This window comes from Comamonas sp. SY3 (assembly GCF_041730275.1).
Classification (GTDB): Bacteria; Pseudomonadota; Gammaproteobacteria; order Burkholderiales; family Burkholderiaceae_C; genus Comamonas; species Comamonas sediminis.
The window spans coordinates 1-55,346 of sequence record NZ_JBGTYN010000009.1; the positions used below are offsets into that span (position 1 = coordinate 1).

Below are 55,346 nucleotides of genomic sequence, written 5' to 3' on the forward strand. Positions count from 1 at the left end.
CCCGTGTGAAAGTAGGTCATCGTCAGGCTTTTATACTGATCAACCCCTCTGCTCTACCGAGTAGAGGGGTTTTTCTTTTTATCTCGCTGCAGCAGCGGTCTGCAGCTCGCTTGTAGAGGTTGTGATGCAGTTGCAGGATATGTTGTATTCGCAGGGTTTTGGTGTACGCCGCGTGTGCTCCGGCTTGGTGCAGCAAGGCTGGGTGCAGTTGTGGGATGCGCAGGCGAATGAATGGCTGTCCGTCACCGACTCGACCGCCGAGGTGGATCCGGATGGCCTGCGCTTCAAGGTTCAGGGTGTGGAGTGGGAATACCATGCACTTGGCTATGTACTGCTGAACAAGCCTGCGGGTACCGAATGCTCGCAAAAGCCATCGGCCTACCCCAGTATCTACAGCCTGCTGCCGGTGCCATTGCGCACCAGGCCCAACAAGAATGCCATTCAGGGTCTGCAGGCGGTGGGTCGGTTGGACCAGGACACCACCGGCATGCTGCTGCTCAGCGATGATGGCCAGTTTATCCATCGCATGAGCTCGCCCAAAAAGCATGTTCCCAAGCGCTACCAGGTGACGGCCAAGCATGCGGTGACCGAGCAGCAGGTCGAGCGTCTGTTGGCAGGCGTGGTGCTGGATGACGACCCCAAGCCCGTGAAGGCTGCTGCCTGCGTGAAGACGGGCGACAATACCTTGGATCTGACCCTGACCGAAGGCAAGTACCACCAGGTCAAACGCATGTTGGCTGCGGTGGGCAACCGTGTGGAAGGGCTGCACCGGGCCCAGATTGGCGGTCTGGTGCTGACGGACGAGCTCAAGCCGGGTCAGTGGCGCTGGCTCACTGCCGAAGAGCTGGCACTGCTCAAGCCCTGACGGTTTTTGACCTTGTGTGGCTTTGGCGCAAGTTCAACGATTATTTACATCGCCAATCGCCCCCAAGCGGTGCTGCCATTTATCGCAGGCAGCTACACTCGCTGCGTTACTAGTAGGAATCGCTTGTGAAGCCCCTCGTTTTTGTCCGTTCTCTGGTCGCGGTGATGGCCCTTGCAGCCACTGCGGTGCATGCTGCCAACCCGATCCTTGTGCTCAATTCCCTCGATGCCAGCATCAGCGTCATCGATCCGGCGACCTGGAAAGAGGTCAAGCGCATTCCCACCGGCAAAGAGCCGCATCACCTGTACCTAACGCCGGACAGCAAGTCAGTGATCGTGGCCAATGCCACCGGCGATTCGCTGACCTTTGTCGATCCCAAGACAGCGGAGGTGCAGCGCGTGATCCAGGGTATTTCCGATCCCTACCACCTGCGTTTTTCGCCGGACATGAAGTGGTTCGTTACCGCCGCCAATCGTCTCAACCATATCGACATCTACCGTTGGGATGGGCAGGAACCCAAGCTGGCCAAGCGCATAGCGACAGGCAAAACCCCGAGCCACCTGTGGATTGACAGCAAGAGCACAACGATCTACTCGACGATGCAGGACAGCGACGAGCTGGTGGCGATCGACATAGCCACACAGACCCTCAAGTGGCGCACCAAGACGGGGCAGATGCCGGCCGATCTGTATGGGAGCCCGGACGATAAATTCGTGTTCATTGCGCTCACCGGCAGTGACGGCGTTCAGGTGTTCGACGTCAGTGGCGCCGAGCCCCGGCTGGTCAATACGATCAAGACCGACAAGGGTGCGCACGCCTTCCGCGCGACCGGCGATGGCCGCCATCTTTTCGTCAGCAACCGGGTGGCCAATACCATCAGCAAGCTCGACATGGTGAGCCAGAAGGTGGTCGACCGCTACCCTGGACCCAGCGGTCCCGATTGCATGGATGTGAGCCCGGACGGCCGCTATATCTACCTCAGTTCGCGCTGGGCAGGCAAGATGAGTGTGATCGACACGGTTGAGCGCAAGGTGGTCAACCAGGTCAAGGTAGGCAAATCGCCGCACGGCATCTGGGTGCTGGACCACGCACCGCGCTAGTGCATCGTTGAGTCAGCCGCAGAGGGAATAGCCACGCTATGCGCAGCACATTTTTCTGGCTTCTGGCCGCCCATTTGGGCAGCGCCGTTGCCTTTGCCCAGCCTGCTGCTTCAGCGCCCGTTGCAGCGGTCGCTGCGGGAGCGCGTTGCAGCAAGCCCGTCTATCTGACCTTGGACACTGGCCACATGGGGGTAGCCAACCAGATCGCCGAGGTTCTGCACAAGACGCAGGTCAAGGTCACCTTCTTTGCGGCCAATGAACGCACCAAGGAGGGCGATGGCAGCCTGGGTGACCACTGGGCGCCCTGGTGGCGTGCGCGCGCCGCAGAAGGCCATGCCTTTGCCTCCCACACCTGGGACCACACCTACTGGCGTGGCGATGTCAAAGTGCCGGCAGGCGCTGCGCCCCGGTTCAAAGTGCAGCCGTCACAAGGCCCGCAGGCCGGGCAACGCTTTGAATGGACGGCCGCGCAGTACTGCGCGCAGATTCAACAATCCGAGGACCGTCTGACCAAGATCACCGGCGTCAAGCCCTTGCCGCTGTTTCGCGCGCCGGGTGGCAAGACCTCACCCAGCCTGATAGCCGCCGCCAAGGGCTGCGGCTATGCGCATGTGGGTTGGTCGCCGGCGGGCTTTCTGGGTGATGAACTGCCCAGCGACCAATACCCCAACCAGCAGCTGCTGAACAAGGCGCTCCGCGACATCCGCCCCGGCGATATCCTGCTGGCCCACCTGGGCATCTGGGACCGCAAGGACCCTTGGGCGCCGGCCGTACTGCAGCCGCTGATCGAAGGTCTGCAGGCCAAGGGATTTTGTTTTGCCACCTTGCGTGAGCATCCGCAATACAAGGATTGGATTCGTCAGCATGGTGGCTGAAAGCGCGCGCGGTAGCGCACACTGGCTGCAGCGCTGGAAGCCCGATTCGCACTAATGGTTTGCCATGGAATTTCTCAGCACGCTTTTTGATAACGCGCAGCAGTGGCTGTTCGAGCAGCTGCTGCAGCCGCTGCTGTTCAACCTGGGCCTTGCCAGCTACCTGGAAGATGGCTACACGGCAGCGGGCTGGTTCTTGGTCGGTTGCCTGCAGATCGTCATCATGGTCCTGGTCATCGCGCCGCTGCAGCGCTGGCGGCCCGTCGAGGCGGTGACCGACCGGCATGCGATCCGTGTGGACATGCTCTACACCTTTATCCATCGCCTGGGTCTGTTCCGTCTGGCCTTGTTCTTCACCATCGATCCGCTGTGGGACATGGTGGTGGGCGCGCTGCGCGTGCGTGGTTTTGAGACCTGGCATCTGGATGCACTCTGGCCTGGTGTCACGGACCTGGGCTGGGTAAGCCTGCTGATCTACCTGGTGGTGTTCGACTTCGTCGCGTACTGGATCCACCGGGGCCAGCACCAGTTTGTCTGGTGGTGGCGGCTGCATGCCTTGCACCATTCCCAGCGGCAGATGACGATGTGGAGCGACAACCGCAACCACCTGCTCGATGACCTGGTGCATGACAGTATTTTGGTGTTCGTCGCCGTCTTGATCGGTGTGGCGCCCAGCCAGTTCGTCGCGATTGTCGCCATCACCCAATTGAGCGAAAGCCTGCAGCACGCCAATCTGCGCCTGTGGTTTGGCCGCCTGGGCGAGCGCCTGTGGATCAGCCCGCGCTTTCACCGCCGCCACCATGCCATCGGCATTGGCCACGAGTCACCCACGTCTTCTGCGGCGCCCAGCCCCGCCGTCCAGGCCGGAGAGGCCGTGCCCCGTACGCGATTGGGGGGCTGTAATTTTGGTGTACTGCTGCCATGGTGGGATATGCTTTTTGGCACCGCCAACTTTGAGCTACGCTATGACCCCACCGGTATCCGTGACCAGGTGCAGCCCAACCGCCACGGGCAGTTGCGCGATTACGGGCGCGGTTTTTGGAGCCAGCAGTGGCGTGGTCTGTTGCGGTTGCTGGGCCGTGCCTGAAGCGAAGTCCATGCCTGCCATCCGCTGCCGCAGAGGGCGATTCCCTGTCCTGCGGTGCCGCTGAAACCTACAAGGAGTTCACCCCATGCCCTCAGCGTCTGCCGGCTCCAGCCTGATGTTTGATGCTTTCTGGCGCGCTGCCGCCTATTGCTTCCGTCCGCGTGTGATGCTGCTGTCCATTTTGCCGCTGGTGGTGATGTTGGTGGCTCTGGGGGGCTGGAGCTATTTCTTCTGGTCGGGCGCGGTCGCAACCATGCAGCACTGGGTGGAGACCATTGGCTGGCTGCGCACGGTGTTCAGCTGGTTTGGCAGCAGCGGCACCGAGGGTTTTGCAGCGGGCATCGCGCCCTTTGTGGTGCTGATCCTGATCACGCCCGTGGCAGCGGTGGTTGCGCTGCTGGTGATTGCACTGCTGATGACGCCCGCGCTGGTCAATATGGTGACCGAGCAGCGCTTCCCTCTTTTGGAGAAGAAAAAAGGCATGGGCCTGGTGACCAGTGTGCTCTGGGCCCTGAGCACCTCGGCAGTGGCCGTCGTGGCCTTTGTCGTGACGATGCCGCTGTGGCTGATCCCCCCTTTGGTGCTGATTGTGCCTCCCGTCATCTGGGGCTGGCTCACCTACCGCGTGATGAGTGTGGATGCGCTGGCTGACCATGCCAGCAAGGCCGAACGCGACACCCTTCTGCAGCGCCACCGCTGGCCGCTGCTGCTGATGGGCATCATCTCCGGCTATATCGGCATCGCGCCCAGCATCGTCTGGGCCTCGGGCATGGTCTTCACGATTGGCTTTGTGGTGCTGATTCCGATCGCCGTATGGATCTATGCGATCACCTTTGCGTTTTCCTCGCTGTGGTTCATCCATTTCTGCCTGGCTGCGCTGCAGCAGCTGCGGATTGCCAATGGAGATCCCGGCGCACAGCTGCCGGTGACGGAGCCCGCGCTGCGCGGCAAAACCGATGGTGTGCGAGTGCCAGACTCCGGAGATGCGATTTAGGGGTCTGGGCGGGGCAGGGCGCGGAGATCGGCAGGCTCACAGCCTATATTCCTGCAGGCAGTGCACCAATGCAGTGCGCTAATACCCATTTTGGTGCGCTAACGCTTCTCAAGTTACGCCACCCCTGCTTTGCACCATTTTGGTGCCGTTGCCGCATCCTACCCCTCGCGCTGCACGGATCTGGGCCGCCGGCTGCAAAATCCTCAGCGCCCCTCTGGGGGTAGGCCAAAAGCGCGGTACAGTCTGGCTTTGGGCACAGTACGGATGCAGGGGCATTCGCCAAGCCCGCTTTTTCCGGTCGGCATGGGCATGTCACAAAACTGGCACGTAAACTGCTTTAGTCTTGGCACAGCCCTTTTTATTCACGATTTTCTTTGGAGCATTAGATGGCCAAGAGCGTTGCAGATGTGATGAGCATGTTGGACGAGAACGAGGTCAAGTTCGTTGATCTGCGTTTCACCGACACCCGTGGCAAGGAACAGCACGTCACGGTGCCTATCTCGCACTTTGACGAAGACAAGTTCACCTCGGGCCACGCGTTTGATGGCTCCTCCATCGCTGGCTGGAAGGGTATTGAAGCCTCCGACATGCTGCTGATGCCCGATCCCAACACGGCCAACATCGACCCGTTCTTTGACGAAACCACGATGTTCCTGCAGTGCGACGTGATCGAGCCCGGTGACGGCAAGGCCTATGACCGCGATCCACGTTCGGTGGCCAAGCGCGCTGAAGCCTACCTGAAGGCATCGGGCCTGGGCGATACCGCCTATTTCGGTCCAGAGCCAGAATTCTTCATCTTCGACGGCGTGCGTTGGAGCACCGAACCCAACAACCCGTTCTTCGACATCGAAGAATACGAAGCACCCTGGAACAGCGGCGCCAAGTTCGACAATGGCAACCGTGGTCACCGTCCACGCGTCAAGGGTGGCTACTTCCCCGTGCCTCCCGTGGACAGCACCCAGGACATGCGCGCTGAAATGTCCCTGCTGCTCGAGTCGCTGGGCATCCCCGTCGAAGTGTTCCACCACGAAGTGGCCGGCGCTGGCCAGAACGAACTGGGCACCCGCTTCTCCACGCTGGTGGAGCGTGCAGACTGGACCCAGGTGCAGAAGTACGTGATCTGGAACGTGGCGGACACCTACGGCAAGACCGCAACCTTCATGCCCAAGCCCTATTCGGGCGACAACGGCTCGGGCATGCACGTGCACCAGTCCGTGTGGAAAGACGGCAAGAACCTGTTCGCCGGTGACGGCTATGCCGGTCTGTCCGATTTCGCGCTGTACTACATCGGCGGCATCATCAAGCACGCCCGTGCACTGAACGCCATCACCAACCCTGGCACCAACAGCTACAAGCGCCTGGTTCCTGGTTTCGAGGCGCCTGTGAAGCTGGCTTACTCGGCCAAAAACCGCTCGGCATCGATCCGTATTCCTTACGTGAGCAACCCCAAGGGCCGCCGCGTGGAAGCACGTTTCCCCGATCCACTGATGAACCCCTACCTGGGCTTCGCAGCGTTGCTGATGGCCGGTCTGGATGGCGTGGAAAACAAGATCCATCCAGGCGAAGCTGCCACCAAGGACCTGTACCATCTGCCTCCGGAAGAAGACAAGCTGGTCCCCACCGTGTGCCACAGTCTGGACCAGGCCCTGGAAGCACTGGATGCCGACCGCGCCTTCCTGACCAAGGGCGGTGTGTTCAGCGACAGCATGCTGGATGCCTACATTGAGCTGAAGATGGGCGAAGTGACCCGCTTCCGCCAAGCGGTGCACCCTGTCGAATACGATATGTACTACTCGCTGTAAAGCCGTTCCCGCCAGGCTTTTTGGCCTGGTCAGTCTGGACAAAGCGACCTGTCAACCTTCCAAGGTGGCAGGTCGTTTTTTTATCGGGTGCCCACCGCGCTGGCATTGGCGGCTTGCGGCGAATCTGTAACAGCAGGAACTGTTCGGCGTGATCGACCTCCTTTGTAGCTACACTGCGGGTTGCAGAGGGGTCATCGTGCAAAGCCGCTCAGGATCGTCTGCAAAACCCTCGCCCAATGGGATGGACGCGGACCGGGATGAGACGCAAGGCGTCTTTTGCAGTCAATAGCCAGCTATTGACAAGGAAGACAACGCAGCGGATCGCCCGAGTCCGCGTTCAGACCATGGCAGGGAGTTTTGCAGAGGCTCCTTGAGGGCTCTCACGGAAATGGCAAGGCGGGGCGAACGGGCGAAACGGGGTTATGCATACAAAGTTGTTGTTTTTGATGGTGGCAGTGGCATGTGCGCAAGGCGCGGTGGCGCAGGATCGCATTTACCGCTGTGGCAATGAATACACCAACGATGTGGCCAAGGCACGGCAAAAAGGCTGTGCCGTGGTGGAAGGCGCCAACGTCACCGTCGTGCAAGGCACACGCCCGCACACGCCCGCTGCCAGCCCGGCACCCGCACCAAATGCCCCGGCCGCTGCGCCACGCCCGGCGCGTGCACCCGCTGCCGCCACACCCGCGCCACGCTCTACCACGGCCGAGGGCCGCGCCCGCGATTCCGACGCCCGCCTCATCCTGGAGACCGAGCTGAAAAAAGCCCAGGACAAGAAGACCGCGTTGGCGCGCGAGTACAACAATGGCGAGCCTGAGAAAAACGCCTTGGAGATGCGCAACCCCGCCTTCTACACCAAGCGCGTGGAAGATCTGAAACAGGAAATCGCGCGCAACGACAGCGATATCGCTGGCATTCAGCGCGAGCTCCAGCGCTTGCCGGCCCCATAATCAGGGCTTCTACCTTTCTGGGCACACCCCATGTCTGACCTCCGTGCCATCGATCGTGAATGGCAGGCGCTGGAACATATCGCCACCCTGGTCGCCGTGATTCGTCTCGACGGCGCCGCTGAACGGGTCAATGCAGCCCTGGAGAACGCGCTGGGCGTCTCGCGCAAAAGCATCCTGGGGCATTACTTCGGCGGTTTTTTTCAGGATGACGAACTGGTCCACAAGGCCCTGGTCGATGCGCGGGCGCAGCGCTTCTCGTCGCTGCGCTTCGAGGCGCAGTTGCGGCGCAGCTTGCAGGACTCCTTTCCGGTGCATGCCAACCTCTCGTGGTGGGAAGAGGAGGAGAGCATTCTGGTGGAGCTGTGGCCGCTGGAGCAGCAGGTGCGCCAGGACCGCGAGGAGCGCGTGCGCGAGCAGGCGTTGGCCAACAAGGAGCTGATACGCAACCTCGCCCATGAGATAAAGAACCCGCTAGGTGGCATACGCGGTGCTGCCCAGCTGCTGGAGCTGGAGCTGCCCGATGCCCAGCTCAAGGAATACACCGACGTCATCATCCATGAGGCCGACCGCCTGCAGGCGCTGGTCGACCGTTTGCTTGCGCCACACCGCCATCCGCACACGGTCGGCGATGTCAACATCCACGAGGTCTGCGAGCGCGTCTGCCAGTTGGTGTTGCTGGAGTACCCGCAAGGCCTGCGCATTGAGCGTGATTACGACACCTCGCTGCCCGAAATCCGGGGTGATCGGGAGCAGTTGATTCAGGCATTGCTGAACATTGTGCAGAATGCAGCACAGGTGCTGGTGCCGCAGATGGCGCAGGACAATGCACGCATCACCTTGCGTACACGCATTGCCCGGCAGTTGACCCTGGGCCGCAAGCGGCACAAGTTGGCACTGGAATTGCATGTCATTGACAACGGTCCTGGCATCGAGCCGGACATCAAGGAGCGGATCTTCTACCCCTTGGTGACCGGACGTGATGGCGGCACGGGCCTGGGTTTGCCTTTGGCGCAGACCTTTGTGCAGCGGCACGAAGGCCTTATTGAATGCGAGAGCGAGCCTGGGCGCACGGATTTCCGCATCATGCTGCCGTTGACAGACTAGGGTGCAGATCGCATCCCTTGCTGCAGGACCACGGTATGTAGAACTGTAAGGGTAGGGTGATAGCGACAATGAAACCAATCTGGATAGTGGATGATGACCCGTCGATCCGATTCGTACTGGAAAAGGCACTCGCCCGCGAGCAGCTGCCCACGCGCAGCTTTGTGCATCCCAAGGAAGTACTGGAAGCTTTTGAAAGCGTGAGCGACCAGGCACTGGCCCCGTCGGTGTTGGTCAGCGACATCCGCATGCCAGGCGGCAATGGCCTGCAACTGCTGGAACAAGTGCATGAGGACCACCCGCAGCTGCCGGTCATCATCATGACCGCCTACTCGGATCTGGACAGCGCCGTCTCGGCCTTCCAGCGCGGCGCATTTGAATACCTGCCCAAGCCCTTTGACCTGCCCAAGGCGGTGGAGCTGATCAAGCGTGCCGTGCAGCAAAGCGAGAGCCAGGCGCCTGAGCTGTCGCAGTCCGCCGGCAATGGTGAAATGCTGGGCCAGGCCCCGGCGATGCAGGATGTGTTTCGTGCCATCGGCCGGCTGTCGCAAAGCAATGTCACGGTCATGGTGACCGGCGAATCGGGCTCGGGCAAGGAGCTGGTCGCACGCGCGCTGCACAAGCATTCGCCGGTGGCGGGCGGCCCGTTTGTGGCCATCAACACGGCCGCCATCCCCAAGGATTTGCTCGAGAGCGAGCTGTTTGGCCATGAGCGTGGGGCCTTCACTGGCGCCCAGACCCAGCGCCGAGGCCGCTTTGAGCAGGCCGAGGGCGGCACCCTGTTCCTTGATGAAATCGGTGACATGCCGTTTGACCTGCAGACCCGCCTGCTGCGCGTGCTGTCTGATGGGCATTTCTACCGCGTGGGGGGCCATGTGCCCGTCAAGTCCCACGTGCGCGTGATTGCCGCGACCCACCAGAATCTGGAGGACCGGGTGCACAAGGGCGTGTTCCGCGAAGACTTGTTCCACCGCCTCAATGTCATCCGCTTGCGCCTGCCGCCTCTGCGTGAGCGCAAGGAGGACATTCCAATGCTGGCGCGCCACTTTCTGGCGGCCAGCGCCAAGCAACTGGGGGTAGAGCCCAAGCAGCTGTCCGAAGCTGCACTGACCCAGCTGGCCCAGTTCGCCTTTCCGGGCAATGTGCGGCAGCTGGAGAACATCTGCCACTGGATCACCGTGATGGCGCCCGCACAGTGGGTCTCCGCACAGGATCTGCCGCCGGAAGTGCTGCAGGCCACACCGGCGGCGGCGCTGGCCCCTGCGGGCATGCCTGGCCTGGCACCTGCGGTGCAGGCCCCCGCGCAGGAATACAGCTACCGGCCCGCCGCCGTTGAGCCGCCTGCCCAGCCCGCAGCCCTGTCCATGCCCGTCCACGGCAGCGCGAGCGGTGCCATCCACGGCGCAGCTGCGGCCGGTGATTGGGAGGGCGATCTGGCGCGCGAGGCCGATGCGCTGCTGCAGTCCGGCAGCACCGAGGTCTGGGATGTGCTCAGCCGCCGCTTCGAATCGCAGCTGATCAAAAGCGCGCTGGCTGCAACCCATGGCCGGCGCATGGAGGCAGCCCAGCGTCTGGGCATTGGCCGCAACACCATCACCCGCAAGATCCAGGAGCTGGGGCTGTCGGCCAGTGACGATTGAGGCAGGGCACCTGGGACCCCCCGTTAAACCGCCGCCTCCCCAGGCGGCGGTTTGGCTTACAGACACCTGCCATGGCTGCGGTTTGAACCGTGCCACAATGGGTGATTCCCTGTCTGCCCGGTAGTGCTCTCCATGCAAAAGATGACTTCGGTGTTTTCGGCCCAGGCGTACCGCAATTCGCCTGAACGCATTGGCCGCCAGCGCTCGGCGCTGTTCAATACCTTGCGGCTGGCAGCGTCCACCGCCAGTGGCATGGCCCATCTGGCGGGCGATGCACTGCACGGCGCAATGGCCGGTGGCCTGCCACCCAAGGCCAAGGCCTTGTGGGGCAATCCGGCGCGGGAAGACAGCTACTGGCGCAGCCACTACCAGAGCATGGATTTTTATGTGGCGGGTCAGCCCTTCGAGGCCTACCGCCCGGCGCTGGCACTGGGCTGGTATGCAGCACAGCGCAACCCTTCAGGCTTTGACGCGTTGGTCAACCAGCTCGAAGTGCAGTGGCAGCACGTGCGCGGCAGCAACCCCATGGATTGGCCCGAGGCGAGCGCCATCGCCCGCGCCGCCTATGAGCATGCGATCAGCGGTCTGGAGGGCGAGCAGTTGTCTGGCGCGGAGGTGCAGCATGCGGTACGCGTGCTGCAGCAAGGCCTGGCTGATTGTGAGGAGTGTCTGGTAGCAGGCAGCGAGCAAGCGCGAGCCATTGCGTTGCGCAGCCACTTGTATGCGCTGGCCGAGCACTTCCGTGCGATGGACTGGCAGCTGCAGGATGTGCAGTTGCAACTGGCCGAGCCCAGCCCGCTGGTGGAGCGGCCCGGGCTCAGCGCGGCAGGCCGTATGCACCGCCGCTGGACCGAATTCAAGCAGCGGGCCAACCTTCACAGCGACCGTGACCTGATCGCCGAATGCAATCTGTGCCTGGTGCTGGTGGCCGAGCGCTACCAGCGCGTGCTGGAATCGGCCTTGCCACTGGAAGTGCGTCCGCTGCTGCAAGCGCAGGCGCAGCAGCTGCGCCGCTATACCGATGAGCTGCAGCACATGCAGGACGCACGCGCCCGCTAGCAAGGTTGTCTCTGGATAGGCTCGTACAAAGCGTCAATCCAGAGTGGAGAAGGTCGGCAACGCACCCGCCTGCGGCCCACTGAAAGTGGCTGGGTAACCGCGCAAAATTCCCGTGAATTGGGAAAAAAACTCCATGTAGGCGCCCACTTTCTCGGGTTGGGCGCGCTCAGCCGCAAAAACTTGCGGCTACAATCGGGCCCGCAGAACCTGCAATCCTGCCGTCCAAGGCAGCCTCATCGCTCTTTCCTTGTGCAGCGGATTTACCACCTTCACCCGGCAGCCAGCCTGCCCGGGCTGGTTATGGCGCACTCCCTCCAGCATGGCCCCCGTGCTGGTGTGCCCCACAAGAGGCCCGCAGCGCCCTGGACAGCACCATAAATCACACACATCAAAGGTATTGGTTATGGCTCTCACGGGCAAAAAGGGCTCTTCGTCCGCGCTGTGGATTTTGGCGGCGATGCTGGCTGGCATTGCGCTGGGCTACGCAGTCAACGCAAGCGCCGGTGATGCAGCCGCCGCCAAGGATATTGCTGGCTACATCTCCATCGTCTCCGATGTGTTCCTGCGGCTGATCAAGATGCTGATCGGGCCGCTGGTGTTCTCGACCCTGGTCGTGGGCATTGCGCACATGGGCGATGCCGCATCGGTGGGCCGGGTGTTTTTCAAGGCGATGATGTGGTTCCTCACCGCATCCTTGGTGTCGCTGCTGTTGGGCATGGTGCTGGCCAATGTGCTGCAGCCCGGCGCCAACCTCGGCCTGCCGCTGCCGGACGTGAGCGCGGCCACCAACCTCGCCACCGGCAAGTTCACGTTGCGCGAGTTCATCAACCACACGGTGCCCAAATCGTTTGCCGAAGCCATGGCAAACAACGAGATTCTGCAGATTGTCGTGTTCTCGATGTTCTTCGGCGTGGCCATGGCTGCGCTGGGCGACAAGGCCAAGACCTTGCTGGCCGCCATCGATGAGCTCTCGCATGTGATGCTCAAGATCACCGGCTATGTGATGAAGCTCGCGCCACTGGCAGTGCTGTCGGCCATGGCTTCGACCGTGGCCATCAATGGCCTGGGCATTCTGCTGAAGTTCGCCGTGTTCATGGGTGAGTTCTACCTGGGCCTGTTCATCCTGTGGTCGCTGCTGGTGCTGGCAGGTATGGCCTTCCTGGGCAAGCGCGTGTTCAAGCTGCTGACCTTGATCAAGGAAGCCTTCATGGTCTCCTTTGCCACCGCCAGCTCCGAGGCCGCCTATCCCAAGATCCTCGACGCGCTCGACCGCTTTGGCGTCAAGCGCAAGATCTCGAGCTTTGTCATGCCCATGGGCTACTCCTTCAACCTCGATGGCTCGATGATGTACTGCACCTTTGCGACCTTGTTCATCGCACAGGCTTATGGCATCGAGCTGTCCTTGGGCACGCAGATCACCATGCTGCTGGTGCTGATGCTCACCTCCAAAGGCATTGCCGGCGTGCCGCGCGCCTCGCTGGTGGTGATTGCTGCCACCTTGAGCCACTTCAACATCCCTGAAGCCGGCCTGCTGCTGATCCTGGGCATCGACACCTTCCTGGACATGGGCCGCTCTGCGACCAATGCCGTCGGCAACTCGCTGGCCTCTGCCGTGGTTGCGAAGTGGGAGGGCGAACTGCTGTCTGAAGAAGACGCCGAAGCGCTGAGCCGCAAGCTCGATGCCGAGGCTGCGCTGGCGATGCATGCGCTGCCGGAGACCGACAGCAAGGCTTGATCTGGATGCTGCGCTCAGCGTAGGACAAACACAAAAAAACGGGCTGCGGCCCGTTTTTTGCATGGGTTGAAGACCGGATCAGCCCAAGGTCACCACCACCGGTGCATGGTCGCTGGGCTGCTTGTTCTTGCGCGGTGCGCGGTCGATCGTGCAGGCGCTCACCGAGCCCTTGAGTGCTTCGCTCACCAGGATATGGTCAATGCGCAGGCCCCGGTTCTTCTGAAAGCCCAGCATGCGGTAGTCCCACCAGCTGTAGCTTTTCTCGGGCTGCTCGAACAGGCGGTAGGCGTCGGTCAGACCCAGCGCCAACAGTCCCTGGAAGGCATCGCGCTCTTCCTTGGTGTGGTGGATGGTATCGCGCAGACCATCGGGGTCATAGCTGTCGCGGTCTTCCGGCGCGACGTTGAAGTCGCCCACCAGCACCAGGCGCGGGTGCAAGGCCATCTCGGCCTTCACATAGGCTTCCAGTCCTGTGAGCCAACGCAGCTTGTAGGCAAACTTGTCCGAGCCCGGCTCCTGGCCGTTGACGAAATAGCAGTTGATCACGCGGATATCACCAGCCGGGCTGGCCACCGTGCCGGCAATGATGCGCGACTGCTCATCGGCAAACTGCGGGTTGGCGCGCACCACATCCTTGAGCTCGCCCCGGCTGAGCAGGGCCACGCCGTTATAGGTCTTCTGGCCAAACGCCACCGCCTGGTAGCCAGCCTCCGCCAAAGCCTCATGCGGAAATTTGTCGTCGGTGAGCTTGAGTTCCTGCAGGCCCAGCACATCGACGGGGTTGGCGGCCAGCCATTCCAGCACCTGCGGCAGACGGACGGAGAGGGAGTTGATGTTCCAGGTGGCTATGCGCATAACAATATCTTTCTATTAATCAATGATGTGCAGGAGCGTTGGGGGTGCAGAAAGCTTTGGCTACCATCCCCGCTACTGGTCCTTTGCACCATCGGTATTCTCGATAGGCTCCATTTTGCTGCATGCTGGCGGTCGGATGCTTCTCGATGGGGGCTGCGGCGGATTCGCTGGCTCTTTCGCCGATTTTGAGCAGTTGCAGCATTGCCAGGGTCATTTGGTTGCAGACGGCGAGCAGTCTGGAAGTTTCTTCAGGCTCGGTATCACGGATACATGCACACCTAGAAAAACATAGGCAGATCCGGATGTTTTGCTGGAGACCCGGTTGAGGGGATAGGCCTTGACCCAAATAATCTCGTGCCGCCCTGGGGTGGGTTGATAGCCCTCAATGCCCAATTTCAGAACCTCCCAGTCACTCAGGCAGACCTTGCTAGTGTTCCTCTCCCATCGGACCTGCCGAGCATTGAGGCATTGCTGTGTAGAGCCGGGCCCGCAGGGCACGGTGTCCATGGCGATCTCAAGTTCGATTTGCTTGCCTGGTCCGCCATATCGGGTCTCTGGTGTCGGAGTGGGCTTGAACTCCCAGCGGCTGCCGTCAGCCAAGTACAACGTCAGGCGTTCCGGTTCGGTGGCGGATGTTGCTTTCAGCGTATATCTGTGAGTTTGTGGAATACCCATGCCTACAAGGTTTTGCCGTTGGGTGAGCTCTTCATTGCAACCAATGAGAGTTGCTGCGGTCGGGGTAAAAGCGATCGTCTCGGTCCCACTAACTTTGAATTTCCAGTTCAAACTGTTGCAAGCATTTTCTGCAAATGCATGTCCATTTGGGCTGAAAGTTAAGCGCACGGGCGGCAAATCCTTCGAGAACCAAAAAGGCTGTGCAGCGCCTGATTTGTCAAAAGCAGCATCCATGTCCCAGAAATAGCCCGCAAGTACTGCAGTTTGAGATTGGGCTGCTGCAGATGGTTTGGGGCGCAGATCGCGGCTCTCAGCTGGGGGAAGTCCAAGAAAAACCAAACAAGAGATCAGTAGATGCAAGTGCCTCATTGTCATTTCATTCCTATCTCATTGATTTGGGGCGCGCTCAGTCTCTCAGATCTGGCAATACCCTAGGCCGGTGGCCAGCTCGCTTTTTCCTGTTCAGCTTGTCGTTGCCAATCGTTGATAGGAAGAAGCTTTTGATATGACGTGCTGCGACCTCACCCCAAACGCAGCAACGCCGCCGAGGCCGCGCACACTAGCAAAAACGGAATGCTGATGCGATGAAACTCCCACAAACCATTGGGCAGCCGGGCCAGGCGCAGCGCGATCAGGTTGGCCAGCGAGCCCAGCACGCAGCCAAAGCCGCCGACGCTGACGCCAGCGGCCAGGGCGGGCAGGTCGCGTACGGTGCCGTCCAGCAAGATGGTGGCTGGCACATTGCTGATGACTTGTGAGGCCACAATGGCGGCCAGGTAGGCGCGCCAGCCCTCGGCAATCGGCCACTGCAGCAGCAGCGTTTGCATGGCGGGCAAGTCTGCCACCTGGCGCAGCACCACAAACATCAGCGCAATGGTGGCCAGCAAGGCCCAGTCCACGCCGCGCAGCACCCGCGGTGCTGCCAGTGCAAACACGCCAAACACCAGGCCCAGGCCGGCTAAGGTCCAGTGGCGCTCCAGCGCAATGACAAAGGCCACAAACAGCAACACCGCCATGGTCAGCAAACGGGGCTGCACAGCGGTGGGTGCTGCCGCTGGCTTGAGCGTGATGGCCGTGCGTGGCACCAGCCACCACACTGCCACAAAGACCCAGGCCAGCATGATGGCCACGGTCGGGCCCATCATCGCCATAAAGCCCAGAAAGCTCTCGCCCGAGCGGTGCCAGAGGTAGAGGTTTTGCGGGTTGCCGATGGGGGTGAGGGCAGAGCCGGCATTCACCGCCAATGCCTGCAGCACCACCAGCCGCGCCAATGGCAAATGGGCCTGGGCCGCCAGCACCGCCGTCAGCGGCACCAGCAGGAAAAGGCTGACATCGTTGGTCACCAAGGCCGAGAGCAGGGCAGCCGTTGCGGTGAGCAGCAGCGCCAGGCCGCGCAAGGTCGATACCCGTGTCAGCAGCCGCTGCGCGGTGGCTTGCAGCATGCCGCTGCGCTCGACGGCCTGGGTGATCGCCAACAGGCCCGCCAACGCACCAATGGTTTGCCAATCGACCAGCGCCATGGTCGCCTGCGGGCTGCGCGGCTGCCAGGCGGCGAAACCTATCGCCAGGGCCAACAAAATCCAGAGCAGCATATTGCCGCTGGGGGCGTCTTGCGGCGAGTCAGAAGAGGGAGAGGAGGTCGTCATAGCGGTCGCCGAGGAAAAACACTCCGGCACGGCGGAGAAGTGGATGGATTGTGCTGCAAGTCGGTGCTGCCTGCGCGCCTCAACGCGGCTGGATGGCAAATTCAGGAGCCCATTCACTACAATGGCGGCCACTGCCATGAACAAGCCCCTGTCTCCCTCGCTTATCAGCACCGCCACCCCAGCCGCCAACAGCGCACAGCTGCGCCGTTCGGTGCGCGGTTTTACCTCGCAGCCGGTGGCCGATGCGTTGCTGCGCGATTGCCTGCAGGAAGCGCGGCGCGCGCCCAGTGGCGCCAATTTGCAGCCTGGCTACTTCTGGCAGGTGTGCGGCGCGCGGCGCGAACAGCTCACCAGCCGTCTGCAGCAGGCCTATGAGGCGGGCGCCCAAGAGGCGGAGGATTACGGTTATTTCCCCAACCCTCTGCCGCTGTCGCTGCGCAAGCGCCAGGTCGCAGCCGCCCAGGCTTTGTATGGTGCGCTGGGCGTGGAGCGGGGCGATGCAGCGGGGCGGGGCGCGCAGTTCGGGCGCAACTTTCGCTTTTTTGATGCACCGGTGGCCCTCATCATCACCATCGACAGCGGCTTTGGGCCGGGCGGCTATATGGATCTGGGCATGGCCATCTACGGCCTGATGCTGGCGGCCCAGTCACGCGGCTTGGCGACCTGTGCCATTGGGGCCATGGCCTCGTACCCTGGCCTGATCCGCGATGCGCTGGCGCTGCCCGCCACGCAAACCGTGGTCTGCGGCATGGCACTGGGCTACGAGGATACCGCTGCCGCAGTGAACCAGACCTTGACGGCCCGTGCCGAGCTCGACGCGTACTTCCAACGGCTGGACTGAGGCCGAGCGTCTGGCTAGCGCTCATGCCATTGCCAGCGCGGCAGCTCGCTCGCCGGGATATTGGCGATATGGGTCTCGCCCAGATTCTTTTCCAAATGGATGGCCTGGTAGTCCAGCTCGGCGGCGGCGTCTTCCAGCGCGGCCAGCAGGCGGTTGGCGTGTGTGACGACGATCACCTGGGTCTGGCGCGCAGCCACGGCGACCAGGCGGCCCAGCGCTGGTAGCAGATCGGGGTGCAGGCTGGTTTCCGGCTCGTTGAGCACCAGCATCTGCGGCGGGCGCGGCGTGAGCAGCGCGGCAATCCATAGCAGATAGCGCAAGGTGCCGTCCGACAGTTCATTGGTGTGCAGCGGCCGCAGCAGACCGGGCTGGTGCATCAGCAGCGCCAGGCGGCTGCCGTCCTGGTGCACGGAGATCTTGGCGCCGGCAAAGGCATCGTCCACTGCCGCCATCAACGCCTCATGGTCGCCAATGGCGGTGATGGTCTCCCATGCGGCGGCCAGGTCCGCGCCATCGTTGCTGAGCACCGGCGTGTAGGTGCCCAGCTGCGGCTGGCGGGCAGGGGCATCCACATCGCTGCGGAAATGGTCGTAAAAACGCCAGGAGCGCAGTTGCTCGCGCACCGTCAGCATCTCCGGCGCGGCAACCGGATCGACAAACTCGGTCAGCATGCTGGCCCAGCGCGGGATAGGGCGCTCCACCGGCAACCAGCTCGCTGCACTGCGGCCACCTCCGCGCAACCGCAGTTGTGCGGCCTGGCGTTCCACCAAGGTGGCGCTCGGGCGCCACAGCGGCCCAGCCCAGAGCGCTTCGTGCTTGATCTCCGGGTCATGTGCAAAGGCTTTGAGAATCGTCGATGGCGTGGGCATGCCAATATCGATCGCGTAGCCGAAGCCGTCTTCATCCGACGCGAAACCCAACTGCAGCTGCACCGGTTTGCGCCGCACCGTGCCTTGCACCGGTACGTCGCCACGGCGCATGCGTGCGGTGATTTCTTCCGGCCCGGCCCACAGTGTCGACGCCAGCCCGCCCTCGCGCACCAGCGAGCGCACCACGCCGCCATGGGCGATATCGGCCAGCAGGCGCAGGGCCTTGTAGACGCTGCTTTTGCCGCTGCCATTGGGCCCGGTGATGACGGTAATCTGCCCCAGGGGCACCAGCAGTTGGCGCAAGGAGCGGTAGTTGGCAATGGCTAAGGTGCTGAGCATCCGGTCAATATAGCAGCGGCGCCTGGCGCACCAGGGCCGCGCTGCCCAGGCCACCGGCACCGGCGGCGGCAGCAAGCCCGAGGGCGGCAGATGTGCCCGCCGTTGCCTGCAAATCAGCCAATACGCGGACCAACGCGACAGCGGCCGATGCCCCAATCGGGTGGCCGCGTGCAATGCCGCCGCCATGGCGGTTCAGGAGGCCGGCATCCGCATCCTGGTCTTGCAGCAGCGCCTGCCATTGCAGGCCTTGTACCGCAAAGGCGTCATGCAACTCGATGGCAGCCAGCTGCGGCCAGGGCACTCCCTGGCGCTGCAGCAAGGCCTGCGCAGCGTCAAAAGCCAGCACCAAGGGCATCGCAGGGGAGCCGCCCTGCGACCGGTGGCCCAGCCATTGCGCGCTGGGCTGCACGCGCCAGCGGCGGCAGGCCGCTTCGCTGACCAGCAGCACCAGCGCCGCTGCGTCAGCCTTGGGGGAGATGGCGACCGTGCTGACGGCATGCGCGCAGCGTGCCCCATCGGCCATGCCGGCATCGGTTTGCGCCACTACCGGCATGCGGTCCAGCTGGCGCTGGCTCAAGGCGCGCGGAAAGGGGTCTTGCACGACACCCGCCACGGGAATGATCTCTTGCGCCATCACCGCAGCGCTGGCCAGCGCGCGTGCATGGCTGGCAGCCGCATAACTGTCTTGAACGGCGCGGCCGTACCCGGCGCTGCCCGCATAGCGGGCGGCTGCCAGCAGCAGATCCGGGTCGTCATGCGGCGGCGGGGCAAACGGCGGGCGCTCATAAGGCACGGCGCTGTCACCGGTATGCAAGGGGCGGGTCGCGCGGATGGGGGCACGGCTCCAGGCCTCCGCGCCGCCGGCCACCACCACCTCGGCCTGGCCGCTGGCGACCAGGCTGGCGCCCAGCGCGATGGCGTCGAGCCCGGCGCAGCATTGCGTATCGACCGAGTAGGCAGCGCAGTGCAGCGGCAGCTGGGCCGCCAGCGCCAGCATGCGTGCCGGGTTGCCACCAGCACCCAAGGCGTTGCCCAGCACGACGGCATCCACAGCATCTGCCGTCAGCCCGGCGCGTTGCAGCAGTCCTTGCAGCACCGGCGCGGCAATCTCATGCATATGCAGATGCTTGAACGCGCCGCCCACCGGCACCACGGCGCTGCGCGCATGGCTGGCGATAAAGACGGGTGGGGTGGGCATGGTGGCGCGCGCGATCAAGCGGTTTTGTCCGCACTGGGCAGTGCTGCTGCCAGCCATTGTGCGAGCCTGGGGTGGTCCGTCTTTCCGCTGGCCGTCTGGGGCCAGGGCGCGGCGCTGAACCAGCGGCGTGGGCACTTGTGCGCTTCCAGCCGGCTGCGGCACCAATCTGCCAGCTCGCGGGCCAGCGCGGCATCGGCCAGCGGCTGCAAGCCTGCGGTCAGCAGCGCGGCAGGGGCAGCGTCTGCCCCATCACGCAATTGCAGCGCCACCCAAACCTGCTTGCCGCGCAGCGCATCGTCGACGCCATGCACCGATGCCGCAGCCACGCGCGGGTGCTCGCAGAGCACCGCCTCCACCTCTTCGGGGAACAGGTTCTTTCCCTGGGTGACGATCATGCGCTTCTCGCGCCCCACCAGGGTCAGCATGCCTTGCGCATCGAGGCTGCCCATGTCGCGTACGCTGAGCCATTCGCCATCGCGCAGTGCAGCCGTCGCATCCGCCTGCGCGCCCACATAGTCGGTAAACAGCATGGGGCTGCGCAGCCAGATGGTGCCCACCTCGCCGTGGGGCAGCGGCTGCAGCCTGGCATCGCGGATCTGCAACTGCACATTGCTGAAGGGCCGGCCCACCACTTGCGATGCGGTGGCCGCGTGGGCGTCCATCCAGGCGATAAAGCTCGCCTCGGAGGCGCCATAAAACTCCACAATCCGGGCGTTCGGGAACAGCGCCTGCAGCGCCGGCGTGTGCTGGCGCATCCAGCGCGCACCGCTGATCATCAGCAGCGCCAGCGAGGTGATCGGCGCCAGCGCGCGGCGCTCGGCCAGCTGCAGCATCACAAGCAACTGGCTGGGCACGGCGACGAGGCAGGGCGTCGCCTGCTGGCGCAACGTGGCCAGGCACTGGCTGGCAGAAAAGCGCGGTTGCAGCTGCGTGCCGCCACCCGTCCAGATGCCTTGCAGCGCACCAAACAAAAACAGCGAATGCGACAGGCTGCCTGGCGCCATCACGCAGCCGTTCGCGGCCTGGCCAAAGCTGTCCACGCAGACGCGAAAGCTCTCGCTCCAGGACTGGTGGTGGCGCCTGAAGCCCTTGGGCAGGCCCGTGCTGCCCGAGGTAAAGCCAATGTAGAACGGCTGCAGCGCGGCATCGCGATGGTCGTCACTGCGCGGCGCGGCGGCCAGCGCATCGATCCATTGCTGCGCCTGCGCTTGCTGTGCGGGTGACCATGCCCTGTCGCCCAGCGCCGCGCAGCGGCCGCTGGCATTGGTGGCCAAAAAATCGGTGATCAGCGCTGCCGGCGGCTGGCTGGCATCCAGCAAGCGGGTGTGGGGGGCATTCTGGGCCTCCAGGGCCTGGGCGTGTTGCTGCACGGCGGCATGCAGATCGGCAAAGCCAATGCGTTGCTGGCCGTCATCGATGGCTATAGCATCGGGCCGCTGCTGCGCCCAGTGGGCCAGCGGGCCATGCACCAGGCGTTGCCAGCCGGCCAGCGGGGCCGATGGCGCTTGCGAGCCGCTCACAGGCGGCGTCCGCCAAAGCGCCAGTCGGGCAGGCCGCGCGCTACCGTGTGCACCATCAGTGCCACCAGCACGCACTTGACCAGATCCCCCGGCACAAACACCAGGGTGCCTACCGCCGCCTGCACAAAGCTCAGCTTGGCCAGCAGCATCAGGCCCAGCACCCCGAACACATGGACGACCACGATTCCGCCCAGCACCGAGGCCACAAAGGCACAAGTGGCCAGCCGCATGGGCGATGACGGGCCGGTGCCGGCCAAGCTGCGCATAACCAGCCCGGCAACTGCAGCGGCCAGCGGGTAGGAGAGGAGATAGCCTGCAGAAGGCAGGAAAAACACGCCCATGCCGCCCCGGCCGCCCGACAGCAACGGCAAGCCCAGCGCGACCGCCGCGAGAAACAGCAAAAGGGCCTGGAAGCCCATCGCGGCTCCCAGCATGCAGCCAGCCAGCATCACGCCCATCGTCTGCGCGGTAATCGGCACGCCCAACGGCAGATCGATTTTGGGAATCAGGCCAAAAGCGGCCATCAGCGCGGCAAACAGCGCCACCAGGGCTATGCGCTGAGCGCGAGTTTCGGGGCGGTGCTCGGAGGTCATAGGCATGTCCGTGTCTTTCAAAAAAGGGGATGAGGGCGCAGCGCTGCTAGAGCTTGAGACGAATGGCCAGCGCATCGGCCACCTTGCGGGCGGTGATGAGCATATGAATGGTGAGAGGTGCCAGCAAACGCCAGCCGCCCGCGCGGCCGGTGCGCACGCGGTAGGCATCGGCCAGGCGCTGCCACTGCACAAAAAACTGCTCGGCAAAGCGCAGCATCAGCCCCAGTTGCAAGGCCAGGCGCTCCACCGGTACGCCCAGGCGGGCGAGCGGCGACAGCAGCCATTCGGCCACACCCAGCAGATCGCCAAAACGGGTGGTCGCCGTCAGCATCGCGCCCAGCATCGTCGTGCTGACCAGGCGCAGGCCGCTGGCCAGGCCCAGCCAGGGCTGTCCGGTCGCCGCATGCAGGCCGCCCACCAGCGCGGACGCCATAACGGCCACCACTACCAGCCGGCGCGTGGGGCGGGAGGCTGCGCCCAGGCTGGCGTACAACAAGACAATCGCCGCAAAGGCCAGCGCTTGCAGGCGCAAATCACTGAGCGCCAACAGGGCGATGCTGCTCAAGGCCAGCAGCAGGAGCTTGAGCCCGGCAGGCAGCCGGTGCATCCAGCTGGGGATGTCGCTGTAGAGCGTGCCCATCACTGCGCCCCTGGTCGGGTGTGGGCAGCGGCAGCTGTTGCTGCTGCTGCATCCAGGGGCTGGCCCATGCGTGCCTGCACGTCGGCCTCATAAGCCGCGCAAACATCGGCCCCCGGGCCATCGCCGCGCACTTGGCCATGGTCCAGCCACAGCACGCGCTCAAAGTGGCGCACATGGTCCAGCACATGGGTGGAGATGATGACCTGGGCGGGTGCAGCATCCAGCTCACGCGACAGGCGTGCCTGGCCAGGCAGATCCAGGCTGGCAAAAGGCTCGTCGAGCAGCATCACCTGCGGAGCCGCCATCAGCATGGCCAAAAAACAAACCTGCTGGCGCTGGCCCTGGCTCAGGCCACTGACGGCGCGCGGCGCCCAGTCTGCCAGGCCCCGCGCCGCCAAAAAATCCCGTGCCTGCACGATGGCTGCCTTGCGGGATACGCCCCGGTATTGCAGGCTCAGGCCCAGCTCCTCCTCCACGGTCGGGAAGATGATCTGGTCATCGGGGTTCTGGAACATCAGGCCGACAACGCCGGGCAGTTGCTCGCGCTGGCGTTGCACATCGCATCCTGCGACCTGCACGCTGCCCTGGTAGGCATGCTCCAGCCCGCACAGCAGCCGGAACAGGCTGGTCTTGCCAGCACCGTTGTCACCGATCAGCCCGATGCGCCGCTCGGTCACCTGCAGGTTGAGGCCCTGAAACACCGTCTGTGCACCGCGCTTGAGGTGCACATCGCTCAGGCGGATGTTTGCCACGGAAACGGTGTGGGCCAAGGAGGGTGTCATGTCAGCATTGCAAGGCAGGGCGCAAGCCGCTGCCGCTGGTTTCAAAAAATACACGTGCTCGCCTTCGCAAGGGGCGGTAGGGGTGGCAGGTTTGGTACCCCATCGCCTGTGCCGGTGGTGGCCGCGCGGCGGGTGGGCGGGTCTGCCTGTCACGGGTAGCAAAGCCCATACGGACGCGGCTTGCGGGCGTCCTGCAGAGCGGTGCCGTATTGTCGCACCAAGCGCAGGCCCGGTGCAGGGGGGCAGAGGGGCGCAGCCGGTGACCGCTGCCGTGGTTTGGGTCCGTGTTTTGCACGCCGTTGCCAGAAGTTGTGGCAAAGATGTTGGCAAGTTCGCCTAACCATGCGGCAACATGCTGGCTCTGGCGACCACCATGCATGCCGACAGGCAGACGCCCGATATCAAAAAAGATAGCGCCGGATGAGATGGACAAAGGGCTTGTGTAGATCTGCCTTCTGGAGCGCAGATCGACTCCCAAAAAGTGCCAAGCTGCTTGTGGGGTTATCAGCCCGTTTCCGAGGCGCCGTGTTCAAGAAATCGCTGTACAAGCACAGAACTTTTCTGACAGACACCGGGGAATCCCCATGGTGCAATAGAGACATTCCACAGTTCCCATCCCATGTCGGGGTGGCAGAGGCCTCTGTTCAGCAGTACCCGTCTCGGTGGAAAGGAGGTTCACCATGTTTCACCACCACAGCCATTGGTTAGATGCAGCCTCTTTTATTGCCTTGGTGCTGGCCGTATTGCTGGCATTCATGTTGACGATCTGGCCCGTCACCACGGCGGCGGCCGCAGACTCTCTGGCACATATGCTGCAAGGCATGATCCAAGTCTGGGACCGCCCCTGAATTCTTAAGCTCTCCGGTCGATGCCTGATGGCACCGGCCATTTCATGACGAGCCGCCTGTTTTCGCGACAGGCGGCTTTTTGCTGGATGCTTCTGAGACACTGGCTCTATATATGCGTTTGGAATGAGCTGATTTCGATAATTTCTGAGTGAAAGGTAGTAGGCAGGTTCATACTCGCTGCTTTGCTGCGGTTCCGATAAAGCGTTGAAACGTTTTGTCGGGTCAGCAGCTGTTTTCAGATTGCTCGGAGTTTCTGATGTCCGCTCGTTTTTCCTTCGCCGCTGGGCGCCGTGCCGTGATGGCTGGCGCTGCCCTTGCTCTGATCGCTGCTGTGTCTCTGCCTGCAATGGCACAGGATGCGGCCAAGAAGAGCCTGAAGATTGGCGCTACCGCTGGCTCCAACTACGACCTGCTGCAAAAAGGCATCCTGCCGCAGCTGGAGAAAAAGGGCTACCAGATCAAGCTCATCGAGTTCAACGACTATGTGCAGCCCAACCTGGCGCTGTCCGATGGCTCGCTGGACGCAAACTTCTTCCAGCACCGCGCCTACTTTGACCAGTTCACCACCGACCGCAAACTGGCGCTGACGGCCATCGTGCAAGGCCCGGTGGCACCGATGGGCGTGTACAGCAAAAAGCACAAGACCCTGGCCGATATCCAGAACGGCGCCAAGGTGGCCTTGCCCAATGACCCGAGCAACCTGGCGCGTGCACTGCTGGTGCTGCAGCAGGCAGGCCTGGTCAAGGTGAAAGAGGGTGTGAACCCGGCCCGCATCTCTGAGCTGGACCTGGCCGCGAACCCGCACAAGCTCAAGTTTTTGGCGCTGGATGCGGCCCAATTGCCGCGCGTGCTGGAAGACGCCGATTACGTGGTCGTCAACGGCAACTTTGCCGTCTCTTCGGGCCTGAAGCTGAGCGAAGCCGTGGTGCTGGAGAACACGCCCGACCAGTACCTGAACGTGGTCGCCGTCAAGACCGGCAACGAAAAGAGCGCTTGGGCCCAGGACCTGGCTGCCGCCTACCGCTCGCCTGAGTTCAAGGCCGTGGTGGACAGCCAGTTCCCCGGCTACGCCAAGCCTGCTTTCCTGAAGTAAAGCATTGCGCCCGTTGCGCCCGGCGCGCCGGGCGCAGTCAGTGCGTCCGCGCCTGCACCTCGGCTTCCAGATGCTGCAGCGCGCGCAGCTCCATCTGCTGCAGCTGCAGGCGCTGTGCCGCCGGCAGCTCGCCCAGCATCGATGCCGCCCCCAAATCGCTCAGCATCGCATCGCCGGTGGCTGGGTTCCACAAGATATTGTGGGCATACAGATCCCCATGCAACATGCCGTGGCCATGCAGATGCGCGACGGCGCTGCGCACTTGCGCCAGCAGGCGCTGCGCGGCAGCCGTGGAAAACCGGGCACCATCGGCATAGACATCACGTGTGCAGCTGGCCAGGCTGGGCGGGCCGGCCAGCGGCTGCAGGCCGGGCGGCAGCAATGGCAATACCATCGCCAGTTCTTGTGAGCAGGCATGCACATCCGCCTGCAAAACCGCCAGCGGTGTCAGCAAATGTGGGTGCTGTCCCGCTGCCAGACCCGCCGCCATTTCTGATTGGGGCGTGCCGTCGCTGGTCTGCCCCGCCTTGAACACTTTAAGCGCTACATCGGGCCCACCATCCACAGCGCTGGCGCGGTAGATGTGGCCGCTGGCGCCCTGGCCCAGCAGCTCCTGCCGCTGTAGATCGTCACCGCGCCAAGCCGCTGCCGCGTTGGCCTGCAGCACCTGCTGCTCACTGTGCAAGGTCATCGGGTTGCCGGCCATCGCCAGCCAGGCCAGCGCTGGCATGGCCAGCACTTCGGGCGGCAGTGCGGCAAAGCGGTTGCCGGCCAGGCGCAGCAGCTCCAGCCGGGGGCTGTGGGCCAGGCCGCTTGGCAGGCTCTGCAGCTGGTTGCAGGCCAACATCAGCTTTTGCAGGCGGGGGCGCTCGCCCAGGGTATCGGGCAACTCCGTGATCTGGTTGTCGGTCAGGATCAGCCAGCGCAACTGCGGCGGCAGGCTGTCGGCCGTCACCGTGCGGATCTGGCAGGCTTTGAAGCCCACCATCTCCAGCCGGGGCATGCGGCCCAGCACGCGCGGCAGTTCGGTGAACGGGTTGTTCGACGCAAACAGCACCCGCAACTGGCTAAAACGGGTCAGGTCATCGGGCAGGCTGGAGAGCTGGTTGCCGCTGAGGTCGAGCATTTCGAGGGTGTCTGCGAGCGCAAAAAGCTCGCGTGGAAACTCGCGCAGATCCGCAGCCAGCTTGATCTGGCGGGCGCCGCGCAGCGCACCGCTGTGCAGCTGCTCTTGAAGGGCTTGAAGGCTTTGCATGGCTGCACAGTGTAGGTGCTGGCAGCGCATGCCAACCCCAGATCTGGCTTGATTTGGGGGGTGCGGCAATTACTGGGTTCGCTCAATGCGGGTGATGGTCAGGCTGCCGCCTTCATCCTGCACATGAAAGCGCACCTTGTCGCCCGCGTTGAACTGCGCTATTTGCGTGGCGTCCTTTAACCCGAACACCATGGTCATCGGCGGCATGTCCAGGTTCTTGATCTCTGCATGGCGAATGGTCAGCTTGCTGCCACGCTTGTCCACGCGGGTGATCTCGCCTGCGCTCATCACCGCATCGGCGGCTGTGGCTGCCATGGGCGAGGATGCCGGTGCTGCGGCCGCAGCCGGTGCGGCCCCGCCATGGCTGGCGTGGTCGGCGTGGTTCTGGGCCAGTGCCGGGCTCAGCAGGCTGCAAGCCAGGGTCAACGCGGCCAGGGTGGTGGTGGTGTGGTTCATGTCATGCTCCAAATGTCAATGCAAAAAGATCTGCGCGCTCAGTCGCGGTAGGCGCTGAAAACGCGGGTGGTGACGTCGCTGCCAGCGCCAGTCCTGGTGACCAGCAGCACATCGAACGGGTCTTTGCGGCCGCCGTAGGCGGGACCGTCCATGCCGGGGCTGCCGATGGGCATGCCGGGCACCGCAATGCCCAGCGCCTTGGGCTTTTGCTGCAGCAGCTTGCGCACATCGGCAGGTGGTACATGGCCCTCCACCAAGTAACCGCCTACCAGCGCGGTATGGCAGGAGCCCAGCCGTGCAGGCAGGCCCAGCTGGGCGCGCACGGCGTTGTTGCCGCTGTCGTGGACCTTGGCGCTAAAGCCGGCTTGCTCCATCAGCGCGATCCAGTCCTTGCAACAGCCGCAGTTCGGGTCTTTCCAGACTTCGATGGGGGTGGGCGCTGGCTGGGCCGCCAGCGCGGCTTGGCCGGTGGCTGCGGCAGTGGCCAGACCGGCTGCCAGCATCTGCAGGGTGCGGCGGCGGTTATAGGCATGGGGGTTGCGCATGGTGGGCTCCTGGCTGTGGTTCATCGTCATTCCGTTACCGTGAAGGTGCCCGTCATCCCCGCCTGGTAGTGGCCGGGGATCAGGCAGGCAAAGTCAAAACTGCCGGCGCGGTTGAAGTGCCAGACCAGGTCCTCGCTTTTTTGCGGCGCCACATGGGCCATGTAGGGCTCGGCATGCTCCATGCCGGGGTACTTCAGCATCATTTGCGCGTGCTGCGCGAGCGAGGCCTTGGTGCCCAGCACCACTTCGTGCATCACCTGGCCCTTGTTGATGACGCGTAGGCGCAGGGTTTCGCCCTTTTTGACGCTGAAGTGCGCGGGCGAGAAGCGCATGTCATCACCCATGTTCAGGTCGATGCTGCGGCTGGCCTGCCTGGCATCGCCGGCAATGCCCCAGTCCATTTGCACTGGGGGTGCGGGGCGAGATGCTGCCTCTGTGGGTGCAGTGGCGTGGCTTTCATTGCCGTGTGCAAAGGCGTTGCTGGCGCTGGCCAGCAGGGTGCATGCCAGCAGGTGGGAAATAGTTTTCATAGGGTCACTCCGGGGTTCAGTGGTTGGCATGGCCGTTGGCAGGGGCCGGTTTGTGGACGCTGGGCGCACCGGGCGCCGTGCCGGGAAGGGTCTGGCGTGGCGCCTGCGCGTCCAGCGGCGCGCCTTGCCATTCATAGGCCACGGTGCCTGGAGGCTGCGCATACCAGCCAGGGTCGCGGTAGTCCTGCGCGGCCAGCCCTTTGCGCACCTTGAAGGTGGTGAACATGCCGCCCATCTCGATATTGCCGAACGGGCCCTTGCCGGTCATCATCGGGAAGGTGTTGTCGGGCAGCGGCATCTGCATGGCCCCCATATCGCCCATGCCGCGCTCGCCCATCAGCATGTAGTCGGGCACGATCTTCTGGATCTTGCCGACCAGGCCTTGGTGGTCCACGCCGATCATGGTTGGCACATCGTGGCCCATCGCACCCATGGTGTGGTGGCTCTTGTGGCAGTGAAAGGCCCAGTCGCCGGGCTCGTCGGCGATCAGCTCGATCTGGCGCATCTGGCCCACGGCCACATCGGTGGTCACCTCGGGCCAGCGCGCGCTGCGCGGCACCGGGCCGCCATCGGTGCCGGTCACCTCAAACTCATGGCCATGGATATGGATCGGGTGGTTGGTCATCGTGAGGTTGCCCACGCGGATGCGCACGCGCTCGCCCAGGCCGGCCACCAGTGGCGTGATGGCGGGAAAGGCGCGGCTGTTGAAGGTCCAGATGTTGAAGTCCGTCATCTCGGCCACGCGGGGTGTCATCGCGCCGGGCTCCACCGCATAGGCGCTGAGCAGGAAGGCGTAGTCGCGCGCCACATCGGCAATCTGCGGGTGGCGGCCCTTGGGGTGGGTGATCCACAGGCCCATCATGCCCATGGCCATCTGCACCATCTCGTCCGAATGCGGGTGGTACATGAAGGTGCCGGGGCGGCGCGCATCGAACTCATAGACAAAGGTCTTGCCAGGCGGGATGTGGGGCTGGTTGAGCCCGCCCACGCCGTCCATGCCATTGGGCAGGCGCTGGCCATGCCAGTGCACGGTCGTGGCTTCGGGCAGGCGGTTGGTGACGAAGATGCGCACCCGGTCACCTTCCACCACCTCGATCGTGGGGCCGGGTGACTGGCCGTTGTAGCCCCACATGTTGACAAAAAAGCCCGGTGCCACCTCGCGCACCACGGCCTCGGCCACCAGGTGGAACTCCTTGACACCAGCGTTCATGCGCCAGGGCAGGGTCCAGCCGTTGAGGGTGACCACCGGCTGATAAGGCCGGCCATTGGGCGGCGCCAGCGGCGCGGCGGTATCGGCGCTGGTCTGGATGACGGGCTCGGGCAGGGCAGCCATGGCTACCGGGCTGACGGCGGCAGCCGCCACGGCCGAGGCGGCGCCGGAGAAGAATTGACGGCGTTGCATATCAGTGGCCTTGGGGTTCGGTTGCGGGAGCGGCAGGTGCTGCAGTGTTGCGGGCAGCGCGCACATTGGCGCCTGCCGCTTGCGGCGATGTACCGCTGAGCGCCAGTTGCAGATCGGTCTCGGCGAGCCAGAAGTCGCGCTGCGCCTCGTTCGCCGTCAGTACCGCCTGCGTGGTGCTGCGGGCCTGGGCCAGCAGCTGCCAGACGCTGACAAACATGCCGTTGTAGCGGTAGATGGTTTCTTCCTGCACCAGCTGGGCCAGGGGCAGCACTTCGGTCTGCTGCTGGTGGGCCAGATCCCATGCAGTACGGTAGGCGCGCCAGCTGCTGCGGGCCTCGCTGCGCGCCCGTATGGCGCTTTCACGCAGCTGCGCCGCATTGGCCTGCACCTGATGGCGCGCCATGCTGCTGGCGGCAGACCCCCAGTCGAACAGCGGCAACGGCACATCCAGCTCCCAGCCCCGCGTGCGGTCCTGGTGGCCGCTGTCCCGCTCGGTGCTGGTAGTGCGGCTGTAGGTGGCGCCAATATCGCCAAACACCGCGCCGAGGGTGGCCCAACCCTGGCGGTCGGTGCTGACCTCCAGGTTGCGGCGCAGCGCGCCCAGGTCCAGGCGCTCGCGCAGCGCCCTGGCCTCGGCATCGTCACCGCTGCGCAGCTCGCTGGCCGCTTTGGGCAATGGTGGCAGCGCCTGGGGCAGCACAAAATCCAGCTGCGGGCCCCACAGGCCCATGCGCTGGGCCAGTTGCTCACGCGCCTGTTGCGCGGCCAGCGCGGCCCGCGCCAGTTGCGCAGCGGCTTGCTGCTGCTGGGACAGCTCGCGTGCCTGGTCCAGTTTGCTGAAATTGCCCACCGCCGCCATGCGCCGGGCCAGCTCGCCGCCCAGTGCGGCTGCCTCGTGCATGCGGGTATGGGCAGCCAGAGCCTGCTCGGCGGCCACGGCGTTGAGCCAGGCGCGGCGCGTGTCGGCCGCAAGCAGCAAGGTTTGCTGCGCCGCTTCCAACGTGGCCTGCTCCATCTGCCAGCCTTGCCAGCGGCTGCGCCAGGGCAGGGTCAGCAGATCGACCAGGCCAAAGCCCAGCTTGCGCTCAAGCTCCCGCTCATGGCCATTGCGAAACCAGCCCAAGGTCAGACTGGGGTTGGGCAGGGTGATGGCCTGCACGCGCTGGGCATCGGCAATGCCCAGTTGCGCCAGCTGTGCCTGCAGACCGGGATTGTTCAGCAGCGCGATGCGCACGGCGTTGTCCGCATCGACCGGTTGCTGCAGCCAGGCGTCGATCTGCATCTGCGCCGATTGCTGGCCCTGTGCATCGGAGGCGGGCAGTTGGGCCTGGTCGGGCAGGCGCCCTTGCAGCCGCTGGGCAACATCGCTGCGCAGCCCATCGGGCGAGACGCTGGCACAGCCGGCGAGCAGCAGCGCGGCGGCGAGGGTGGAAAGGCGAAGGCTCAGGCGCTTCATCGCGGGCCTCCTTCGCCGTGCTGGCCATGGGCGCTGTGTTCGCCATGCGCGCCATGGCCGGGCAGTGCCGTTGAGCCGGCCGGTGCGGCTTGGGCGGCGCCCGGGGTGGCCTGGGATTTTTCCCAGGCGACAACATCGGCATGGCCGCGTGCAAACGCGCCCACGGCTGCATTGGCCTGGCGCCAATCACTGGGCGCATTGACGATGCTGCCGCCGCTGGCGAGCGGCCGGTGCTGGAGCGCCGATGTGGGCGCGTTGGGGTCGGCGGGGGCCGGAGCCACCGTTTGGGCAGATAGCCAGCTGGTGACAGCCAGCCCGCCCGCGCCGGCAAGCCAGCGCAAGACATGCGCAGTGCGCATAGGGTTCTCCTGAAAGCGTGGTCAAAGCAGACGCCTGCACGGCAGCTGCCATGCGGACGCACCTCGGGTGTCAGCGATCAGGAAATGGGTGGTTTGGAGACTTGGGCGAGCAGCGCGCTGGCAAAGGGCGCGCTGCCGCTGGCGCGGGCCAGCAAAGAGGCGGGAAGGGCAGCAAAGCCCGCTTCGTTGAACAGGTCCACCGCCGAGTGGCAGATGCCACAGGCCGAGCAGCTGGCGCCGTGTTGGGCCGGGTCATGCTCGCTGTGTTGGCCATGGCTGTTGTGGTCACCATGGCCCGTGGCATCGATCCCGGTAACGCAGTGGCTGGGGGTTTGGAGGGCATCTGCTGTGCCATGCTCGGCATGGTCCAGCATGCAGCTGGCGTGGTGTTCGGCCAGCGCCACAGGCATGACCGGTGCGACGATGCCCATGGCCATGGCGTCGCCCATGAGGCCGCGCAAGGCCAGCATCAGCATCAGCACCAGGGACAAACAGGCACGCATGGTGGGGTCAGACAGCGCAGGGTTCGGAAAGTTCCGCAGCGGCTGAGTGTAGCGCAAGCTGCATGCCAGCGGTGGCAGCGGCGCTGACAAAGCGTGGCCGGACGGCGGTGCCACTGCTCGCCCGCTCCGGCGGGCAGCCCTCAGGCCCGTGCGCGCAAGGCCTCGTCGAGCGCCGAGGTCAGCAGATCGGCATGCTCGGTCTCAAAGGGCAGTGGCGGGCGGATCTTGAGGGTATCGCCCAGCGGGCCGCTGGTGCTGATCAGCACGCCCGCCTGGCGCAGGTGGTTGACGACGGCGCTGGCCAGGCTGCCGCTTTGCAGCTGCACGCCCCAGTACAGGCCTTCGCCACGTATCTGCGTAATGCTGGCGTGCTGCGCCGCCAGCGACTGCAGTGCCTGCTGCAGATGGCCGCCCACGCGGCGCACATGGGCGGGGGCATCCATGCGCTCCAGCTCGTCAAGCACGGCCATCGCTACTGCGGCCGATACCGTGTTGCCGCCAAAGGTGTTGAAGTAGCGGCAGCGCTTGCCAAATACCTCCATCAGCGGTGTCTTCAATACCAGCGCGGCGATCGGGTGGCCATTGCCCATCGGTTTGCCCATGGTCACCATATCGGGCACCACCGATTCGCGGCCAAAGGCCCACCAGCGGCCTGTGCGGGCAAAGCCGCCTTGCACCTCATCGGCAATGAAAAGACCGCCGCGCTTGCGCACCGCCTGGGCAGCGGCTTGCAGGATGGGCGCGGCATCGATATGCACGCCATCGCTGGCAAACACGGTGTCGAGCAGCAAGGCGCTGACCGGCGTGCCCCGCGCCTGCAGCGCGTCGGCGGCAGCATCCACGCGCTGGGCAAAGGCAGCGGCAGCGGCCTGCGCATCCATGCCCTGGAAGGCGGGCGGGTCGATGACTTCCACATGCGCTGCCGGCGGGCACAGCGACGGCGAGCACTGCGCCAGCGCCATGGTCACGCCGTGGTAGGCATGGCGGGTGATGACCAGGCCCTGGCGGCCGGTATATTCCTGCGCCACGCGCAAGGCCAGGTCATTGGCTTCGCTGCCGGTGCAGGTGAAGACGCTGGTGTCCAGCTCGGCCGGAAACAGCGCCCGCAGGCGCTCGGCCAGCTGCACCACGTTGTCATGCAGGTAGCGGGTATGCGTGTTGAGCAGCTGGCTTTGGGCGATGAGCGCCGCGTTGACCGCTGCGTTGGCATGGCCGACCACTGGCACGTTGTTGTAGGCATCCAGGTAGCGGCGGCCCCCAGCATCGAACAGCCAGACGCCTTCGCCGCGCACCGGGTGCAGGGGCTCGTCGTAGAACAGGCGGTAAGAGGGGCCGAGCGCGCTTTGGCGGCGCGCCAGCAGGCGCTGGTCGTCTGCGGAAAGGGTTGGCATGGCGTGGTGCTCCAAAAGTCGGGTCAGGCAGTGGCCGGGGTGGTTGCGCTGCTGGCTGCGCGCTCAGCGGCAGGGGCGGCATGGCGCTGCAGCCAGTCGCCAATCATGTGGCTGAACAAGGCCGTGGCGGTGGCCTGGCTGCGCAGGATATAGACGCGGTTGTCCGGGTAAAGGCGGGCGCGCCAGGCGGTGATCACCATGCGCTGTGTGAGCCGGGCCAGGATCAGATCGGGCAGCAGCGCTTGCTCGGCAGCCGTCAGCGGCAGCAGGCTTTCATAACCGGTCCGCATCGCCGCCAGCGCAGCTTCGGGCCTGTCCGTCAGCGGCATTTGGTACGAGGCGGCAATGGCCAGATCGGCCACGCGCGGGGCCAGCAGCATGTCGCCAAAATCCAGCACGCCGGCAATGCCCAGGCCATCGTCGCTGCTCAGCAGGTTGCTGGGGGAGAGATCGTTGTGGATGGTCTGCACCGGCAGCGCAGGTCCCTGCTGCGCCATCCGCTGCTCAAAGGCCGTCCAGAACGCGGCAATCTGCGCGCGCAGCTGTGCATCGTCCACTACCTCCAGCCAGGGGCGCAGCAGCGGCGCGCGGCGTGCATCCCATAAAAAAGGGCGCTCGGTAGCAGGGTGGGCAAAGTCTGCCATGGCTCCATGCAACTGGGCAATCGCCCTGCCGCAGGCCTGCCAGGCGCTGGTATGGCGCCGCAGATCGCTGCCCGCCTTGCCATCGAGAAAGCTGTAGCAGCGCACCCGCAACAGTTCACCGGTGGGGCTGCACCAGTCCAGCCAATCGGTGCTGGCGATGCTGCTGGCAGTGGCAGTGCGTCGCAGCGGATAGTGCAAGGGCACCGGCACGGCGCAGCGGCCTGCCAGGTGCTTGAGCACTGCGATCTGCATCTCCGTCTCCGCCAGTGATTCGGCCGTGCTGATGAATTTGAGGGTGACGGCGCTGCCATTGTCCGAGCGGATCACAAAGTTGCGGTCCCGCTCACCGGACAGGGCTTGTGCTTTGCCTTGAATGCCATAGGCCTCATGGGCCAGGGCCGTCGCCTGTTCTGCGCTGACTTGGGGCACCGCCGTCAGGAAGGCTTGGCTGGCTTGTGCCAATGCATCGGGTTCATCAGGCGGGACGGAATTAGTAGCTGGCGGGGGGCGTTTCATGGCGGCGGCAGGTGGTGCGAGGCGGGAGGCTTTGGCAAAGAGGGTGCGGATGGCTTGCGGCCGGGTCAAAGCGGCAAGGTTCTAATTTGATGTTTGATGCATCATAAATGGGATGGGTTGATTGGAACAGCAACCATGAAGGTAGGCATCCGGGTAAACCTGAGTGCGCGCATTTTTGCTTATGATGCATCTTGCAGTGTGGGTCGGCGCAAGGTGTGCATCGTTTTTGCCGACTGCAGTGCCTACAAGAACACCAGCGGGAGCAATGGCAGATGGCAGAGCGATTTGAGAGTGTCAACACCGAGAGCAAGGGCGAGCAGATCTACGCCCAGCTGGCGCAGGCGCTGGTCAAAGGGCAGCTGCTGCCGGGCGAACGCCTGAAGATACGCGAGCTGGCCGCGCAAATGGGCACCAGCGTGACGCCGGTGCGCGATGCCATCCTGCGGCTGGTGCAGCATGGGGTATTGGTGATGCTCAGCCCCCGCGACATACGGGTGCGGCGCCTGACCTTGGACGAGTACCTGGAGATCCGCAATATCCGCGTCGAGCTCGAAGGCATGGCCGCCAGCCAGGCGGCCCTGCGTGCCACCGCCGACGAAGTGCAGCGCCTGGCCGAGCAGGTGCAGCACAACGAAGAGGCCGTGCGGCGCGGCGACATCGCCCAGGCCATTGCGCTGAACCAGGATTTTCACTTTACGCTGTGCCAGCTGGCGCGCATGCCGTTGCTGTCCGAAATCCTCTACGGGCTGTGGCTCAAGATGGGGCCGCTGATAGCACAGAGCTACAGCGAAGGCGGCCGCAGCATGATCGACCACCATTACCCTGTCGTCGAGGCCCTGCGCCGCAACGATCCGCATGCTGCGCGGGTGGCGATTCAGACGGATTTGCTGTCTGGTGGGCAGTCGATTTACGAGCGGTTTGGGCAGGCGGAGGCGGGCAGGTAAGCCCTGCGGGCCATAACACCCAACCGTTGAGCTGGCTTACTGCGCGGGCAGCAGCGGCGCCGCAAACGCCCGCGCCACCTCGCGGTTGCGCGCCGCCAGCTCGCGCATCGCCTCTGAGATAGGCGCCGCCAGCTGGGCATGGCTGGCAGCCTGCCAAAACGCATCGGCGGCGCGGGCCGCCAGGCTCCAGACCTGGGGCACGGCGCCGATGGTGCTGACCTGGGGCTCGATCGGCACCAGCGCCGGATCCAGTCCTCCGCCAATGGGCGCGTAGCGCATCGGCAGAATGTCATAGGCCGGTGCGATGCCCAGGTATTCACCATCGTCGCCGATCAGCAGCGAGATGTTTTCAAAATGGCGGTCGGTATTGCCGATCAACTCGCTGAACGCAGCCATCACGGCCACACGCTGGGCGTGCTGTGCGCTGAAGTAGTCCGCGTGCACGCAGCGTGCAGCGAACTCCGGCCACGTATCGCGCGCACCAAAGAACTCGTCATCCACGGCGCCTGCCGAAAGCATGCCCAAGCGTCCTTGTTGGCCCACGCGGTCAAAGCGCTGCACCTCCAGAAAGACATATTCGTCTGCCATGAGAATCTGGGTCTTGGCGGCGGGCACCCCGACATCGGCCAGTGCCGACAGTGCCAAATGCTCCAGTGGCAGCAGCTCGGCCATGCGGCTGCCCAGCCGTGCGAATTTGACGATGACCGAGCCCGAATCCTCGGCCACCCAGAGGAACTTGGGCTGCTCGCCGCCGGCGCTCGACCCATAGGATTCATGCTTGAGTTGCTGTGCGAGCCTCACATAGATGCCGAGCTTGTCCTGCGGCTGCTGGCGTGGCTGGCGCAGCAGATCCAGCTCGCGTTGCAGAGGCTGGTCGCCAAAGATCAGGTTGCCCGGCAGGTTCAGCCCCTGGGTAAACAAAAAGGCGATGCGGTGGTCGTCACTCCAGTCGTTGAGGCTGGCCGGAAAAGGCTGGTTGCGCGCAGCGGTCTGGGCCAGTTGGCGGCCCAGAAAACCCGAGGGAGCCGCGAACAGCATATAGGGCGGCAGGCCCTCGTAGAGGCGAATGGCGCCTGCCTCCTGGCGCTCCAGGGTCCCTCCGCCGGCGAGAAATTCCAGATCTGCATACGGAACGATGTGGCCGGTCGACAGAAAGCGATAGACACGCTGGCGCGGGTTGAGCCCCAGCGGCAGCTTGCGCAACCACGCGTATTGGGGTGTGCGCTGCCCCAGTTCCCGAAACATGCTGACCGCAGCGGATAGTTCGCGAATAGTTCGAGACAGTGTCGGCTGGCTGATGCCCAGCGACTCCAGCAACTGCTGGCCCGAGCGCGGTCCACCGGCCAGTGCGCGTTGAATGGCCTGGTGAAGATCGGTCATCGGAGATCGGAGGGGGGCAGACATGAGATGCGTGCTGAATAGATCAAGAATTTTATATGAATATGAAATCTCGTGTCTTATAACGGGAGCGACGGCCTCTAGCCCGCCGTTATCCCAAGTCCCTGGCGCAAGGTATTCACCAGCAGCTTGTACAAACCATCGACCGCTTTGGAGCGCCGCGATTCCTTGCTGCGGTACACGGCCACCTCCATCGGCGCCAACGGACCCAGGCCGTGCTTGCTGCCCAGCACCTGCAAATGCGGCGGGGCACTGCACTGGGTCAAAGCCGCCACCGCCAGACCGCTCTCAACGGCGGCAATCTGGCCTGCCAGGCTGGAGCTGTTGTAGACCACGCGGTGCTGGCGCCCTTGCTGGGCCAGCGCATGCAGCGCGCCGCGCCGGGCCAGGCTGGCCTCTTCGTACACGGCAATCGGCAGCGGATCGCGCCGCCAGAGTTCAAAATGCTCCGAGCCCACCCAGACCATCGGCTCGTGAAACAGCAGACTACCGCGCCGGGCGTGGTCGCGCGAGATAAGGGCCAGATCCAGCTCGCCGGCCGCTACGCGCGGAATCAGTGCGGTCGATTGCTCGCAGCTGAGGATGATCTCCACACCGCTATGGCGAGGCGCAAAGCGCCTGAGAACGGGAGTGAGGTACTTGGCGGCATAGTCATCGGGGACGCCCAGGCGCACATTGCCTTTGAGTTCCTCGCCGTGCAGCGCCCACTGCGCTTCACTGTGCAGATCCAGAATGCGCCGGGCGTAGCCCAGCAGGCGCTGGCCCTCTGGCGTGATTTGCTGGCTGCGGCTGTCGCGCTCCAGCAGGCGATGGCCGACTGCCGCCTCAAGCTTTTTGAGCTGCATGCTGACGGCGGACTGGGAGCGGTGCACCTCGCCCGCCGCGCCCGACAGCGATCCGGTGTCGACCACTGCGACAAAGCACTTGAGCCAATCCATCTGAAGGTCTTGCGAGGTGGCAGGCATGGGTTTTCGAAAATCGAATAGCTGATGCGAGAATTATGCGCTTTTCGATGGATGGCCTGCGCCGCACACTGGCAGCCATGAGCCGATACCCAGAACCAGCGCAAATGGCCGCTACAAGCATTGACCACCCCTCACAAGCTGCATCCCGTAGCCCGGGCGATGCCTTTGGCGGCGTGCTGCCGTTTGTGCTGGGCAGTACGCTGCTGGGCAGTATTGGTATTTTTGTGCACATGGCGCAGGCCGGTGCGCTGACGGCAACCTGGTTCCGCTGCGCCTTTGGGCTGCTAGGCTTGACGGCCTGGCTGCTGTGGCGCGGGCAACTGCGCTTTTTGCGTCTGGGCCGGGGCAGCGCGGGATGGGTGTTGCTGGCCAGTGGCCTGATGGTGCTGGGCTGGGTGCTGTTTTTTGCGGCGATGGAACGCATCTCTGCCGGGGTGGCCGTGGTGCTGTTCCATATGCAGCCAATGTGGGTGCTGGTGCTCGGTGCCTTCTGCCTGGGGGAGCGGCCAGGCCGCCAACGGGTAGTTGCCGTGGCGGTGGCCATGCTCGGGCTGGTGCTGGCCACCGGGGTCTTGCAGCAAGCCGCATCGCCGCATGCCGCACAGCCGCAGTACTGGTGGGGCGTGGGCATGTGCTTGCTGGGCGCGTTCTTGACCGCGGCTGTCACTGTCATGGCGCGCCGCCTGAGCGCGCTGCCTGCCGGCGTGCTGGCCTGGTGGCAATGCGCCATCGGCACCGCCGTGCTGTGGATGGCGCCCGCCATGCAGGGCTGGCCGGCCTGGGGTGCCAGCTGGGCCTGGCTGGCTGCGTTGGGCCTCGTGCATACCGCCACCGCCTATGCATTGATCTACACCGGCATGGCCAGGCTGCCCACGGGGCGCATTGCGGTACTGCAGTTTGTCTACCCGGCCATCGCCATCCTTGTGGATTGGCAGTACTTTGGGCACCGGCTGGGGGCGTGGCAGATGGTCGGGGTGGTGGTGATAGGGGTGGCTATTGGGTATGCGGAACGCCGGGCATCCGCTAAAACCGTCTGATCGTCAGGGGCTAGCGTCGCTTGTTCTGCCACACCAAGACAGCAAAGCCAAGCCAGGTCAAGACCATGGGGATCAGTGACCAGATGAGCGCGTTTGACTTGCTGACGATCGCGTAAAGCGCTGCACCCAGTAAAGCGCTCAGCAAAACATGGAGCTGCGGACGGTTACGCGCCATTTTGGCTACCACATAGCCTGAGAGCCCAGGCGGAAACAACAGGAACAACAGGATCAGAAAAGCGGGCGCAAATCCGTAGAAGGGGGTATCGGGCAATAAGGCGGTTAGCAGCGCAAACGTGATTTTCTGCAGTACGAGTGCGATCGCACCATAGCTCACGGCAAACGCGACCAGGATCGCTTTGAGGTCAATGTTGAAGAGCATCTCTATCTGTAACGTTGTTGCTTTCGGGACCGCATGGCCTTCATCACACACTGTGAAATGCCGATGCCTTGTAGGGATCGACAACATTCTGGGTCTTCAGCAGCCTGTTTTGACCGCTGGGTTGCCTGCATGCCACGTTGTCCTCTCAAGAGAGATAGCTGTCAATGCGATCAATGGTCGGCAAACATCCGCGCACAAAGATAGTCCACCAGCGCCCTGACTTTGGGCGCTGCATGCCGGCCTGCAGGCCACAGAATGTGGAACACCCCGGTGCGCTCCGCCAGCCCAGGCATGACCTGCAACAGCCTGCCATCGGCCAGCGCATCGCGGATCGCAAAGTCAGGCAGGCAGGCGATGCCGCGTCCCCGCAGCGCAAAGCAGGCGCGGGTTTCGATGTTGTTGCAGACCATCGAGACGGGCAGGTTGACGGGCTCGCCGCTGTCGGGCGGCGGTAGCGGCCAGGCCTCCAGCTTGCCGCTGTGGGGCCAGCGGAAATGCATGCATTGGTGGGCTTGCAGGTCTTGCACCTGCCGGGGCATGCCATGGGCGGCGATGTAGTCCGGCGACGCCACCAGCAGCATCTTGAAATGGCCGAGCTTGCGGGCCACCAGGCGCGAATCGGCCGGCTCGCCGGTGCGCACCACAGCGTCAAAGCCTTCTTCCACCACATCCACCAGGCGGTCGGAAAAATCCAGGTCCAGCTGGATGTCCGGGTAGTCGCGCATGAAATCGGCCAACACCGGCAGCACCAAGGTACTGACCAAGGGCAGGCTCACCCGCAGCCGCCCCCGGGGTGCAGACGAGGCTTGTGACAGCTCCGTCTGTGCCGCCTCGATCTCTGCCAGGATGCGCCTGCTGCGCTCCAGCAGCAGCAGGCCTTCGGCCGTCGGGGTGATGCTGCGGGTGCTGCGGTGGAACAGGCGCACACCGAGCTTTTCCTCCAGCCGCGCCACGCTCTTGCCCACGGCGGATGCAGAAATGCCCAGCAGCCGGCCAGCCGCTGTAAAGCTGCGGGTTTCGGCCACCTGCACAAACACCGTAAATGCGTTGAGGCTATCCATGCGTTTCACCTGCGTTTCTGGACCGGTGTCACGGCCCATGATTGCGGACATTGCAGTCCTGAAAGTGCGGAACTCTATCCTAGTTTTTCTGGGATCGCTGGCTGCCTAAGCTGATGCCTGTGTTCCAACCAAGGTAGCGATGCGATGGATTTATCAGTTTCAGACATGCACCACAGCCGTGTACAGCCGGGTGTTTCTGGCGGGGCGGCGCAGTGGGCACTGGTCGCCCAGGTATTGAATACCGCCCTGGCCGAGCAGCGCCTGGTGGGGGCCGTGGTGCTTGTCTACCAGCATGGGCTGGCGCTATGCCGCATCGCAGCTGGCTGGGCGGACCGGGAGGCCCGCATCGCGATGGCCGAGGATACGGTGTTTCGCTGGGCCTCCGTCAGCAAGCCCGTTGTCAGTGCGGCGGTCATGCGGCTGGTAGCCGATGGGCGAGTGGACCTGGACGAGCCTATCACCACCTGGCTGCCGACCTTTCGCCCCCGCTTGCCGGACGGGCGCGAAGCGCGCATCTCCGTGCGGCAGTTGCTGAGCCATACCGCCGGGCTGGGCTACCGCTTTTTTGAGACAGACGACCAAGGGCCTTATGCCCAAGCGGGGGTATCCGACGGTATGGATGCCAGCGGCATCGACCTGCAGGAGAACCTGCGCCGCATCGCCAAGGTGCCGCTGCTGTACGCGCCGGGCACCAGTTGGGGTTACTCGTTGGCGGTGGATGTGCTCGGTGCGCTGATCGAGGCGGTATGCAACACCCGCTTGCCGCAGGCGGTAGAGGCGTTGGTGACGCGCCCCTTGGGCATGGCCGATGCCGGCTTTGTCTGCCGGGATGCGGCGCGCCTGGCCACGCCCTATGTCAACGGTGGCCCGGTGCCCCATCGCCTTCGAGAGGGCGAGGTGGTGGCCCCGTTCGAAGGCACGGTGGGCATCGTCTACAGCCCGTCTCGCGCCTTGGATGCAAGCGCCTTTCCCTCTGGCGGCGCCGGCATGGTCGGCACGGCCGATGATCTGCTGCGCCTGCTGGAAGCGCTGCGCAGCGGCCAGGGCGGCTGGCTGCCCGAGCACCTGATCGCCGAGATGGCACGTGACCAAACCCAGGGGCTCGAACTGGCCGCTGGCCCGGGACTGGGGTTTGGTTTGGGCTTCTCGGTGCTGCGCGATCCCGCGCTGGCGCAGTCACCGGAATCGCCCGGCACCTGGCGCTGGGGCGGCGCCTATGGCCATGCCTGGTGGGTAGACCGGCCCCGAGGGCTCACGGTGGTGGCGCTGACGAATACCTTGTACGAGGGGATGTCCGGGCGGTTTGTGACGGAGTTGCGGGATGCCGTCTATCAGTGCATCCCGCGGTGACCGCCTAAGACTTCGTAGCGCATGAGGTAGGGATCTTCTTTTCAGCGATGTACCAGGTTTGCGGCGCAGTCCATCTCAGGAACGTCACGCGCATACTGCTGTACCACTGGCTTTATCGCATACAGATATACAACGCCAAGCGCTTGCCAGAGGCCGAAGACATCGCATTCTTGTCCAAGGCCAAGTCCTCACTCATGGGCATAAACCATCGGCACGAAGGCCACACCATGGAGCCGCTGTGGGCCAGCCACGGCAACAAAGCCCAAGCGTTCATAGACCGGGACTGCATGCAGAGAGGCGTTGACCGTGAACGTGGCGTGGCTTGACTGATGCATGGCATGCAGCCAAAGGGCGCGAGCGATTCCCCGGCCTTGGGCATCCGCCCGCACAAACAGATGGTAGACATGCGAGCCGTCGCGCAATGCCACAATGCCACACAATCCGGCTGCGTCCTCTGCAACGTAATGCTTGAATGGCGAGGAGCTGAGCCGCTCAGCGTAGGCCGAGGGGCTCAGTCCTGCCATGAAGGGAGCGGCCTGCGCAGAAGCCGGATCAGCGAGGAAGTAATGCGCCAAGCCGGTGACAAGGTGGCTGGCCGCTTCTGCATCGAACGCGGTTGCTTGACGAATGGTGAAATTCATAGGTGCTCAGGACGGATCCACAGACGCGGGGTTTCGCAGGGACTGGCCTTCAGCCGGCCCCCGTGCAGGCTGCCCGCCGCAAAAGCCGCTGATCTGGCCGGCACACAGGCTCCCCATTGCCAGGCTGCCAAAAATCCATCGCATCAGGGTTGACCGTCGTGTGTCTCGCTCACCCCTGCAAGGGCCACCCAGGGCCGGCGCCGTTTCGTCCAGATCTCCCGCTGTGGGGTTCCCAGCGCATCGCGTTGCTGGAGGACGCCGGTGCGCAGCGAGTAGGCCTGCGGATTCTCCACGGCACAGGCATACAGCGGGCTGCCACAGGTCTCGCAGAACGCCAGATTGCGCTTGGTACCGCTGGCAGTCGTCTTGGCGAAGGTGCGCGGCACGCCCTTGGTCAGTTTGAAACCGGCCGCCGGGGCAGAGATATTGGCTCTGAACGCTGAGCCCGAGTGCGTTTGGCAATCGAGGCAATGGCAGACCGTCATGCTGCCTGGTTGCACCTCTGCCTCAAATTCAATGGCGCCGCATAGGCATCGGCCTGCTACTTTCATGCGCATCCTTTTTTAGAAACGCCGTCGCAGTGGCGTTGATACGTTGGTCAGGGCTAAGGATGACCCAGGCTTTGCAGTCGAGCTCATCACCCCAGGTTCGGCAGGTCAGAGGTCCACAATCACCAGAATGCCCTGGCTGCCGGATAGAACAGCATGAGGAACGCCCGCCTCGGCAATGTACATCTGACCCGCTTCCACACACAGGGCCTGGCCGGCCACTTCCAGCATCATCTGGCCACTGACGACCAGCAACGCCTCGTCGTAGTCGTGCACCTCTTCGCCATAGGGCATCTGATCCATGCGCAGCAACTTGATGTTGGACGCGCCCACTTTGCCCAACACGGTGGAACGCCACGCAGCGGGCAGACCATCGGCGATGGTATGGAGGTCAAATAAGGACATGCTTGTCTACTTTCCAGTCTCGATCAACCAGCAGCCACCATCCGTGCGCGTCGCAAGCACCGCAGATGCGCTGAAAGAACCAACTTTACCCCAAGGGCGCATCGGTTTCGTGCGTGCATTTATTTTGATGATGTGCCTATCACCTGCGTCACTTTTAGGCGGGTCAGCAGTTGCCCGGTGCCGGCGTGATAAAGCGCCTCACTGGCACGATCCAGGGTAAACACGAGGGTGGAAACAAAGGGGTAGAGCTACATTTCGATAACTAATCCACATTTGCGAACGAGGCAGCCATGCGCATCCATCTGAGCCGGATCCATTCTCGCGGGGTTCCGCTGCTGGCGGCATCGCTGGTGGCCCTTGCAGGCGTCATGGCGGCGCCTTCCGCCTTTGCCCAGGCTACGCGAACCTGGGTGTCCGGGGTCGGGGACGACGCCAATCCCTGTAGCAGAACGGCGCCCTGCAAGACTTTTGCCGGAGCCATCTCCAAAACTGCCACCGGGGGTCTGATCAACAGCCTTGATCCCGGTGGGTTTGGTGCAGTCACCATTACCAAACCTATCTCCCTGGATGGAGCAGCGTCTGGCACCGCAGGCGTGCTGGCCGCTGGAACGAACGCCATCATCATCAATATCGACCCGGCAGTCCACGCCAATGGCACTGTGGTTCTGAGAAATCTGAATGTCGAAGGAGCGGGCTCGGGCCAGTCCGGGGTTCAGGTCCGCCGCGCGTCCAAGGTGGTCATTGAGCACACCCAGATTCAAGGCTTTCAGACGGGCGTTGAAGTGCAGAGCGGCGCCAATGCGCAGTTGCTGGTGCAACGCGCTGACATCGTGAACAACAGCACCGCAGGCATTTCATTGAGCGATGCCAACAGCAAACTCTATCTCTCCGACTCCTCGTTGTTTGGCAACGCCACCGCGTTCAGCATCAGCGCAGGCAATGTGACGACCTATAACAATAATCGTCTGGAGGGCAATACCAGCCCCAGCACGCCCACCGCAACGCTGTACGAGCGCTGAGCAGCAGGGGATCGTCATGGCATGTCCTCGACACTACCGGCTTGGCAGCGGCACGGCGCTGGTCTTGCTGGCCGGCATCCTCACCCCTGCTGCGCACGCTGCAGAGCTGGTGGTCAATGGCGGCTTTGAGCAAAACGCCGGCGCAGGTTCCATGGGCTTTAGCGGCTGGCAGGCGATGTCACAGCCAGGATCGCAGGGCGGCTTCTATGCCCAGCAGGGCAGCCAAAGTGCGCTGACGCCTGTCGCCGTCGCCGCGCCGCCCCAAGGGGTGTTTGCGGCGATGTCCGATCAGCCCGGCCCTGGCGCGCATGCGCTGTACCAGGACATCGCCATTCCGTCAGGCAAGAGCGCAACGCTGAGCGTGCAGGTCTATCTGCAAAATGCCGCTGCTCCTTCGGTAGCACCCGCGACCCTCGACTTTCTGACGGTGCCCAACCAGCAGGCACGTATCGACATCATGGATCCGGCAGCGCCCTGGAACGATGTGGGAGCAGGTGTCCTGGCCAATGTCTTTCAATGGTCTGGCGGCGCAACCGCTGGCGGTTACCAGAGCATTCAGTTGGATGTGACCGCCTATGCAGGGCGCACGATTCGTCTGCGGCTCGCCGAGGTGGACAATCGCCAGAGCCTGTTCTTCGGGGTGGACGCGGTCAGTGTCATCTCCTCCGATGTCACGCCTCCGGCGAGTGTTGGCGCAGACAGGCAAGGCAATACCGTCACCCTGACTTTCCCTCCCGTCGCATCCACCCCCACCGAGACCGTCACGGGCTACCAGGCGCAGTGCGTGCCCGCGGGCGGAGGTGACACCATCACGGCCACCGGCACGCAGTCCCCCATCGCAGTCTCCGGCTTGGTGCCAGGCGTGGCTTACACCTGCACGGTGGCAGCGCAGACCAGCGTGGGCAGCGGGCCAAGCAGCCCACCGGTCACGGTGCCCGGTTCGCCTGCGGCAGCAGCGGCCCCCATACCCGCCTGGAGCCTGCTCAGCACGCTGCTGGCGTCGTTGCTGGTGCTCGGCGGCGTGGGCTTGGGTGCCCGGCGCAGGGCCGTGCGTGTTCTGCGGCGCTGACAAGCCTTTGCATACCGCTTGCCCAGCCGGGTGACGATGAACTGTCCATGGGCGCGTTGCGCATCAGGGCGCCATTCTGCAAAGGGCGCCAACGGAGCTGCCTCACAGCGTTAAAAGCCTTTGCAGCATCCACAGGTTCAGCGACACGACGAGGGCTGCACCGCTCCACAACAGTATCGACATGGGCCGGCCAAAGGTCAGCGCTCCCAGTGCATTGCGGCGGGTCGTGAACATCAGCAGCGGCACGATCGCAAACGGCAGCTGCATGCTGAGGACCACCTGGCTGAACACCAGCAGCGCGCTGGCGCCCTCGTTGCCGTACCAGGCGGTGGCGATGACGGCGGGCACGATGGCGATAAGCCGGGTCAGCAGCGCCCGCATCGCCGGCGACAGACGAATTTGCAGAAAGCCTTCCATCACGATCTGGCCCGCCAAGGTGCCCGTTACCGAAGCGCTGAGGCCCGAGGCGAGCAGGGCGGTGCCAAACACTGCGCTGGCGATGCCGACTCCCAGGATAGGTGACAGCAAATGGTAGGCGTCTGACAGCTCGGTGACGGGGGGTGTTCCCGGGCGGTTAAAGGCACCCGCTGCCACGACCAGGATCGCGGCATTGACGAACAGCGCCAAACCCAGCGCCACGGTGGAGTCGATCGTAGCGAAGCGGATCGCCTGGCGTGTGCCCTCCAGGGTCCGGCTGTGTTCACGCGTCTGCACGATGGCCGAATGCAGATACAGGTTGTGCGGCATGACCGTCGCGCCAACGATGCCGACGGCCAGGTAGAGCATCTCCGGGTTGGCCACGATCTCCGAGCGCGGAATGAAGCCGGACAGCACCGTGGCGAGCGGCGGGTGCAGCCACAGCAGCTGGGCGCCGAAGCAAATGCCGATCAAGGCCACCAGCGCGATGACGACTGCCTCCAGCGCGCGAAACCCTCTACTTTGCAGCGCAAGAATCAGCATCACATCGACCACCGTGATGCATACGCCCACGATCAGTGGCAGGCCAAACAGCAGGTTCAGGCCGATGGCCATGCCCAACACCTCGGCCAGGTTGCAGGCCACGATGGCGACCTCGCAGAAGAACCAGAGCACCAGGTTGATGCGCGGCGGAAACTGTTCGCGGCAGGCCTGGGCCCGGTCGCGCCCGCTGGCCAGACCCAGCCGTACTGCGGCTGCCTGGAACAGCATCGCCATCAGGTTGGACGCAAAGATCACCGCCAGCAACGAATAGCCAAACTGAGATCCGCCCGCAATCGAGGTGGCCCAGTTGCCGGGGTCCATGTACCCGACCGCCACCAGATAACCGGGCCCGGCAAAGGCCAGCATGCGCCTTGCGTTGGCCGACCAGCTGGTGCCGCCCGGCACCGCAATGCTGCGGTGAACCTGGGGCAGGCTGGGGATGCCTGACTTCACGCTGTCTGGATCCGCTTTGCCTGAGGCCTCTGGCTTTGGCATGCCCCCTTCGTTGTGGAGGGGGCTGCAGGTGGTGAAGGCAGGTGGCGGCATGGTCGCTCCCTATCTGGAGGCCGGTGCCAGGTGCAGCGCAGCGGAAGCGGGTGTTTCAGCTGGCCCCGCAGCGATGGCGCCGTTTAAAAGTGCCAGCACATCCGAGGTGACAATGGCAAGTCCTGCCAGGACGATCAAGCTCCCTACACAACGGCGCAGCAACGTGGCGGGTCTCAGCCGCCGCGTCTTGCTGGGGGCCGTTGCTTGCGAGGATGGAGACAATATGGACTTCATCGCAACTCCTAGGCAGAGAAACACCGGTCTCAGATCCGTCTTGCGGCATTCCTGCCCCGGAAAGGGGCAGGTTGAACTAACGCGTCAAGCGTGGGCGGTGCTCATCACCAGCGCACCATTGACGCCTGCCGGAAAGAAGCCGCCCTTGGTGGCAGAGTCCTTGGTCAGGTAGACGATGTTCAGCACGTCGCCGGGTGAGCGGCTGTAGGCAATGCCGTCGGCATCCAGCGGCACGATGTTGGAGGTGCTGTCGTCCCCGGTGATGCCCTGGTCCACATCGGAGGAGCCGTCGAGGCTGTCGCGCGCATCCGAGATGGCGCCGGCTGCCGAGCGCAGCGCAGGCGTGGCGAGGCCCTTGGCGTAGAGTACCGTGCGCACCAGACCTGCGTGGTAGGCCTCGGCAGACAGAATGCCTGCAGCAGCTTCCAGGTAGGTCTTGTTGGTGATCAGCGGCGAGGCGCCCTTGTAGGCGGTCACCCCCACGTCCTCGAAGATAAACGCGCCGAGCAGGAAGTTCTCGTCACTGGCATAGGGATCGAAGGCCACGCCCGCACCTACCAGACCGGCTGCGCGTGCGGCCACCGAGAAGGCCCCGTTCGGGTCGGTGCCGCCGATATCGATCTGTGGCTGCGCGACCGCTGCAGAGCCCAGCGCCTTGCGCAAAAAGGCCACATGGGCCACCTCATCCTGGGCAATCTCCTTGGCGTACTGCGCGACCAGCGGGTCCTTGAAAGCCACCGCCCGCCCGCCGGTGATACCGCCCTGCGTACCAGTACCGGACTGCATATTGGCAGGCAGCCCGGTGCCAAACACGGCGTAATGGTAGAACTGCGACTCCAGGTATTCCAGGTTCAGCGCAAAGTTCAGGATCTCCAAATCGGTCGGGCCGTTGTTCTGCGCATTGGCATCACTGCCACCACCCCCGCAAGCCGTCAGGATGGCACCGCCTGCCATACCCGCTGCCATGCCTCCGGTCTTGCGGAAGAATTGACGCCGGTCTTCCAATTTCCTGGCCCGCTGTTGCAATACACCTATCAACACTGATTCGTCAGACATGTGATTTCCTTTCGAGTTGCGCTAAACGCGCCTACCTACAGAGGAATGCGCCGTCACGCGGAGGGCACACGGTGCAGCAAGAAGCAGCTCAGCACCAAATCCTTGTCAGTGGAGACGGAGGATGTCGACTCTTGCTACTTGCGGTGTACGCAGCAGGTGGCAAGATGGATTCACCAATGTTGGCGTCTTTACAATTCGCCGCTTCTTTCCAAATCGTCGGGAGGAGTGGGGGATTACCAATTTTTGGATTGCTGGGTCTAGAAGGCTGTGACACCAACGACGGCCTGGACGGCATCCAGGAGCCATCGGCTGCGCTTGCCTGTGCTGGAGCTGACCAATGCCGGGCTGAACGACAAGTGCACACTGTTGCAGTTTTGGATGGGGTACCCAACGAGCCGATGGTTGACCGCTGTTAGGAATTTCTTAACCCGTCTTTGTACCTTTGTCTGCCTCAATGCTTGCCGAGATCGACCGTCTGCACCAGAAAATCAAGAAAAGCGCGCACGCGCAGCGGCAGATAGCCGCCTTGGCCGACATAGACGGCGTGTACCTCTTCGATATCGCCCGGATTGCAGTCTTCAAGAACCGGTAGCAGGCGGCCTGCGGCCACGTCCTCGCGTACCTGGAAGGCAGCCAGACGCGCCAAACCCAGCCCCGCCAGCGCCAACTGGCGCAAGGCTTCGCCGTCACTGGCCTGCGCATTGCCATTGATGGGAAGGACGGTATCTTCACCAGCGTGCCGCAGCGGCCAGCCCGGTTGCGCCCGGGCATAGTTTGCGCCCAGGCGGTTGTGGTGCTGCAGTTCCTGCGGCGTGGTGGGCATGCCATGGCGGGCCAGGTAGCTGGGCGCCCCCACAATCAGCATGCGTGTGCCGCCCAGCTTTCGCGCCACCAGGTTGGAATCCTTCATCGGCCCGGCACGCACGGCCACATCGGTACGCTGCTCCAGGATGTCGATCACCGCATCGGTCAATACGATATCCAGGGTCACGTCGGGATGGGACGCCAGAAAGGCAGGCGCGAGCGGCAGCAAAAAATGGTGGCCGAAGGGGACGTTGGCATTGACACGCAGCCGGCCGCGCGGCGCAGTGTGTGTACTGGCGCAATGCTCTGCCTCTTCAAGATCGGCCAGGATACGCACCCCGCGCTCGTAGAAAACGCAGCCTTCGGGCGTGAGCTGGAGCTGCCGGGTCGACCGGTTCACCAGCCTGGTGCCCAGCCGCTGTTCCAGGCGCGCTACCAACTTGCTGACCGCAGAAGGCGTCATGCCAAAGGCGCGCGCAGCGGCGGAGAAGCCCCCCGATTCGATCACGCGCACAAATACCTCCAGTTCGCCGGACCGATTGACTTCCAGACGCGCCATGCGGGCCTCCTTGATGAGATCAATTCACAAATGATGTTCTTGCCGCCAGTCTATGCCAATCTGGTCTTTGAATTCATCATCCGTTCTTCCAAAGACTTCGAATTCACTGATATGACAAGACTGACTGTGCCGCTCGCAAGCGCCGAAGCCGCCGCGATGCTGGCGTTGACCCTCACGCTGGGCGCCGTGCCCGTAGTGCCCGCACGGGCAGCGGATGCTGCTCCCGGCAACCGCTGGGTGGCCACCTGGCAGGCCAGCCCGCAGCCCGTGTGGGGTACGGATTTTCTGTTTCCGACCCACCTCCCGGCCGCGTTGCATGCGCAAACCGTGCGCCAGGTGGCGCGCATCAGCCTGGGGGGCGAGCGCTTGCGCATCGTGCTGTCCAACGCCTACGGCAAGCAACCGCTCTTCGTGGGCAAGGCGACGGTGGCCCGTTTTCGGGAGGCCAGCGCCGCTGGCGCGGTCACCGATGGCAGCCTGCGGGCCGTCAGTTTTGGCGGTCGGGAAGGCGTGACGATACCGCCGGGGGCCTCCTGGGTCAGCGATCCGGTGGCGCTCCCGGTGCCGGCGCTGTCTCAGGTGGCGGTGAGCCTGTACCTGCCCCAGGCCACACCGATCAGCACGTTCCACTGGGATGGCCGCCAGACGGGCTGGATCGTGCCCGGCGATCAAACCCAGGCGCCGAGCCTGCAGATCACCGATCCCGACAGGCAAAGCACCACAGCCCGCCCATTGCTGACCGGGATTGCGGTGGAGACCGGGCCGGCCGCGCGCGCCGTGGCGGTGCTGGGTGATTCCATCACCGATGGCGCCACAGCCAGCCTGGACAAGGACAGCCGCTGGCCGGACTTTCTGGCTGCCCGGCTGGCGCCGCATGGCGTGGCGGTGGTCAATGCGGGGATCTCAGGGGCAAGGTTGTTGTCCGATGGCATGGGCGCCAATGCGCTGGCGCGGCTGGAGCGTGATGTGCTGGCGCAACCTGGGGTGAGAAGCGTCATCGTGCTGCTGGGTATCAACGACATATCCTGGCCCGGGACCGCGTTTGCAAAGCATGCAGAGCCGCCCACCCTGGCATCCCTGACCGCGGGCTACCGCCAATTGATTGCGCAAGCGCACAGCCGGGGCATTCGCGTTCTCGGTGCCACCCTGACGCCATTCGAGGGTGCATTGCCCGGCACGCCGCTGGCCGACTACTACCAACCCGGCAAGGACGCGCTGCGCGCACAGGTGAACGACTGGATCCGCCACAGCGGAGCGTTCGATGCCGTCATCGATTTTGACGCGGCGCTGCGCGATCCAGCGAATCCGGCACGCATCGCCGCGCGATTCGACTCGGGAGACCATTTGCACCCCGGCGATGCAGGCCATAGAGCCATGGCCGAGGCCGTTGCGCTCGATGCCCTGCTACCGGGCCTGGAGTCAAAGGCCGCTGGTGCGTTGCCGCAGGCGCGCTAGCCATCGCTATGCGGTGTCGTCCGTTGCGGCTCGCACTTCTGCTGCTGCGCCTGGCCCTGCATGCACTGCGGGCAGTCAGAGCAACAGCCGCACCAACAGGCCGGCAAAGCCCGCAGCCACAATCACATACACCACATTGACCCGGTAGCGGAGCAAGGCAATCGCCGCTGCCAGCCCGATGGCCATCGATGCCCCATCCAGGCTTCCCGCGAAGCCCCGGGGCCACAGCACATGGTAGGCAAAGAAGACAGCCAGATTCACGATGACACCGACAACGGCAGCGGTGATGCCCACCAATGGCGCGGTGAACTTCAGGTTGCCGTGGGTGGACTCGATGAACGGGCCGCCCAGCAATATGAAAAGGAACGAAGGCAGAAAGGTGAAGAACGTGACCACCACAGCCGACACCACGCCCGCCAGCAGCAGCGAATCCGCGCCGAAGACGGCCTTGGTCCAACCCCCGACAAAAGCCACGAAGGACACCACCATGATGAGCGGGCCAGGGGTGGTCTCACCCAAGGCCAACCCGTCCATCATTTGGGGGGCGGTCAACCACTGGAAGTTCTCCACGGCCCCTTGGTAGACGTAAGGCAGTACCGCATAGGCGCCTCCAAAGGTCATCAGCGCTGCCTTGGTGAAGAACCAGCCCATTTGCACCAACACGGAATCCAGCCCAAACAGCGCCGCAAGCAGGGCCATGGCGCCGGCCCACAGTGCCAGGCACACCAGCGCCACGGACCAGAATCTCCGCCAGGAAAATCGGGCATGCGGCGGCGTGGGGGTGTCGTCGTCTATCAGTGCATGTTCCCCCTGCCGCACTGCGGTGCCTGGGCCATGGCTGGCGCCACCAAAGGCGTCTGGCTGCAGCTTGCCGCCGAGGTAACCGACCGCAGCAGCCACCACCACAATGAGCGGAAACGGAACATTCAGCGCAAAGATGGCCATGAACGCAGCGGCCGCAATGCCCCAATGCCAGCGGTTCTTGAGGGAGCGGGACCCCACGCGGTAGGCGGCCTGTGCCACCAGCGCCGTGACAGCCGGCTTTATGCCATAGAAGAAACCTGCAATGACGGGCATGTCACCATGGGCCATATACAGCCACGCCAGCGCAATGATGAGAAAGAGGGACGGCAGAACAAAAAGAACGCCGGCCAGCACACCGCCCCAGGTCCGGTGCAGCAGCCAGCCCAGATAGGTGGCCAGCTGCTGCGCTTCCGGCCCGGGCAGCAGCATGCAATAGTTGAGGGCGTGCAGAAAGCGCTTTTCGGAGATCCACCGGCGGCGGTCAACCAGCTCCTCATGCATGAGGGCGATTTGACCGGCAGGGCCGCCAAAGCTGATGAACCCCAGCTTCAGCCAGAAGCGTAAAGCGTCAGACAACGACAGAGACGTAGGTGCAACGGGGTCCGTTGATGTGGGCAAACCGGTGTCCATAAAAACTCCATAGAGAATACCCAGCACTTGGACGGGACACCGTCTACCCTTGCGGGCCGGGAGGCTGCTATCCCGGTCGCAGAATTCTAGCCTACCTGTAGCCTGCTCCCGTTTCGAACCCCCGCAACGCACTCTCCAGGTTCAAGCCCAAATCCTCACTCAGATACCCGCCTTCCTGCACGATCACCGTCGGCAGCCCCAGCTGCGCGATTTTTTCGGTGATGCGGGCGAAGCCAGGGGTGTCGATGGCCAGGGCCTGGTAGGGGTCGTGTTCGTGGGCGTCCAGGCCCAGCGCCAGCACCAGGGCGCCGGGGGCGTACTGGCGGATGGTGGTGAGGGCGGTTTCCAGCGCGCGCAGGTACTGGTCGGTGGTGGTGCCCTTGGGCTGGGGCAGGTTCAGGTTGTAGCCCAGGCCTTCGCCTTCGCCGCGCTCATGCGCATGGCCGGTGAAGAAGGGGGTGCAGAAATGCGGATCAGCATGGATTGATACGGTCAGCACATCCTGGCGGCGCCAGAAGATGCCCTGGGTGCCGTTGCCGTGGTGCACGTCGATGTCGAGCACGGCCACGCGGGCATGCTTGCTGCGCAGGTGCTGGGCGGCAATGGCGGCGTTGTTCAGGTAGCAAAAGCCGTTGGCGCGGTCCACATAGGCGTGGTGGCCCGGTGGGCGGCACAGCGCGTAGGCGGCTTGTTCGCCTTGCAGCACCAGTTCGGCGGCATGGGTGGCGCAGTGGGCGGAGTGGATCGCCGCGTGCGAGGTGTGCTCGCCAATGCTGCAGGCGCAGTCACCCATGTGGTAGCCGGCCTGGCCGACCAAGTGGTCCGGGTAGGTAAAGGGCTGGCCGGGGAAGGGGAAGACATTGGGCAGCACTTCGAGCGAGGCATCGGGCAGCGCCTGCCAGCGTTGCCAGGCGGTTTGCAGAAAGTGCAGATACTCGGGGGTGTGGACGGCTGCGCGCGGGCCGGGGCCAAAATCTTCGGCCAGCATCGGCTGGTGGCCCGCCTTTTGCGCGGAGCGCAGCAGGATCTCGGCGCGTTCGGGTTGCTCATTGCTGCGCTTGAGTTGGCCGCGCACCATGAATTGCTGCGGGTCGTGGCTGCGGTGCGCGTGGCTGTAGATGAATTTCATGGTCTGGGCGGTTTTCGTCGGGAGGAAGAAACGGAAGAGGCGGTGGCGCCGGCCTTGGGCTTGGCCTGGGTGGCGGATACCGGTGCGGATGTGGGCATGGCGCTGGGGCGGGCATCCGGCACTTGGTCGCCGTGCAGCACCTGGGCATGGGCCTTGTCCTGCGCGTCCACCAAGTGCACGCGCAGCGCTTTTTCTGCGGCATCGGCATCGCGGCGCAGGATGGCATCGACCACCGGGAAGTGCGATTGCGCGATGAACACCGGGTCGCGGTACTGGCGCTCGATAAAGCCCTGGCAGATGCGGATCTCGGCCTGCATATTGGCAAAGATGCGCTGCAGATACTCGTTGCCCGACAGGCGCGAGATGGCGGTGTGCATGCCCAGGTCCATCGTCACCCGCTCTATATTGCTCAGGGTCGGTGCGCGCTCCAGCATGTCATCGGCATAGGCCTTGAGCGATGCCAGCTGCGCATCGGTGGCCACCTCGCAGGCCAGGCGTGCGGCCATCACTTCCAGGCCAAGGCGCACCTGGAACAGGTCCTGGATCTCCTTGGGGCTGAAGGTGCGCACGGTAAAGCCTTTGCGCGGCGTCGAGACGATGACGCCCTGGCTCTCGAGCCGCCGGGCCGCTTCGCGCAGCGGGGCGCGGCTCACGCCCATCTGGCGCGACAGCTCGGCCTCGACAATGCGCGAGCCCGGTGGCAGCCGGCCTTCAAAGATGGCCTGCAGCAGCTGGCGCTCCACCAGCTCCACCAGATCGGGCACGCGGATCGACGAAAAGCCGGGGTTGTCTGTCTCCTCGCCGTGCAAGGCGATGTTTTTGCTAAGGGTCTCAGATGTCATGTCAGGATGCCTGGTGAGCGGTGTGCTTTTGCCGCCGGGGCCATGCAAGGTAGACGCCGGCAGCGCTGATCATCAGCATGCCATAAAGGGCCAGGCTGTCTGGCGGTCGTTGGAACCAGAAGGTGCTGATCAGCACCGCCAGCAACAGTTGTACATAGTTCATCGGCGCCAGGGTCGAGGCCGAGGCGCGCTGGAAGGCCTGCAGCAGCAGCAACTGCGCGCCACCGCTGACAAAACCACCGGCCAGCAGCAAGGCCAGCTGCGGCGCATCGGGCCATTCGGTGATCGGGTGGAAGAGGGCCGGCAGGTTGGTGATGATCAGGCAAAACAGCGCCATATAGGCAAACTGCACCGCCGCCGGCACCACCCCCGAGAGCTTGCGCGTGAGCACCTGGAACAGCGCATAGCAGACCGCCGAGATGGCCATCAGCACGGTGCCGGCCAGCGGCAGGGCATTGCCCGGGCGCACGATGAGCAGCATGCCGGCAAAGCCCAGCAGCACCGCCACCCATTGCACGCGGCCGACCCGCTCGCCCAGCAGCCAGGGCGAGAGCGCCACCATGATGAGCGGCGCGGTGAAATAGATGGCGGTGGCCTCGGCCAGCGGCATGGTCGCCAGTGCCGTCATGAAGCAGGTGGCCACAATCGCCAGCATCAGGCTGCGCAGCAGCAGTAACTTGCCGCTGCGCAGGCGCCCCCAGCGCAGCGCCGACCAGTCGCCATGCCGGTGCATCACCCACAAGGCCAGCATGCCGACGGCTGTGTAGCGCGAGAGGTTCATCACCGTGGCCGGGTAGCGGGCCAGCATGTGCTTGGCAAAGGCGTCATAACAGGCAAAACACAGCAGCGCTGCCAGAAACAGGCCCAGCCCCTGGCGCAGCCGGCGCGCGGCATCGGCCTCGCGCTGCGCTGGCAAGGGCGCTGGGCTGCCGATCTGGCTGTGGTGCTGTGCAGCCCGCTCAGCCATGGAGGCCCTCCAAAAAGGCCTGCAGGCCCGGGCCGATGGCTTCCACCAGGTAGCCGCCTTCCTGCACCACCACCAGAGGCAGGCCAAGTGCGCGCAGCTTTTGGCCGACGGCGCGGTAGGCCTCAAAGTCCACCTTCAGCACGCTGATCGGGTCGTCCTTGAAGGTGTCAAAGCCCAGGGCCAGCACGACGGCCTGCGGGGCAAAGGCACGCACTGCTTCCAAGCCGGTGTCCACCGCAGCCAAAAACTCCGCATTGCCGCTGCCATGGGCCAGCGGCAGGTTCAGGTTGTAGCCTTCGCCCGCGCCGGCGCCGCGCTCATCGGCGTAGCCGGTGTAGAACGGAAAGTAGCTGCTCGTCTCCGCATGGGTGGAGACCGTCAGC

54 protein-coding genes (1 of these 54 running past the window's edge) are annotated in these 55,346 nt (G+C 64.1%); 20 read left to right on the top strand and 34 right to left on the bottom strand.

The features are described from left to right. Window positions 1–124 precede the first annotated feature (124 nt). From ACCQ08_RS13245 to ACCQ08_RS13295, 11 genes are all read left to right on the top strand, one after another. The gene (locus ACCQ08_RS13245) at window positions 125–865 is read left to right on the top strand and encodes a 16S rRNA pseudouridine(516) synthase (RefSeq protein ID WP_313334546.1); all 741 of its coding nucleotides are present in this window, start codon (window positions 125–127) and stop codon (window positions 863–865) included. Between the two features lie 164 nt (window positions 866–1,029). Further along, the gene (locus ACCQ08_RS13250) at window positions 1,030–1,965 is read left to right on the top strand and encodes a YncE family protein (protein WP_239812717.1); all 936 of its coding nucleotides are present in this window, start codon (window positions 1,030–1,032) and stop codon (window positions 1,963–1,965) included. Window positions 1,966–2,003: 38 nt separating this feature from the next. After that, window positions 2,004–2,840 (top strand): polysaccharide deacetylase family protein, encoded by an 837-nt coding sequence (locus ACCQ08_RS13255; RefSeq protein ID WP_373450046.1) that lies wholly within the window; start codon window positions 2,004–2,006, stop codon window positions 2,838–2,840. Between the two features lie 64 nt (window positions 2,841–2,904). Beyond that, window positions 2,905–3,924, top strand: a complete 1,020-nt coding sequence (locus ACCQ08_RS13260) for a sterol desaturase family protein (protein WP_312409380.1) — start codon at window positions 2,905–2,907, stop codon at window positions 3,922–3,924. Between the two features lie 85 nt (window positions 3,925–4,009). After that, on the top strand, window positions 4,010–4,918 hold the full coding sequence (locus tag ACCQ08_RS13265; protein WP_373450047.1) for an EI24 domain-containing protein: 909 nt from the start codon (window positions 4,010–4,012) through the stop codon (window positions 4,916–4,918). 386 nt (window positions 4,919–5,304) lie between these two features. Continuing rightward, on the top strand, window positions 5,305–6,720 hold the full coding sequence (glnA, locus tag ACCQ08_RS13270) for a type I glutamate--ammonia ligase (RefSeq protein WP_116927832.1): 1,416 nt from the start codon (window positions 5,305–5,307) through the stop codon (window positions 6,718–6,720). Window positions 6,721–7,142: 422 nt separating this feature from the next. After that, on the top strand, window positions 7,143–7,670 hold the full coding sequence (locus ACCQ08_RS13275; RefSeq protein WP_239812387.1) for a hypothetical protein: 528 nt from the start codon (window positions 7,143–7,145) through the stop codon (window positions 7,668–7,670). A 30-nt stretch (window positions 7,671–7,700) separates the two neighbouring features. After that, complete coding sequence (glnL, locus tag ACCQ08_RS13280) at window positions 7,701–8,774, top strand: nitrogen regulation protein NR(II) (protein ID WP_312409377.1); 1,074 nt, start codon at window positions 7,701–7,703, stop codon at window positions 8,772–8,774. A gap of 68 nt (window positions 8,775–8,842) precedes the next feature. Beyond that, the gene (gene ntrC / locus ACCQ08_RS13285) at window positions 8,843–10,411 is read left to right on the top strand and encodes a nitrogen regulation protein NR(I) (RefSeq protein ID WP_373450048.1); all 1,569 of its coding nucleotides are present in this window, start codon (window positions 8,843–8,845) and stop codon (window positions 10,409–10,411) included. 132 nt (window positions 10,412–10,543) lie between these two features. Then, complete coding sequence (locus ACCQ08_RS13290; protein ID WP_239812385.1) at window positions 10,544–11,470, top strand: hypothetical protein; 927 nt, start codon at window positions 10,544–10,546, stop codon at window positions 11,468–11,470. Between the two features lie 403 nt (window positions 11,471–11,873). After that, a complete protein-coding gene (locus tag ACCQ08_RS13295) occupies window positions 11,874–13,205 on the top strand; it encodes a dicarboxylate/amino acid:cation symporter (protein ID WP_239812384.1) in 1,332 nt (443 codons plus the stop codon). A 78-nt stretch (window positions 13,206–13,283) separates the two neighbouring features. On the opposite strand, the gene xth is transcribed toward ACCQ08_RS13295, so the two are convergent. From xth to ACCQ08_RS13310, 3 genes are all read right to left on the bottom strand, one after another. Continuing rightward, complete coding sequence (gene xth, locus ACCQ08_RS13300) at window positions 13,284–14,060, bottom strand: exodeoxyribonuclease III (protein WP_373450049.1); 777 nt, start codon at window positions 14,058–14,060, stop codon at window positions 13,284–13,286. Window positions 14,061–14,270: 210 nt separating this feature from the next. After that, complete coding sequence (locus ACCQ08_RS13305) at window positions 14,271–15,095, bottom strand: META domain-containing protein (protein WP_373450050.1); 825 nt, start codon at window positions 15,093–15,095, stop codon at window positions 14,271–14,273. A 161-nt stretch (window positions 15,096–15,256) separates the two neighbouring features. Next, entirely contained in the window at window positions 15,257–16,381 is a 1,125-nt protein-coding gene (locus ACCQ08_RS13310) for an SLC13 family permease (protein WP_373450051.1), read from the bottom strand. Between the two features lie 136 nt (window positions 16,382–16,517). Between ACCQ08_RS13310 and ACCQ08_RS13315 the strand changes: the two genes are divergently transcribed. After that, window positions 16,518–17,222 (top strand): nitroreductase, encoded by a 705-nt coding sequence (locus ACCQ08_RS13315; RefSeq protein WP_373450052.1) that lies wholly within the window; start codon window positions 16,518–16,520, stop codon window positions 17,220–17,222. A gap of 14 nt (window positions 17,223–17,236) precedes the next feature. On the opposite strand, the gene ACCQ08_RS13320 is transcribed toward ACCQ08_RS13315, so the two are convergent. The 6 genes from ACCQ08_RS13320 to ACCQ08_RS13345 are packed head-to-tail and all read right to left on the bottom strand — an operon-like array spanning window position 17,237 to window position 23,163. Further along, window positions 17,237–18,430: an AAA family ATPase gene (locus ACCQ08_RS13320; RefSeq protein WP_373450053.1), complete on the bottom strand. Its 1,194-nt coding sequence runs from the start codon at window positions 18,428–18,430 to the stop codon at window positions 17,237–17,239. Window positions 18,431–18,434: 4 nt separating this feature from the next. Then, a complete protein-coding gene (locus ACCQ08_RS13325) occupies window positions 18,435–19,628 on the bottom strand; it encodes a beta-ketoacyl synthase N-terminal-like domain-containing protein (protein WP_373450054.1) in 1,194 nt (397 codons plus the stop codon). 14 nt (window positions 19,629–19,642) lie between these two features. Then, window positions 19,643–21,148, bottom strand: a complete 1,506-nt coding sequence (locus ACCQ08_RS13330) for an AMP-binding protein (RefSeq protein ID WP_373450055.1) — start codon at window positions 21,146–21,148, stop codon at window positions 19,643–19,645. Continuing rightward, window positions 21,145–21,741 (bottom strand): biotin transporter BioY, encoded by a 597-nt coding sequence (locus ACCQ08_RS13335; protein WP_312530213.1) that lies wholly within the window; start codon window positions 21,739–21,741, stop codon window positions 21,145–21,147. The genes ACCQ08_RS13330 and ACCQ08_RS13335 overlap by 4 nt, the downstream gene beginning before the upstream one ends. Window positions 21,742–21,787: 46 nt before the next feature. Continuing rightward, window positions 21,788–22,381 (bottom strand): energy-coupling factor transporter transmembrane component T, encoded by a 594-nt coding sequence (locus ACCQ08_RS13340; protein ID WP_239812374.1) that lies wholly within the window; start codon window positions 22,379–22,381, stop codon window positions 21,788–21,790. Beyond that, window positions 22,381–23,163: an energy-coupling factor ABC transporter ATP-binding protein gene (locus tag ACCQ08_RS13345; RefSeq protein WP_373450056.1), complete on the bottom strand. Its 783-nt coding sequence runs from the start codon at window positions 23,161–23,163 to the stop codon at window positions 22,381–22,383. The genes ACCQ08_RS13340 and ACCQ08_RS13345 overlap by 1 nt, the downstream gene beginning before the upstream one ends. Before the next feature lie 680 nt (window positions 23,164–23,843). On the opposite strand from ACCQ08_RS13345, the gene ACCQ08_RS13350 reads away from it, so the two are divergent. Then, entirely contained in the window at window positions 23,844–24,011 is a 168-nt protein-coding gene (locus ACCQ08_RS13350; protein ID WP_239812372.1) for a hypothetical protein, read from the top strand. A gap of 256 nt (window positions 24,012–24,267) precedes the next feature. Then, window positions 24,268–25,104, top strand: a complete 837-nt coding sequence (locus ACCQ08_RS13355) for a MetQ/NlpA family ABC transporter substrate-binding protein (RefSeq protein WP_312530175.1) — start codon at window positions 24,268–24,270, stop codon at window positions 25,102–25,104. A gap of 37 nt (window positions 25,105–25,141) precedes the next feature. Here ACCQ08_RS13355 and ACCQ08_RS13360 read toward each other — a convergent pair whose 3' ends face one another. The 10 genes from ACCQ08_RS13360 to ACCQ08_RS13405 form a co-directional block, all read right to left on the bottom strand. Beyond that, complete coding sequence (locus tag ACCQ08_RS13360) at window positions 25,142–26,359, bottom strand: leucine-rich repeat-containing protein kinase family protein (RefSeq protein WP_373450057.1); 1,218 nt, start codon at window positions 26,357–26,359, stop codon at window positions 25,142–25,144. Between the two features lie 69 nt (window positions 26,360–26,428). Beyond that, complete coding sequence (locus ACCQ08_RS13365) at window positions 26,429–26,815, bottom strand: copper-binding protein (protein ID WP_373450058.1); 387 nt, start codon at window positions 26,813–26,815, stop codon at window positions 26,429–26,431. Window positions 26,816–26,853: 38 nt separating this feature from the next. Next, complete coding sequence (locus ACCQ08_RS13370) at window positions 26,854–27,384, bottom strand: DUF411 domain-containing protein (protein WP_239812368.1); 531 nt, start codon at window positions 27,382–27,384, stop codon at window positions 26,854–26,856. Between the two features lie 2 nt (window positions 27,385–27,386). Next, window positions 27,387–27,890 (bottom strand): plastocyanin/azurin family copper-binding protein, encoded by a 504-nt coding sequence (locus tag ACCQ08_RS13375; protein WP_373450059.1) that lies wholly within the window; start codon window positions 27,888–27,890, stop codon window positions 27,387–27,389. Window positions 27,891–27,906: 16 nt separating this feature from the next. Continuing rightward, a complete protein-coding gene (locus ACCQ08_RS13380; RefSeq protein WP_373450060.1) occupies window positions 27,907–29,292 on the bottom strand; it encodes a multicopper oxidase family protein in 1,386 nt (461 codons plus the stop codon). A gap of 1 nt (window position 29,293) precedes the next feature. Further along, a complete protein-coding gene (locus ACCQ08_RS13385) occupies window positions 29,294–30,748 on the bottom strand; it encodes a TolC family protein (RefSeq protein ID WP_373450061.1) in 1,455 nt (484 codons plus the stop codon). After that, window positions 30,745–31,107 (bottom strand): hypothetical protein, encoded by a 363-nt coding sequence (locus tag ACCQ08_RS13390; RefSeq protein ID WP_373450062.1) that lies wholly within the window; start codon window positions 31,105–31,107, stop codon window positions 30,745–30,747. Before ACCQ08_RS13390 ends, ACCQ08_RS13385 begins: the two co-directional genes overlap by 4 nt. Before the next feature lie 77 nt (window positions 31,108–31,184). After that, window positions 31,185–31,610, bottom strand: coding sequence for a hypothetical protein (locus ACCQ08_RS13395; protein ID WP_373450063.1), 426 nt, complete (start codon window positions 31,608–31,610; stop codon window positions 31,185–31,187). A 140-nt stretch (window positions 31,611–31,750) separates the two neighbouring features. Then, window positions 31,751–33,001, bottom strand: coding sequence for an aspartate aminotransferase family protein (locus tag ACCQ08_RS13400; RefSeq protein WP_373450064.1), 1,251 nt, complete (start codon window positions 32,999–33,001; stop codon window positions 31,751–31,753). Window positions 33,002–33,024: 23 nt separating this feature from the next. After that, entirely contained in the window at window positions 33,025–34,161 is a 1,137-nt protein-coding gene (locus ACCQ08_RS13405; protein WP_373450065.1) for a phosphotransferase, read from the bottom strand. A gap of 272 nt (window positions 34,162–34,433) precedes the next feature. Between ACCQ08_RS13405 and ACCQ08_RS13410 the strand changes: the two genes are divergently transcribed. After that, window positions 34,434–35,105, top strand: coding sequence for a GntR family transcriptional regulator (locus ACCQ08_RS13410; protein ID WP_239812360.1), 672 nt, complete (start codon window positions 34,434–34,436; stop codon window positions 35,103–35,105). Between the two features lie 36 nt (window positions 35,106–35,141). Here ACCQ08_RS13410 and ACCQ08_RS13415 read toward each other — a convergent pair whose 3' ends face one another. Both ACCQ08_RS13415 and ACCQ08_RS13420 read right to left on the bottom strand, forming a co-directional pair. Continuing rightward, window positions 35,142–36,509 carry a HipA domain-containing protein gene (locus ACCQ08_RS13415; RefSeq protein ID WP_373450066.1) on the bottom strand — a complete coding sequence of 456 codons (1,368 nt, stop codon included), beginning with the start codon at window positions 36,507–36,509 and terminating at the stop codon, window positions 35,142–35,144. A 74-nt stretch (window positions 36,510–36,583) separates the two neighbouring features. Next, window positions 36,584–37,468, bottom strand: a complete 885-nt coding sequence (locus tag ACCQ08_RS13420; RefSeq protein ID WP_373450067.1) for a LysR family transcriptional regulator — start codon at window positions 37,466–37,468, stop codon at window positions 36,584–36,586. 104 nt (window positions 37,469–37,572) lie between these two features. Here ACCQ08_RS13420 and ACCQ08_RS13425 point away from each other — a divergent pair, with 104 nt between their 5' ends. Further along, entirely contained in the window at window positions 37,573–38,505 is a 933-nt protein-coding gene (locus tag ACCQ08_RS13425; protein ID WP_373450068.1) for a DMT family transporter, read from the top strand. Window positions 38,506–38,515: 10 nt separating this feature from the next. On the opposite strand, the gene ACCQ08_RS13430 is transcribed toward ACCQ08_RS13425, so the two are convergent. Together ACCQ08_RS13430 and ACCQ08_RS13435 are read right to left on the bottom strand one after the other, a co-directional pair. After that, window positions 38,516–38,971, bottom strand: coding sequence for a hypothetical protein (locus ACCQ08_RS13430; protein WP_373450069.1), 456 nt, complete (start codon window positions 38,969–38,971; stop codon window positions 38,516–38,518). A gap of 83 nt (window positions 38,972–39,054) precedes the next feature. Beyond that, window positions 39,055–39,945 carry a LysR family transcriptional regulator gene (locus ACCQ08_RS13435; RefSeq protein ID WP_373450070.1) on the bottom strand — a complete coding sequence of 297 codons (891 nt, stop codon included), beginning with the start codon at window positions 39,943–39,945 and terminating at the stop codon, window positions 39,055–39,057. Window positions 39,946–40,110: 165 nt separating this feature from the next. Between ACCQ08_RS13435 and ACCQ08_RS13440 the strand changes: the two genes are divergently transcribed. Next, complete coding sequence (locus tag ACCQ08_RS13440) at window positions 40,111–41,295, top strand: serine hydrolase domain-containing protein (protein WP_373450071.1); 1,185 nt, start codon at window positions 40,111–40,113, stop codon at window positions 41,293–41,295. Window positions 41,296–41,483: 188 nt separating this feature from the next. Here ACCQ08_RS13440 and ACCQ08_RS13445 read toward each other — a convergent pair whose 3' ends face one another. The 3 genes from ACCQ08_RS13445 to ACCQ08_RS13455 form a co-directional block, all read right to left on the bottom strand. Continuing rightward, on the bottom strand, window positions 41,484–41,936 hold the full coding sequence (locus tag ACCQ08_RS13445) for a GNAT family N-acetyltransferase (protein ID WP_373450072.1): 453 nt from the start codon (window positions 41,934–41,936) through the stop codon (window positions 41,484–41,486). A gap of 143 nt (window positions 41,937–42,079) precedes the next feature. Beyond that, a complete protein-coding gene (locus tag ACCQ08_RS13450) occupies window positions 42,080–42,487 on the bottom strand; it encodes a GFA family protein (protein ID WP_373450073.1) in 408 nt (135 codons plus the stop codon). Between the two features lie 105 nt (window positions 42,488–42,592). Then, complete coding sequence (locus tag ACCQ08_RS13455; protein ID WP_373450074.1) at window positions 42,593–42,889, bottom strand: cupin domain-containing protein; 297 nt, start codon at window positions 42,887–42,889, stop codon at window positions 42,593–42,595. Window positions 42,890–43,179: 290 nt separating this feature from the next. Between ACCQ08_RS13455 and ACCQ08_RS13460 the strand changes: the two genes are divergently transcribed. Both ACCQ08_RS13460 and ACCQ08_RS13465 read left to right on the top strand, forming a co-directional pair. Continuing rightward, window positions 43,180–43,908, top strand: a complete 729-nt coding sequence (locus tag ACCQ08_RS13460; RefSeq protein WP_373450075.1) for a right-handed parallel beta-helix repeat-containing protein — start codon at window positions 43,180–43,182, stop codon at window positions 43,906–43,908. Window positions 43,909–43,924: 16 nt separating this feature from the next. Continuing rightward, window positions 43,925–44,977, top strand: coding sequence for a fibronectin type III domain-containing protein (locus ACCQ08_RS13465; RefSeq protein WP_373450076.1), 1,053 nt, complete (start codon window positions 43,925–43,927; stop codon window positions 44,975–44,977). Between the two features lie 102 nt (window positions 44,978–45,079). Here ACCQ08_RS13465 and ACCQ08_RS13470 read toward each other — a convergent pair whose 3' ends face one another. The 3 genes from ACCQ08_RS13470 to ACCQ08_RS13480 form a co-directional block, all read right to left on the bottom strand. Continuing rightward, window positions 45,080–46,432 (bottom strand): Nramp family divalent metal transporter, encoded by a 1,353-nt coding sequence (locus ACCQ08_RS13470; RefSeq protein WP_373450077.1) that lies wholly within the window; start codon window positions 46,430–46,432, stop codon window positions 45,080–45,082. Between the two features lie 369 nt (window positions 46,433–46,801). After that, on the bottom strand, window positions 46,802–47,773 hold the full coding sequence (locus ACCQ08_RS13475; RefSeq protein WP_373450078.1) for a ferritin-like domain-containing protein: 972 nt from the start codon (window positions 47,771–47,773) through the stop codon (window positions 46,802–46,804). Window positions 47,774–48,224: 451 nt separating this feature from the next. Continuing rightward, window positions 48,225–49,136, bottom strand: a complete 912-nt coding sequence (locus tag ACCQ08_RS13480) for a LysR substrate-binding domain-containing protein (RefSeq protein WP_373450079.1) — start codon at window positions 49,134–49,136, stop codon at window positions 48,225–48,227. A 111-nt stretch (window positions 49,137–49,247) separates the two neighbouring features. On the opposite strand from ACCQ08_RS13480, the gene ACCQ08_RS13485 reads away from it, so the two are divergent. Next, the gene (locus ACCQ08_RS13485; protein WP_373450080.1) at window positions 49,248–50,591 is read left to right on the top strand and encodes an SGNH/GDSL hydrolase family protein; all 1,344 of its coding nucleotides are present in this window, start codon (window positions 49,248–49,250) and stop codon (window positions 50,589–50,591) included. Between the two features lie 75 nt (window positions 50,592–50,666). Here the strand turns inward: ACCQ08_RS13485 and chrA are convergent, their stop codons facing one another. The 5 genes from chrA to ACCQ08_RS13510 all read right to left on the bottom strand — a co-directional run. After that, window positions 50,667–52,025 (bottom strand): chromate efflux transporter, encoded by a 1,359-nt coding sequence (gene chrA / locus ACCQ08_RS13490; RefSeq protein WP_373450081.1) that lies wholly within the window; start codon window positions 52,023–52,025, stop codon window positions 50,667–50,669. Between the two features lie 91 nt (window positions 52,026–52,116). Further along, window positions 52,117–53,154: a histone deacetylase family protein gene (locus ACCQ08_RS13495; RefSeq protein ID WP_373450082.1), complete on the bottom strand. Its 1,038-nt coding sequence runs from the start codon at window positions 53,152–53,154 to the stop codon at window positions 52,117–52,119. Further along, window positions 53,151–53,996 carry a GntR family transcriptional regulator gene (locus ACCQ08_RS13500; RefSeq protein ID WP_373450083.1) on the bottom strand — a complete coding sequence of 282 codons (846 nt, stop codon included), beginning with the start codon at window positions 53,994–53,996 and terminating at the stop codon, window positions 53,151–53,153. Before ACCQ08_RS13500 ends, ACCQ08_RS13495 begins: the two co-directional genes overlap by 4 nt. 1 nt (window position 53,997) lies before the next feature. Continuing rightward, complete coding sequence (locus ACCQ08_RS13505; RefSeq protein WP_373450084.1) at window positions 53,998–54,963, bottom strand: DMT family transporter; 966 nt, start codon at window positions 54,961–54,963, stop codon at window positions 53,998–54,000. Then, window positions 54,956–55,346, bottom strand: the 3' end of a protein-coding gene (locus tag ACCQ08_RS13510; RefSeq protein ID WP_373450085.1) for a histone deacetylase family protein. It continues 662 nt past the right edge of the window; the window shows 391 of its 1,053 coding nt (coding positions 663–1,053); the start codon falls outside the window, past its right edge — the gene reads right to left on this strand; it ends in the stop codon at window positions 54,956–54,958. Before ACCQ08_RS13510 ends, ACCQ08_RS13505 begins: the two co-directional genes overlap by 8 nt.

Coding starts and splice junctions, on each gene's coding strand:
- ACCQ08_RS13245 (WP_313334546.1), top strand. CDS start 125: ATGCAGTTGCAGGATATGTTGTATTCGCAGGGTTTTGGTGTACGCCGC.
- ACCQ08_RS13250 (WP_239812717.1), top strand. CDS start 1,030: ATGGCCCTTGCAGCCACTGCGGTGCATGCTGCCAACCCGATCCTTGTG.
- ACCQ08_RS13255 (WP_373450046.1), top strand. CDS start 2,004: ATGCGCAGCACATTTTTCTGGCTTCTGGCCGCCCATTTGGGCAGCGCC.
- ACCQ08_RS13260 (WP_312409380.1), top strand. CDS start 2,905: ATGGAATTTCTCAGCACGCTTTTTGATAACGCGCAGCAGTGGCTGTTC.
- ACCQ08_RS13265 (WP_373450047.1), top strand. CDS start 4,010: ATGCCCTCAGCGTCTGCCGGCTCCAGCCTGATGTTTGATGCTTTCTGG.
- glnA (WP_116927832.1), top strand. CDS start 5,305: ATGGCCAAGAGCGTTGCAGATGTGATGAGCATGTTGGACGAGAACGAG.
- ACCQ08_RS13275 (WP_239812387.1), top strand. CDS start 7,143: ATGCATACAAAGTTGTTGTTTTTGATGGTGGCAGTGGCATGTGCGCAA.
- glnL (WP_312409377.1), top strand. CDS start 7,701: ATGTCTGACCTCCGTGCCATCGATCGTGAATGGCAGGCGCTGGAACAT.
- ntrC (WP_373450048.1), top strand. CDS start 8,843: ATGAAACCAATCTGGATAGTGGATGATGACCCGTCGATCCGATTCGTA.
- ACCQ08_RS13290 (WP_239812385.1), top strand. CDS start 10,544: ATGCAAAAGATGACTTCGGTGTTTTCGGCCCAGGCGTACCGCAATTCG.
- ACCQ08_RS13295 (WP_239812384.1), top strand. CDS start 11,874: ATGGCTCTCACGGGCAAAAAGGGCTCTTCGTCCGCGCTGTGGATTTTG.
- xth (WP_373450049.1), bottom strand. CDS start 14,060: ATGCGCATAGCCACCTGGAACATCAACTCCCTCTCCGTCCGTCTGCCG.
- ACCQ08_RS13310 (WP_373450051.1), bottom strand. CDS start 16,381: ATGACGACCTCCTCTCCCTCTTCTGACTCGCCGCAAGACGCCCCCAGC.
- ACCQ08_RS13315 (WP_373450052.1), top strand. CDS start 16,518: ATGAACAAGCCCCTGTCTCCCTCGCTTATCAGCACCGCCACCCCAGCC.
- ACCQ08_RS13320 (WP_373450053.1), bottom strand. CDS start 18,430: ATGCTCAGCACCTTAGCCATTGCCAACTACCGCTCCTTGCGCCAACTG.
- ACCQ08_RS13325 (WP_373450054.1), bottom strand. CDS start 19,628: ATGCCCACCCCACCCGTCTTTATCGCCAGCCATGCGCGCAGCGCCGTG.
- ACCQ08_RS13335 (WP_312530213.1), bottom strand. CDS start 21,741: ATGACCTCCGAGCACCGCCCCGAAACTCGCGCTCAGCGCATAGCCCTG.
- ACCQ08_RS13340 (WP_239812374.1), bottom strand. CDS start 22,381: ATGGGCACGCTCTACAGCGACATCCCCAGCTGGATGCACCGGCTGCCT.
- ACCQ08_RS13345 (WP_373450056.1), bottom strand. CDS start 23,163: ATGACACCCTCCTTGGCCCACACCGTTTCCGTGGCAAACATCCGCCTG.
- ACCQ08_RS13350 (WP_239812372.1), top strand. CDS start 23,844: ATGTTTCACCACCACAGCCATTGGTTAGATGCAGCCTCTTTTATTGCC.
- ACCQ08_RS13355 (WP_312530175.1), top strand. CDS start 24,268: ATGTCCGCTCGTTTTTCCTTCGCCGCTGGGCGCCGTGCCGTGATGGCT.
- ACCQ08_RS13360 (WP_373450057.1), bottom strand. CDS start 26,359: ATGCAAAGCCTTCAAGCCCTTCAAGAGCAGCTGCACAGCGGTGCGCTG.
- ACCQ08_RS13365 (WP_373450058.1), bottom strand. CDS start 26,815: ATGAACCACACCACCACCACCCTGGCCGCGTTGACCCTGGCTTGCAGC.
- ACCQ08_RS13370 (WP_239812368.1), bottom strand. CDS start 27,384: ATGAACCACAGCCAGGAGCCCACCATGCGCAACCCCCATGCCTATAAC.
- ACCQ08_RS13375 (WP_373450059.1), bottom strand. CDS start 27,890: ATGAAAACTATTTCCCACCTGCTGGCATGCACCCTGCTGGCCAGCGCC.
- ACCQ08_RS13380 (WP_373450060.1), bottom strand. CDS start 29,292: ATGCAACGCCGTCAATTCTTCTCCGGCGCCGCCTCGGCCGTGGCGGCT.
- ACCQ08_RS13385 (WP_373450061.1), bottom strand. CDS start 30,748: ATGAAGCGCCTGAGCCTTCGCCTTTCCACCCTCGCCGCCGCGCTGCTG.
- ACCQ08_RS13390 (WP_373450062.1), bottom strand. CDS start 31,107: ATGCGCACTGCGCATGTCTTGCGCTGGCTTGCCGGCGCGGGCGGGCTG.
- ACCQ08_RS13395 (WP_373450063.1), bottom strand. CDS start 31,610: ATGCGTGCCTGTTTGTCCCTGGTGCTGATGCTGATGCTGGCCTTGCGC.
- ACCQ08_RS13400 (WP_373450064.1), bottom strand. CDS start 33,001: ATGCCAACCCTTTCCGCAGACGACCAGCGCCTGCTGGCGCGCCGCCAA.
- ACCQ08_RS13405 (WP_373450065.1), bottom strand. CDS start 34,161: ATGAAACGCCCCCCGCCAGCTACTAATTCCGTCCCGCCTGATGAACCC.
- ACCQ08_RS13410 (WP_239812360.1), top strand. CDS start 34,434: ATGGCAGAGCGATTTGAGAGTGTCAACACCGAGAGCAAGGGCGAGCAG.
- ACCQ08_RS13415 (WP_373450066.1), bottom strand. CDS start 36,509: ATGTCTGCCCCCCTCCGATCTCCGATGACCGATCTTCACCAGGCCATT.
- ACCQ08_RS13420 (WP_373450067.1), bottom strand. CDS start 37,468: ATGCCTGCCACCTCGCAAGACCTTCAGATGGATTGGCTCAAGTGCTTT.
- ACCQ08_RS13425 (WP_373450068.1), top strand. CDS start 37,573: ATGGCCGCTACAAGCATTGACCACCCCTCACAAGCTGCATCCCGTAGC.
- ACCQ08_RS13430 (WP_373450069.1), bottom strand. CDS start 38,971: ATGTTGTCGATCCCTACAAGGCATCGGCATTTCACAGTGTGTGATGAA.
- ACCQ08_RS13435 (WP_373450070.1), bottom strand. CDS start 39,945: ATGGATAGCCTCAACGCATTTACGGTGTTTGTGCAGGTGGCCGAAACC.
- ACCQ08_RS13440 (WP_373450071.1), top strand. CDS start 40,111: ATGCACCACAGCCGTGTACAGCCGGGTGTTTCTGGCGGGGCGGCGCAG.
- ACCQ08_RS13445 (WP_373450072.1), bottom strand. CDS start 41,936: ATGAATTTCACCATTCGTCAAGCAACCGCGTTCGATGCAGAAGCGGCC.
- ACCQ08_RS13450 (WP_373450073.1), bottom strand. CDS start 42,487: ATGAAAGTAGCAGGCCGATGCCTATGCGGCGCCATTGAATTTGAGGCA.
- ACCQ08_RS13455 (WP_373450074.1), bottom strand. CDS start 42,889: ATGTCCTTATTTGACCTCCATACCATCGCCGATGGTCTGCCCGCTGCG.
- ACCQ08_RS13460 (WP_373450075.1), top strand. CDS start 43,180: ATGCGCATCCATCTGAGCCGGATCCATTCTCGCGGGGTTCCGCTGCTG.
- ACCQ08_RS13465 (WP_373450076.1), top strand. CDS start 43,925: ATGGCATGTCCTCGACACTACCGGCTTGGCAGCGGCACGGCGCTGGTC.
- ACCQ08_RS13470 (WP_373450077.1), bottom strand. CDS start 46,432: ATGCCAAAGCCAGAGGCCTCAGGCAAAGCGGATCCAGACAGCGTGAAG.
- ACCQ08_RS13475 (WP_373450078.1), bottom strand. CDS start 47,773: ATGTCTGACGAATCAGTGTTGATAGGTGTATTGCAACAGCGGGCCAGG.
- ACCQ08_RS13480 (WP_373450079.1), bottom strand. CDS start 49,136: ATGGCGCGTCTGGAAGTCAATCGGTCCGGCGAACTGGAGGTATTTGTG.
- ACCQ08_RS13485 (WP_373450080.1), top strand. CDS start 49,248: ATGACAAGACTGACTGTGCCGCTCGCAAGCGCCGAAGCCGCCGCGATG.
- chrA (WP_373450081.1), bottom strand. CDS start 52,025: ATGGACACCGGTTTGCCCACATCAACGGACCCCGTTGCACCTACGTCT.
- ACCQ08_RS13495 (WP_373450082.1), bottom strand. CDS start 53,154: ATGAAATTCATCTACAGCCACGCGCACCGCAGCCACGACCCGCAGCAA.
- ACCQ08_RS13500 (WP_373450083.1), bottom strand. CDS start 53,996: ATGACATCTGAGACCCTTAGCAAAAACATCGCCTTGCACGGCGAGGAG.
- ACCQ08_RS13505 (WP_373450084.1), bottom strand. CDS start 54,963: ATGGCTGAGCGGGCTGCACAGCACCACAGCCAGATCGGCAGCCCAGCG.